Genomic DNA, 57671 nt, shown 5'->3' with positions numbered 1-57671 from the left:
TGCAGGCCGCGCTGAACCTGCTTTCTCTGAATGGTTACGACTACCCACAAATTAAGCGCGCCGTGCTGGCAGAAAAAATCGATGCCCCGCTGCTGCAGTGGGATGCCACCTCCGCCACGCTGAAAGCACTGGGCTGTGAAGCCGTTGAGCGTGTTATTATTGCTCAATAATTCTCCGTTGCGGGTGTACCCACACTCGCATTGTTGAAATTTGCCCCAACTGAACCCGCGTTTCTTGCTCTTGAGGGCCGGGTAAAGTAGCCTTGGATGAAATTTCACCCCGCGAATGAGTCTGCAAGTCCATGTTGAAGCGCGTGTTTTACAGCCTGCTTATTGTTATCGGCTTAATGCTGGCGGCTGCGCTCGGGCTCGACCGCTGGATCAGCTGGAAAACCGCCCCCTACGTCTACGATGAACTGCAGGATCTGCCCTATCGCCAGGTGGGTGTGGTGCTCGGCACCGCCAAGTATTACCGCACCGGCGTCATCAATCAGTATTACCTGTACCGTATTCAGGGCGCGCTGAACGCCTACAACAGCGGCAAGGTGAACTACCTGCTGCTCAGCGGCGATAACGCGCAGCAAAGCTACAACGAGCCGATGACCATGCGCAAAGACCTGATCGCAGGCGGCGTTGATCCGGCGGATATCGTGCTGGATTACGCAGGCTTCCGCACGCTGGACTCGATTGTCCGCACCCGTAAAGTCTTTGATACCAACGATTTCATCATTATCACCCAGCGCTTCCACTGCGAGCGTGCGCTGTTTATCGCCCTGCATATGGGGATTCAGGCGCAGTGCTACGCGGTACCTTCCCCAAAAAACATGCTGACCGTGCGTACCCGCGAATTTGCCGCTCGCCTGGGGGCATTAGCGGATCTCTATCTCTTCAAGCGTGAGCCGCGTTTTCTCGGCCCGTTAGTGCCTATTCCGTCGCAGCAGGAAGTCCCGGAAGACGCGCAGGCCTATCCGGCCGTTACGCCGGAGCAACTGCTGGAAATCCAGAAAAAAGAGAAGAAGTGAGATAAACTATTGCGGTCATTTTGATAGCGCCTCTTCCGTCGTCGCCTTTCCTAATTCCTCAACTGCTGCATTCTTATTCCCTTGAATCCGACATCTGAGTTCGCCCTTATGCCTTTCACCCCATATTATTTTGGCGGAGCGCAATATCTCCATCTCAATAAGTGAGAAACTTTAATTCTCAACCTTTAACTCATAAACAAAATGAATTAAGACCAAAAACCTTTCTTTCGTAGGCCATTTAGGTGAATGTTGAATAATATGCATTCCCGCGGAGTGTATTACATGGAATTCACTTCCCCTACCTTAGTCCTCATAAAAATAGAGAAAATGAAATTTACAAACAGCTTATTTAGAACCGCAGGCAAAATACCTTTATTAAGATCGCATGACTGGCCCTTTGGAAAAATAGAGGTCGTGCTTGCCTATAACTTTAAAAAACGCCGACCTCATGAATATGCTTACCTGAAGTCAAAATATAAAGACATGCTTGAGCTGGTAGGTCGAGAGTCTGAGAGCGAAGAAAAAAAGTATATTTATAACAACTTCCACTATCTTCAGTCCGTGACGGAAAATGACCGCATAGATATTTTTGCTCACGCCAGTGAACATATGCTTGGTCACTACAGCCCCGAGGCGCTGGCGGATGATTTGAAAAAAATGTCTCTACGCCGCGTGGGCGTGATCAAATTTCAGGCTTGCTATATTGGAAAGGGTAACTGGCTGGAAAGAGCGCGAGATATCTTCATCAGTAAGGGAATCAGTTTTGCTTACATGGCAGCCCCCACCAACCGTATAGTATGGAATAATCCGTTCACTAAATATGTAAAAGGTGATCGAGAATTAGCCTATAAAGTGGTTAAAGGTAATATTAATAAACAGTTTCCTGGTACAAGATATACAGGATAAATTATTTACCTTCATTTGTGCCACCTGTGGGTAAGATGAACGGCAGTATCAGGGTGTTAAAGCCATTAACACTCAGATATCAGGGGCGCAGCTTATGCCAGAAAATCGAAGCCGCGCCCGGTCAAAATACGGTTACCGCAGAAATTACTTCTTACGCGCGTACTTCAGGGAGTCCAGCGCCACGGCGAAGATGATAATGCCGCCCTTGATGATGTACTGCCAGTAAGGGTTCACGCCGATATAGGTCAGGCCGTAGTTAATAACCGTAAAGATAATTACCCCGGTCACCACGCCCAGCACCGTCCCTACCCCGCCGCTGAACGACACGCCGCCCACCACGCACGCCGCAATCGCATCCAGCTCGTACATAAAGCCGAGGTTGTTGGTGGCCGAGCCGATACGTCCCGCTTCCAGCATCCCGCCAAAGGCATAGAACACGCCGGACAGGGCATAAATCATGATCAGGTTCAGCGCCACGTTAACGCCGGAGACTTTCGCCGCTTCCGGGTTGCCGCCGATAGCGAAGATGTTTTTCCCGAAGCGGGTTTTGTTCCACAGCACCCACACAAACAGCACCGCAAACAAGGCGTAGAACGTAATGTACGACAGGCGGAAGCTACCCAGCGCGATAAAGCCCTGCGTGAAGGTAGAGAAGTGGGAGTCAAACCCGGAAATCGGCGACGCGCCCACGAAGTCGTAATACAGGGAGTTGATCCCGTACACGATGATCATGGTGCCCAGGGTAGTGATAAACGGCGTCACGTTCAGGTAAGCGATAATAATCCCGTTCACCAGGCCAATCACCGCGCCCACGGCGCAGACAATCAACAGCACCAGCGGAATCGGCATGGTGTGCATGTCCGGGAACACCTTGTTGACGTTATCCATTGATTGCAACAGCGTAGCCGCCACAACCGCCGCCAGCCCCACCTGTCGCCCTGCGGACAGGTCAGTCCCCTGGGTGACAATCAGCCCGGCCACACCGAGCGCGATGATAATACGCACCGAAGACTGGGTGAGGATGTTACTCAGGTTAAGCAGGCTTAAGAACGTCGGATCCTGGAAAATAATGATCGCCAGCAACACCAGCAGCACCACGTAGATGCCGCCCTCTTTTAGATAAGTTAGAAAACTCTTCTTATTTAACGCACTCATTTTTAATAGCCCCTAAATCATCACAGGTGCACAGACGCAAGACGTAAAATTTCGTTCTGCGTTGTTGTTTTGGTGTCTACAATTCCGGCCACGAGCCCGTTGCTCATCACCAGAATACGGTCTGTAATCCCTAACAATTCCGGCATCTCGGACGAAATGATAATGATCCCTTTCCCTTTTTTGGCAAGCTCAGCAATCAGCTGATAAATCTCAAACTTGGCGCCCACATCAATGCCGCGCGTCGGTTCATCCAGCATCAGGATTTCCGGCTGGGTCAGCAGCCAGCGGCCAATGATCACCTTCTGCTGGTTACCGCCGGACAGCGAGCCGATAGAAGTGCGGTGCCCTGGGGTTTTCACGCGCATGGAGTCGATAACCCACTGGGTATCGCTTTTCATACGGGAGTTATCCAGCAGGCCGACCTTATTTTTGTAGTTACGAATATTGGAAATGAGTGAGTTAAAACCGATATCCAGGTAGGCGTAAATCCCGGTTGAGCGACGCTCTTCGGTCACCAGCGCAAAACCGTGATTAATCGCTTCGTTCGCGCTGCTGTTGTTGATTTTTTTGCCGTGAAGCTTGATGGTACCGCCAGATTTCTCGCGGATACCAAACAGCGTTTCTACAATGTCGGTACGCTTCGCGCCGACGAGGCCCGCAATGCCGAGGATTTCACCTTTATGCAGATCAAAGGAGATATCACGAATCGACGGCTGGCGCAGCGAGGTCAGGTTGCGGACTTCAAGGATCACTTCGCCCGGCACGTTGGATTTGTCCGGGAAGCGCTGGTTCAGAGAGCGGCCGACCATCATGGCGATGATTTTGTCCATATCCAGCCCTTCCAGCGGCTGGGTGGCAATCCACTGCCCGTCGCGCAAAATCGTAATTTCATCGCACAGCTGGAATATTTCTTCCATTTTATGGGAGATATAAACAATCCCGCAGCCGCGATCTTTTAATTTGCGAATAATTTTAAAGAGATGATTAACTTCTTTTTCCGTCAGCGAGGACGTTGGCTCATCCATAATAACGATTTTGGCGTTATAGGAAAAAGCCTTGGCGATTTCAATCATCTGCATTTGAGAAACGGACAGCGTACCGACGCGGGCTCGCGGGTCGATATCAATATCCAGCTCATCAAATATCTCTTTGGTGTCGCGGTACATTTTATCCTGATCGACAAACACGCCTTTGGTCGGGTAGCGCCCAAGCCACATGTTGTCCATCACGGTGCGCTGCAGAACCAAGTTAAGCTCCTGATGCACCATAGAAATACCGTTTTCCAGCGCCTCTTTCGTGCTGCTGAAATTCACCTCTTTTCCCTGGAAAAGGATACTGCCGGAATCTTTGCTGTAGATCCCAAAAAGGCATTTCAATAATGTCGATTTGCCCGCACCGTTTTCACCCATCAGGGCGTGAATAGAGTGTGGCCGTACTTTTAAATTAACATTATCCAGTGCCTTAACGCCGGGGAAGGATTTATTAATGCCGGTCATTTCCAGCAAAAATTCCGTCGGCGTAGCTGAGTTATTGTCGACCATAATTATACCTGTGTCGCTGAGTAACCTGCCTAAAGCCGGGCGCAGGTATCTGCGCCCGTATACAACTAAAAAACGTTACCCTAAATAATTCGAGTTGCAGGCAGGCAACAAGCTCGATAATCCCCAGGCGCTTACATCAAGTAAGCAACTGGGGTGAGCGAGTGCAGTTCACGCCCCTGCGGCTCGAAGGATGATGGGTATTTATTTGCCGATGAACTGTGCGAGATTATCTTTATCCACGCCTACGTAAGGTACGCGTACGATTTTGTTCTCGATCTTCCAGTTGGTGCCTTCAGCGGCTGGCTTACCGTCGGCCAGGTTTTTCGCCAGGTCGAAGGTCGCTTTAGCCTGGTTGTTGGCATCGTTCAGCACGGTCCCGGCCATCGCACCGGATTTCACCAGTGCCAGCGCTTCCGGCAGGGCATCTACGCCAAACACTGGAATAGACGATTTGTTGTGGGCTTTCAGCGCTTCTACCGCACCCATTGCCATTGCGTCGTTGTTAGCAATAACCACTTCGATTTTGTTAGCGTTCGGGCCAGAGAGCCACGCGTCCATTTTGTCTTTAGCCTGAGCGGTATCCCACATCGCGGTATCCAGCTGCAGCTGCTGAGTTTTCAGGCCTTTGTCGTTCAGCTCTTTGATAACGTAGGTGGTACGTGCTTCGGCATCCGGGTGACCTGGTTCGCCTTTCAGCAGCACGAACTGGATCTGGCCGTCTTTGTTCAGGTCCCAGGCCGGGTTAGCCGCCCAGTGTTTAGCAATCAGGTCGCCCTGGATGATACCGGACTCTTTAGAGTCGGTGCCGACGTAGTAAGCTTTGTCGTAGCTATCCAACGCTTTGCGGGAAGGTTCTTTGTTGAAGAACACCACCGGCACGTTTTGCGCGCGCGCTTTTTCGATAACGGTGCCCGCGGCGGCCGGGTCAACCAGGTTGATGGCCAGCGCTTTCACGCCTTTTGCCAGCAGAACGTCGATCTGGTCGTTCTGTTTGGACTGGTCGTTCTGGGAGTCGTTCATCAGCAGCTGTACGTCAGGTGACGCTTTCGCATCTTTCTCGATAGCTTTACGAACCACTGACATGAAGTTGTCGTCATATTTATAAATCGTCACGCCAATACGGTCAGCGGCGTTCGCTGCGGCACCAAACAACATGCAGGACATCACGGCGGACAGAGTCAAAACCTTCTTATTCATGGTATCTCCGGTTTTTATTTTGCAGGGTAGTTCGCGTTCGAAACCAGGCAGGACAGTAATGTTATAAAAAAGTTACTGAATGCCGAAGTTATCCTAAAAAATGTGCACTTCCGTGTTCGGTAACAATCCAATACTGCGTTTTTATGAGCGTTAATGGCCTTATCACGACGCTAAAAATGAGCAGTCACCGTTACATCGTGTTTCAGCTGATAAAACGCTGACATAATAGTCAGCGCAATGTTAATTAACTGTGAATTTACTCACAGATTGAAACCGGTTACATCTAACTCTTTGACAGCGGAGTGATCGACGCCACATTTTGCTTTATCGCCACCGAATGACGACGGACTAAAGTCGGCATAAAACAGTGCGTTACATCACGATCCAGCTGGCCTGCTGCGCCCTGTAACGCCAGTTCGGTAGCTAAACGCGCCATCGAAACCACCGGATAGCGCACGGTTGTCAGCTGCGGGTCGGTGTAACGGGCAATGGGAATATCGTCGAAGCCGATGATAGATACATGCTGCGGCACGGCAATGCCGTTGTCTTTCAGCGCCGTTAGCGCGCCAGCGGCCATGCTGTCGTTATAGGAAAAGACCGCGCTAAGCTGCAGATTGCGCCCAAGCAGTTCAACCATCGCCGCTTCCCCGCCCTGCATATCCGGCGTGCCCATGCCGACCCAGCCCTCCGGCGGCACGATCCCCTGCTCCGCCAGCGCCTGCAGCCAGCCCTGATGCCGCTGGTCGTTATCCTCAATTTGATGGCTGGAGGCCAGGTACCCGATGCGCGAATGCCCCTGGTTCAGCAGCATCCGCGTAGCCATCACCGCGCCGCTGACGTTGTCCAGACAAACACAGCGGTGAGCGTAGCCGGGCACCAGGCGATTGATCAGCACCATGCCGGGAACCTGCTCCAGAAAAGTAGCCAGTTCCTCGTCGCTCAGCGCCTTGGCGTGCACAATCAGGGCGCTGCAGCGCTGGCGGATCAGCACTTCAATGGCATGACGCTCTTTGTCTTCCTGGTGGTAGCTGTTGCCGATCAGCAAATATTTATTGTGCTGCTGGGCAACCACATCCACGGCTTTGACCAGCGCCCCGAAGAAGGGATCGGAGACGTCCATCACCACCACGCCGATGGTGTCGCTCACTTGAGTAGCCAGCGCTTGCGCGTTGGCGTTTGGACGGTAGCCCAGCTCAGCAACCGCCTGCATGACGTTTTCGCGCGTTTCCGGGCTGACCAGCGCGCTGTTATTTAATACTCGGGATACTGTCGCTACTGAAACCCCGGCGATACGGGCAACGTCACGAATGGTAATCGGCGTTGGGGGAGTCGGTCTCATAGGTGCACCCTGTTTTAGGCAAGGTGGCTATTTTGCGGCGAGTGGGGGGCGGTTCGGCGTGAAGTCGATCACAGTGATGAAAGCGGTTACATACAATTCGTTAACCTTTGTGACGAATATCATTATCTCTGTGCTTTGTGTAAGGCGGTCCCTGAAGCACGGGCGGTTAGCTGCCGCCACAGCCATTCCACCGGTCCCTGGCGGAAATAGCGCAGCCATAACACCGACAGCAGAATGTTCGCCGCCCACACCGCAGGCACAAAAGCCAGCAGCGACAAACGGTCAAATTTCATATAGAAACCAAAGCGATAGAACAAGGTTGTGCAGAGAATGGTTTGCAGCAGGTAGTTGGTCAGCGCCATCCGACCGACGCAGGCAATCCAGCCCACCAGCCGGAAACGGGACAGCTGCGGCCAGAAGCCCCAGGCCAACGCAGCATAGCCAATCGCCTGAAACGGAGCGCTCAGCTCACGTGGGGCCTGTAACAGCAACGCACACCAGCGGAAATCCCACTTCAGGTGCCACTGGGCTAAAATTGCCGGCAGGTTAATCGCCATGCCGATGACGATCAAAATGGCACCGGTTCGCCGGTAATGCTTCAGGCTAAACTCCCCTTTCAGCCAGCCGCTGCGCATCAGTGCCGCGCCAATCAGCATCATGCCCGCCAGTTGCCAGCCGTATTGCGCCCCCAGCGCCACCAGGTTCGAAGAGAGCAAATCGGCGCGGTTGCTGATAGCTTCCACGCCGCCACCGAGCTTCCACCACTGCTCATATTGCAGGTTGGCCGCATCCGGCACCCAGGAGCGATTAATGCCGTCACCTGAAATGACGCCCAGCAGCAACAGGACGCCAATACCGATGAGGTACAGCACGACGCCGGTATTAAACAGCTGCTTTTGCCCCGTCGCGTCACGAATCAGCCGCCAGCACACCAGCCCGGTCAGGCCGTATGCCAGCAGAATGTCGCCATCCCACAGCAGCAGCGCATGCATAAACCCCAGCAGCACTAACAGCGTCAACCGCGACTGGATCCAACGTGAGCCGCGAGCCAGCAGCATTTGCAGGCCAGCCCCAAAAAGCAGCGCAAAAAGCGTGAGGAATTTAACTTCGGCAAACAGGTCCATCACCGCCCAGGTCCAGGCATCGCGGGAGGTTATCTCGCCATACCAGGCCGGGTTGAGATAAGCCGCCTTCGGCAGGCCAAAGGCGACAATATTGAGCAGCAGAATGCCCAGAATGGCGGTACCGCGGACGAAGTCCAGGGTGACATTTCTCTCCACGGATACCTGCCTGGGGGGGATTAATTGTGGCGTACTGCGCGCAGGAACTCCTGACGCGTATTCTGGCTCGACTTAAACAAGCCGCCGAGCGAGGTGGTGGTGGTCGCGCTGGTGGCGTCTTTTACCCCACGCGCTTTCACGCAGTAATGCACCGCATCAATGGACACCGCCACGTTGTTGGTGCCCAGCAGCGTTTGCAGTGCAATCAGGATCTGCTGGGTCAGGCGTTCCTGAACCTGCGGGCGCTGAGCAAAGAACTGCACGATGCGGTTAATTTTAGACAAGCCGATGACGGTATCTTTCGGGATATACGCCACGGTGGCTTTCCCGTCGATGGTCACGAAGTGGTGCTCGCAGGTGCTGGTCAGGGTGATATCACGCACGGTGACCATTTCATCCACCTTCATTTTGTTTTCAATGACGGTGATTTTCGGGAAATTGGCGTAGTCCAGGCCGGAGAAAATCTCATCGACATACATTTTGGCGATGCGATGCGGAGTTTCCATCAGGCTGTCGTCACTCAAATCGAGATTAAGCAGCTGCATGATTTCCGTCATGTGGGCGGCAATCTGGCTTTTACGGGTTTCATTATCCAGTTCACGTAACGGCGGACGCAGCGGCGTTTCCAGACCGCGCGCAACCAGCGCCTCATGAACCAGGGCGGCTTCTTTCGAGAGTGATGACATGCTGTTTTCTCCTGCAGGTGTGGCTGACCTCTGCCCTTCATGGGGCAAAGTGTCCGCTTATTGTGCGGCAGCACGTGCTTAGAATCCAGTAGTGCCGGGCATAATTATTGAAATCGAAAATACCGTTCATTGCCTGAGCGGGCGAGAACAATACCGTTGCGGCCATAATGCGGGATGGCTAGACTCAGGTGAAGTGAAAGTTGTTCATAAGTCTTGAAAATAGATAAGGATCCTCTGGATGGAATTACTGGAAGAGCACCGATGTTTCGAAGGCTGGCAGCAGCGCTGGCGCCACGCGTCCACCCTACTTAACTGCCCAATGACGTTCAGTATTTTTCTCCCACCGCCGGCAAGCGCCTCTCCGCCGCCGGTGGTTTACTGGCTTTCCGGGCTAACCTGCAACGACGAAAACTTCACGACCAAAGCGGGCGCGCAGCGCGTAGCGGCCGAGCTTGGTATTGTTCTGGTGATGCCGGACACCAGCCCCCGTGGCGAAGAAGTCCCTAACGACGCAGGCTATGACCTGGGCCAGGGCGCGGGCTTTTACCTCAACGCGACTCAGCAGCCGTGGGCCACGCACTTCCGCATGTACGATTATCTGCGTGACGAACTGCCGCAGCTGATTGCAGAGAACTTTAGCGTCAGCGAAAAAGCGTCGATCTTTGGCCATTCCATGGGCGGACACGGTGCGCTGATCATGGCGCTGAAAAACCCTGGCCGCTTCCGCTCAGTTTCTGCCTTTGCGCCTATCGTTAACCCGACCCGAGTGCCGTGGGGGCAAAAAGCCTTTAGAGCCTATTTGGGTGAAGATGAATCCTTGTGGCAAGAGTGGGACAGCTGCTGCCTGCTGGGTAAAGCCTCGCCGTCGGCACAGCTGCCAATGCTTATCGATCAAGGGGATAACGATCAGTTCCTCGCCGACCAGCTAAGGCCGGAAGAATTTGAGAAAGTCGCGCAGGAGAAAGGCTGGCCGCTGACGCTGCGCATACAGCCGGGCTGCGACCACAGCTACTACTTCATCGCGACGTTTGTAGAGGATCATCTTCGTTTTCATGCGGAGTATTTGCGGGGATAGGGCGTTGCCTGTCACCTGGCCGCTGTCTCTTAGTCACAAAGTCGCGCTATGAAGGATCGGCTATAGTTCCGTTCACTTCCAGTCCTGCTTTATCTGTAGCGCCATCACCGGTGAACGTCTTAGGGGAGTCACCGTCACTCCCCTAAGAACCCGGACTCCCGGCCAAATAAATCGACCGCTGAAGCGGCAAACCTCCGTTTTATCTCCCAGTCCTGGGTCGGCTGAGATGCGTTCCCGACGCTCTCAGCCTCCGGCCGTTCCCGACGGCCGGACCCTGGCCAGTCGGAGAGAAAACGGAGGCGATTTAAGCCGGAACCGTGCCTCGCTTTAAACCCGCAGCCACTCTGAACGTTTGGATAGCTGTAAGTCTCACAGCCACGCCCTTGTTCCCGGCTCTCAGCGCCCCCGGGTATGACCCAACTCTGGCGGGGTTGAGCTGTCGGGAACAGCGAAAGAGCGCGATCGTCGGGAACGAATCGCGAACGACCCCGAATGTTTGGGTGATAGCCGGTGGGTTTACCGCTTCAGCGGCGATGAGCTCGCCGGGCACCGGGGGTTGTCAGGGGGCATGGCGTAATGCCCCCTGACACGTTCACCGTACTCTGAGCGTAGAGGGAAAACAAATCTACAGGTGAACGGAAAAACGACAGGGCAAAAGATCTCTCCCTGAAGATTTAGAAAGAAAAATATAGTCACCGCCCTGGACAGCGGAATTTAAAGAAACATTGCCGCCGTTCCAGGGACGGGTATCCACAACTTAGAAACTATAATCCAGCGCCATAAAGTAGCGGCGACCGTCTTCGTTATAGCTGTAGATATCACGATTCAGATCTTTGTCGCCGAGGTTCAGAACCCCTGCTCGCACCTTCACGTTCTTGGTCGCTTTCCAGGCTCCGCCGGTGTTCCACACGATGTAGCCGCCGGGCGTTTTATCCGTTGCAGAAACCGCACGCTGCTTGCCGGTGTAGTTCGCCGACACATAGAACGACCAGTCCTCCAGCGGCGCCCAGTCAACGGTGCCGTTGGCGGTGTGGAACGACTGCTGCTGCAGCGGCTTATTGCCGCCGTTGCTTAGGTCGCGTCCGTCGTTATAGGTGTAGTTCAGCGACAGCTTCCACTGGTCGTTAAACGGTATTTTTAGCTCGGTTTCTACGCCGCGGATGCGAGCTTTGTTCACGTTGTAATAGCGGAAGATCGGGTTACCGCTCTTATCAAAGCCCACAAAGTTTGAGTAAGACGGTGCCACGCTGCGGTTCGCGGTACGCTGAATATCAATCATATCCTCAACGTTGTTCTGGAAAGCGGTCACGCTGCCGCTCACGCCGTCCAGAATGCCTTCGTCCCCGGCGTAATACAGCCCCAGCTCAAAACTTTCGCTGGTTTCCGGCTTCAGGTCAGGGCTGCCGACAATCTGGCAGGCGCCACGGCAGGATTTACTGGTCCAGTCCGGGCTAAGCTGCAGCAGAGACGGCGCTTTGAAGGCCGTAGCCCAGCCGCCTTTGACGGTGACGGTATCGGTCGCGTTATAAACGAGATAGGCCCGCGGGCTCCAGTGGTCGCCGTAGGTTTCATGGTCATCCATACGAATGCCGGTGGTCAGCGCCAGCGGCTCAAAGATGCGCCATTCGTCTTCAATAAACAGGGCGTACTGGCTGGCCGAGGTTTGCGAGCTATTACCGCCGGTAATATTCACCGGATCGCTCAGCTTGTCATGTCGCCACTCCCCGCCGAAGGTCAGGAACTGGTTGATGTCGCTGAGCGGCAGCACCAGCTTGCCGTCCAGGCTGTTGTTGCGTGAAGTGATTGCCCCGCTGTTGCCTGGATTCAGGTTATCGATTTTGTCGCCATAGAAACGCAGTTCGGTATTGCCGAAGCCCCAGCGGCCGTTATGCCCGAGGGAGTAATCCTGACGTTCGATGCGATTCTTATCGAGCGAGTCAGATTCCCTGTCCTGACGGTCAAAGCCGTAGCCCACGGTGACATCCTGATTTTCAGCCGGCGTCCAGGCAAACTCGGTGCTGGCATTGCGGGAAGTGAAGCCTTCAATCTGCGGCGTCAGGCCGCTGGCGTTGGTCGTTGACGCCTGTTGGCCGTCCTTCTGGCGCTTGCCCAGGCTGCCATAGACTTTTACGCCCAGCACGTCGTCAATCAGCGGGCCGCTGGTGAAAAAGTTGCCGTTATAGGTGTCGCCGCGATCGCGGTGTTCTTGCACCGTGGAATCTACGGTGAAGGTGCCGTGCCAGGCTTTACCAACTTTACGGGTGATGATGTTCACCACGCCGCCGAGGGCGTCGGAACCATACAGGGAGGACATCGGCCCGCGCACCACTTCGATGCGCTCGATGGCATCCGCCGGGATCCAGTTCAGATCGAAGTCGTTATGGCGAAATACCGCATTACGGGAGTTGACTCGTTTACCGTCCACCAGAATCAGGGTGTAGCTGCTGTCCAGGCCTCGCAGGCTGACGCCCCGGCGGTTATCCCCTTCGTTGGTCAGCTGGACGCCAGGCACGTTCTGCAGCACATCCTTCAGATTGTTAACCGGTTTTTTTTGCAGTTCGTCCCGGGTGATAACGCTGATACTGGCGGGCGCATCTTTGAGGTTTTGCTCGGTGGCAGACGCGGTGACAACGAGGGTTTCTTCGCGATCGTCGGCGATGACGGGAAAAGCCAGACCAAGTACAGACGCACAAAGTCCTCCCCGGACAATGGGATTCAACCTTAACATTTCTTTCTCTCCATGAGGTGAATTACAAACGAAACAACCGTTTAGCGCTCACATTGCACTATGCGCCAGCGGCTACATTGGCCGCCGGCTGCATACTGTGTTCCTTAGTATTTCTGAAATGCGTTGTTATACGGTGGGCGTTTCCACCAGGCCGTCGATCAGCACCTGGGCAACGCCCTGTGAGCAGCGTTCAATGCGCCCCTTCACGCCGTAAACCTGGGCCAGACTGCGCGGAGTAATCACTTCCTCCGGCTCGCCGCTGGCAACCAGTTTGCCGTCGCGCAGCATGAGAACGTGCTCGCTATGGCGTAAAGCAATATTGATGTCGTGCACCACCACAACGGTGACGATATTACGCTCGCGGGTTTCGCGGGCGACCAGATCCATAACGTGGAACTGGTAATTTAAATCCAGCGCGCTCAGCGGTTCGTCGAGCAGCAGCAGGGACGGACGGCGAATCAAAGACTGCGCCAGGCCCACCAGCTGTTTTTGCCCGCCGGAAAGCTGGTCGAGGTAGCTCAGCGCCAGGTGCGAGATCCCCAGCTGTTTCAGCAGTTGCATGACCTGCGCTTCGCTTTCAGCGCTGTGGCGGCCACCGGACGCGCGCTGCGCCACGATAATGGACTCCAGCACGTGGAGATGGACGCCCTGCGGCAGCGACTGCGGCAGATAAACCACTTTTTCGGCGCGTTTGGCGAACGGCAAAGCCATTAAGTCTTCACCATCTAGATACAGCTGCCCTTCCGCGCGATTCAGCCCCGCCAGCGAACGCAGCAGCGTCGATTTCCCGCAGCCGTTCGGCCCCAGCAGCACGGTGATTTTGCCCCGCGGCAGCGTTGGCACGCTCAGGTTTTCGATGATTTGACGCTTCGGGTAACCGGCGTTGAATGCATCAATCTTTAAGCCCTGCATCACACGTTCCCCTTATGGCGCAGAATAATACTCAGGAAGAACGGCACGCCCACCAGAGAGGTGACAATCCCCACCGGAATAATGACGCCAGGGATAATGTTTTTAGAGGCAACCGACGCCAGCGACAGCACCAGAGCACCGACCAGCACGCTGCCCGGGAGATAGAAACGATGATCTTCGCCAAACAGCATACGGGCGATGTGCGGTGCCACCAGGCCGATAAAACCAATGGGGCCGACAAACGCCACGGACAGCGCGGACAAAATACTGATGCGCAGCAACGTGCCTAAACGCAGACGCTTTACGTCGATGCCAAAACTGACAGCACGATCTTCGCCTAAGCGCAGCGCGGTAAGCTTCCAGGAACTCAGCATAGAAATCGGCATGATGATGGCGAAGGCCAGCAGCAGCACGCCGAGCTTGTCCCAGGAGGCTCGCGCCAGGCTGCCCATCGTCCAGAACACCAGCCCCTGCAGCGTGTCTTCGCTGGCGATAAACTGCAGCATCGACACCAGGGCGTTAAAGGTGAACACCAGCGCGATACCAAACAGCACCACGCCGGAACTTGCCACGCGGGTCCAGCGGGTAATGGCGTCCAGCATCAGCGCGGCAAACAGTGCAAATACGAAGGCGTTGGCGGAGATAAACCACTGATCGGGCACCCCAGGAATACCGATGCCGAGGATAATCGCCAACGCGGCACCAAAGGCCGCGGCGGAGGAAACGCCGAGGGTAAACGGGCTGGCTAGCGGGTTATTGAGGATGGTTTGCATCTCCGCCCCCGCCAGGCCCAGCGCCATACCGACCAGCAGCGCCATCAGCGCATAAGGCAGACGAATGTCCCACACGATCACCCGAGTACCGGCGTTAGCGCTGGCCGGGTCAATCAGAGTCTGCCACAGCGTATCCAGCGGCAGCCCGGACGGACCAAGGGTAAAGTCCAGCAGCAGCGAGGCGAAAATCGCAATAACCAACGCCCCCATCAGCAAATAGCGGTGACGTAGCACCTGCTGGTATCGCCCCATAATGGTGGCAGGCTGCGCCTCGTTTGGCATTGGATCGGTGGTGGCACTCATTAAGTCTTACCTTCGTTACTTCTTAAGATCGGTCCAGTACGTTCCCGTTGGCTCGACCGCCAGGAACTGTTTATAAAGTTGCTGCATTGTCTGTTCCGGGTTCACCTCAGCAAACTGCTGTGGATGGAACCAGGTTGCCATCGCCTGAATCGCGAGGATGTTGTACGGCGAATTGTAGAAATTGTGCCATACGCCATAGGCGCGCCCTTCTTTGACCGCCGTTAACTGGTCAATACCTTTACGCTCCAGCACGCTCTTGAGGCTGGCCTGCGCTTCGGCTTGAGTAGCCTGAGCGCCAAGCACTACGCCCGGAGAGGTTGAGCCAGGTGCTTTACCGCCGCTGGCAATATAAACCTGCGGGTCAGCGGCAAGCACTTTTTCCAGGTTTACGGTGCCCAGCGCGCCCGGCAGCAGATTTTTGGCAATGTTCGTGCCGCCCGCCAGGTCGATGAAGTCGCCCATGTTACCCTTGCCCGCCGAACCACAGCACTCTTCCATGGCCGCCGCACGCAGTTCTATGAACACGGATGGCTTGTCTTTTTCCGCCATCTTGCCGGTGACGTCGGTAATTTTTTTCAGGTTTGCTTCATAAAAGGCGATGTAATCATCGGCCTGTTTCTCGCGATGCAACACTTTGCCCAGCACGCGCATGCTCGGCAAGGTATTTTTCAGCGGCGAGGTACGAAAATCAACGAAGACCACCGGGACGCCCGCTTTTTCAAGCTGTGAGACCAGCTCGCTGTGGCGGCCAGGGCCGTGACCAGACAGGCCAAAAATCGCCACGTCTGGGTGTAAAGTCAGCACTTTTTCCGGGCTGACGCTGTCGGCGGTGGTACTGCCAATCAGCGGAATGTCATCAATTTTCGGGAATTTCGCTTTATATTCCGCGTAAGTCTGCGTATCTAACTTACGGAAATCGCCCTGCCAGCCGACGATACGGTCAATCGGTTTTTGCCCTTCCAGCAGCGCCAGAGCATAAAACAGCCGCCCTTCCCCCAGCAAAATGCGGTCAACCTTCTGCGGGATGGTTACTTCACGCCCGACGATATCGGTCACCGTCGCGGCCAGTGCGGCAGGCAAACCAGCGGCGGTTAATGCCAGGGCCAGACAAATATTCTTGAATTTAATCATACGCTTCACGCTAACACTCCTTCGTTCCTTAAAGAATGGCGTTAACGATAAAGCAAATGATAATGGTTATCAATTTAATTGTTCTCTACTATAACCTGGCGGAATTATTGCTGGCGAGAGCGAAATAAAAAAGGGCGTGATGATCACGCCCTCTAAAGAGTAACTTATTGTTGCTAAGGCTTATTTCTCACGAAATTTCGGGAATTCCATTTCGCTGTAGCGCACAAAGCGGCTGCCCTTCGTTATCTTGTAGCCAAACCAGATAGCCAGGAACAGCGGGATGCCGATATAGGTCGCCGCCACGCCGCCCCAGTCAATGGTATCCGACAGGAACGCTTCGTAGTTCTGGCCCAGCGTGATGATCAGGCACAGCACGAACGCGAAGATCGGCCCAATCGGGAAGAAGCCCGAGCGGTACGGCAGGTCGTTAATGTCGTTGCCCTGCAGCACGTAGCCGCGACGGAAGCGATAGTGGCTGATGGCAATCCCGAGCCAGGCGATAAAGCCGGTCATCCCCGAGGTATTCAGCAGCCAGAGGTAAACGGTCTGGTTGCCAAACATAGAAGTCAGGAAGCACAGCGCGGCAATAACGGTGGTCGCATACAGCGCGTTACGCGGCACGCCACCTTTGGACAGCTTCGAGAAAATACGCGGCGCTTTGCCGTCGCAGGCCAGGGTGTAAAGCATGCGCGTGGAAGCGTACATCCCGGAGTTACCCGCAGACAGCACCGCCGTCAGGATAACGGCGTTCATCACCGCCGCCGCAGACAGCAGGCCCGCGTGCTGGAACACCAGAGTGAACGGACTGACGCTGATGTCTTTCACGTCATTGCGCAGCAGGCTTGGATCGGTATAAGGAATGATCAGGCTGACAATCAGAATCGCGAACACGTAGAACAGCAGGATACGCCAGAACACCTGGCGCACGGCGCGAGGAATGTTTTTCTCCGGGTCAGCGGATTCACCGGCGGCAATCCCGATAAGCTCGGTGCCCTGGAAAGAGAAGCCGACGATCATCGCCACGCCGATCATTGCGGCAAAGCCCCCGGCAAACGGCGCGTCGCCGGTTGTCCAGTTGCTCCAGCCTACCGGCTGCTCCCCTTTGAAAATACCCACGATCATCATCACACCCACAATGATGAAGATGATGACGGTGGTCACTTTTATCAGCGAGAACCAGTATTCCGCTTCGCCAAAGCCCTTCACGGAGATCCAGTTCAGCAGGAACATAATGCCCAGGAACAGCGCGCTCCAGATCCAGCCAGGGGTGTCCGGGAACCAGTAATTCATCACCAGCTGTGCGGCCACGAGGTCAACGGCGATGGTTACCGCCCAGTTGTACCAATAGTTCCAGCCGAGCGCGAAGCCGAAGCCGTCTTCGACATATTTCTGGCCGTAGGTCGCGAAAGAACCGGACACCGGCATAAACGCCGCCAGCTCGCCGAGGCTGGTCATCAGGAAGTACACCATCAGGCCAATCAGCATATAAGAGAGCAGCGCCCCGCCCGGTCCTGCCTGAGAAATTGTTGCCCCAGAGGCAACGAAAAGCCCCGTGCCGATGGATCCGCCGATGGCGATCATCGTCAGGTGGCGCGCCTTTAATTCGCGGCGTAAGCCAGGCGCTTCTGTCGTTTTATCTTGTGAAACCATAGGAAATTGTTGCCTATCCAAAAAATGAGGCAAGATTGTAACAAAACGTCTTTGTTCAGATAGCAGAAATCCCGGGTTATAAGAGAGCTTCATGATCGCCCGGCGATTATTAGCGAGGCACTTATCAGGCCGATAAGTTGAGGGGAATTAAAAAACCGCCGGCGCGCTCAGTTGCCCGGCGGTCAAAGATTAACCCAGCCCGCGCACGGACGAAATAAACTGCTGCAGTTCCTGAGTCCGGGGATTGGCGAAGAACGACTTGCTTTCCCCCTGCTCCCACACTTTGCCCTGGTGCATAAACACCACGCGGTCGCCGACTTCCCGGGCAAAGTTCATTTCGTGAGTGACCAGAATCAGCGTCATGCCTTCTGCCGCCAGCTGCTCCAGTACTTTCAGCACTTCGCCCACCAGTTCCGGATCAAGCGCCGAGGTGATTTCATCGCACAGCAAGACTTTTGGGTTCATTGCCAGCGCGCGGGCAATGGCCACGCGCTGCTGCTGGCCGCCGGACAGGTTAGCCGGGTAGTAATCCACCCGCTCGCCCAGGCCGACTTTATTGAGCATCTCCAGCCCCAACTCGCGGCATTCGGCGGCGCTTTTATTCAGCACCCGGCGCGGCGCCAGCATCACGTTTTCCAGCGCGGTCATGTGCGGGAATAGGTTAAAGTTCTGAAACACCATACCCACGGAACGGCTGATTTCACGCGCCTGCGACTCCCGGTCGGTAATGGTCATGCCGCCCAGCTTAATGCTGCCGTCCTGGTAGCCTTCCAGCCCGTTCATGCAGCGCAGCAGCGTACTTTTGCCGGAGCCGCTGCGGCCGATGATCGACACCACTTCGCCCATGTCGATATCCAGGCTAACGCCTTTCAGCACGTGATTGTCGCCATAATATTTCTGTACATCATTAATGGTGATGAGCGGCATTAAATTTTTTCTCCAGGTAGCGGCTGTAGCGCGACAGCGGATAGCAAAGTAAGAAATAGCCGAGCGCCACCAGGGCAAAGACTTTAAACGGCTCAAACGTGACGTTGTTCAGCATGGTGCCGGCTTTAGTTAGCTCGACAAAACCGATGATCGAGGCCAGGGCCGTGCCCTTAATGACCTGCACCGAAAACCCAACCGTGGGTGCCACGGCGATACGCATCGCCTGTGGGGCAATGACCCGGCACAGCGTCTGCCCGAAGCTCAAACCGAGGCAGCGGCAGGCTTCCCACTGGCCTTTAGGCAAAGCACGAATGCTGCCGTACCAGATATCCAGCAAAAACGCGCTGGTAAACAGCGTCAGAGCAAGCGTGGCCGCCGTCCAGGGGCTGACATCAATGCCAAACAGCGCAATGCCGAAGAAAGCGAGGAACAACTGCATCAGCAGCGGCGTGCCCTGAAACAGCGCGACGTAGGCGCTGATGAAGCGTTTGGGCCATTTCCAGCGGCTCATGCGCAGCAGCAATAAAGGCAGCGTCACCAGAGTGCCGCAGAAAAAAGCAATCAGCGACAGCAGCACCGTCCAGCGGGCCGCCAGCAGCAGGTTGCGCACGATATCCCAGTCGGTAAACGTCATCATCCGACATCACTCCCCAACCATTTCCGCCCTGCCGCCAGCAGCAGTTGACGCATAATTAACGACAGCAACAGGTACATTAAGGTCGTCACCAGATAGACCTCGAAGCTGAGGAAGGTACGCGACTGAATGAGGCTGGCCGCAAAGGTCAGATCTTCACAGGACACCTGGGACACCACGGAAGAGCCCAGCATCACAATGATGCACTGGCTGACCAGCGACGGATAAATACGCTTCAGCGACGGCGGCAGCACCACGCGTAAAAAGGTCTGGCTACGGCTTAATCCCAGCACGCGAGCCGCTTCCCACTGCCCTTTCGGCGTCACCTGAATACCTGCGCGAATAATCTCGGTGCTGTAAGCCCCTAAATTAATCAGCATCGCGATAAGCGCCGCTTCCCCGGCGTTGAGCTTTAACCCCAGCGCAGGGAGCCCAAAGACAATAAAGAACAGCTGCACAACGAACGGCGTGTTGCGAATCAGTTCCACGTATCCGCCCCACGCCAGGCTTAACAGCCCTGGCTTTCCGCTGCGAATGGCCGCCCCGGTAATGCCGATAGCCACGCCACCGACCGTCGCCATAAAAGTGAGCCCCAGCGTCACCCACAGGCCGGACAATAACTCCGGCCAGTAAGGCAGCAGACCGGCAAAATCAAGTTGCGTGGTCATCCCCGGCACCTCAAGCGCCGAGGTTGGCAGGCAGCGGCGCCTGCATCCATTTCTGCGACAAGGTGTTCAGGGTATTGTCCTTCAGCGCCTCACCAATCAGCTCGTCCACCTTCGCTTTCAGCGCAGGTTCATTCTTTTTCAGCCCGATGTAGCAAGGGGAATCCTTGAGCATAAATTTGCTGACCGGCGCTTTGGCTGGGCTCTGGCGGGCAATCGCCGCCACAACGAGGTTACCGGTGGCGATGTACTGCACCTGGCCTGAAAGATAGGCGGAGATGGTAGTGTTATTGTCTTCGTAGCGCTTCACGTCGGCGTCTTTCGGCGCGAGGTCGGTTAATACCATGTCCTCTACTGCGCCACGGGTCACGCCAATGGTTTTCCCACTAAGCGCTTTAGCATCTGTCACTGCGCCATCTTTCGGCCCGAACACGCCAAGGAAGAACGGGGCGTAAGCGCGGCTAAAATCGATGACTTTTTCACGTTCAGCGTTCTTGCCGAGGCTGGAAATGACCAGGTCAACTTTGTCCGTCTGCAGATATGGCACGCGGTTCGCGCTGGTGACCGGCACCAGCTGTAGCTTGACCTTCAGACCTTTTGCCAGGTAAGCCGCCATATCAATGTCGTAACCCTGAGGTTTCAGGTCAGCGTTCACTGAACCAAAAGGCGGGAAATCCTGCGGAACCGCTACGCGCAGCACGCCGCGTTTTTCGATATCCTGCAGCTGATCGGCCATTACCGCCCCAGCCTGAGCCAGCAGCACCGTTGCGCCAACTAAAGAGAACAACCATTTTTTCATCGTCATGTGCAGCCTCGTCGCCTGATTGAAACAAAAGATTCTTTGAATTCAATTCTGCAACTAATGTGCCAACGACGATGAATCGCGAAGATCGCTGCTACATTGCGGTGAAAAAGAAGTTAACGAGCGGGAGGTTGCCTCGCAGCCACACCCCAATCAGGTGCAGCTGCAAGATTTTGGTGCATTATGCTTCGCAGTAGCGCAGAAAACGCAGCAGCGCGTTAGAGATATGCTTCTGGCGATGGTGGATCCGGTACAGCGTCCGCACCAGACGAGGGAGGGGAATAGCCACTTCAACCAATGAGCCGCTCTCCAGCTGCTCGGCAATCACCCGGCGAGACAGGCAGCTGATGCCCAGCCCGTGGCGCACCGCATGTTTGATCGCCTCGGAATTGCCCAGCTCCATACCCAACTGAAACTCTGGCAGATGCGAAAGCAGTAAATAGTCGACGATTTCGCGGGTGCCTGAGCCGCGCTCACGCAGGATCCACGGCTGCTTTGCCAGGCTTTCCAGCGTTACCGCCTGGTGCACCAGCGGGTTGCCCGGCGAAGCAAAGACCACCAGCTCATCGTCGAGCCACGGCTCGGTCACCAGCTCCGCCATATGACAAGGCCCTTCAATCAGGCCAATATCGACGCGAAAATCCGCCACCGCGTTGATCACGTCCTGGCTGTTGCCGACGCTAAGCTCCAGCGGCAGCTTCGGGAAGTCGCGGCGATAGCGGGCAATCATTTCCGGCAGAATATAGTTGCCAATGGTGCTGCTGGCATACACGCGGATCGCGCCGTTATCTTCCCGAAACAGCTGTTCTATTTCACCGGCCTGTTCCAGCAGCCCGACAACTCGCGGGTAGAGCAGCCTGCCGTGTTCATTTACCACGAGGCGCTTCCCCACTCGGTCAAAGAGCTGAACCCCAAGCTGACCTTCAAGATCGGCAAGCGCGGCGCTAACCGCCGACTGAGAGAGGGACAGCATCTGGGAAGCTTGCGTGGTCGAACCGCTTTTAAGCACTTCAGCAAAGACTTCCAGCTGCCGCAGCGTGATATGCATAAGAGAGATTTCCTGTGGTGGCAGCCGTCGCTTACCACTTATAAAGATTAATTATAAATATATAATCAATTTTATTTTTATGCCAGCCAGGCGTAGCCTTTTCCCTAAGACAGAGGAGAAGGTTATGACAGTACTCACCGTACAAGCTCGCCGCCACACGCTGTGGCATTTTTTACCGGGGCTGGCGCTTTCCGCCGCCATTACCGGCCTGGCGTTATGGCTTGGCAACATTCCCGCGGTGGCCGGCGTCGGCCTTAGCGCCCTGACGCTCGCCATCCTGTGCGGCATGATAATCGGCAACACCGTGTATCCCAAAATCTGGCAGCAGTGCGACGGCGGCGTGCTGTTCGCCAAGCAGCACCTTCTGCGCCTCGGCATTATTCTGTATGGCTTCCGCCTGACGTTTTCGCAGATTGCCGACGTTGGCGTCAGCGGCCTGGTGATTGACGCCCTGACGCTGTGCAGCACCTTCGCCCTCGCCTGCTGGCTCGGCCAGAAAGTGTTTGGCCTGGACAGACAAACCAGCTGGCTGATTGGTGCGGGCAGCAGTATTTGCGGCGCGGCGGCGGTACTTGCCACCGAACCCGTGGTGAAAGCCGAAGCCAGTAAAGTCACCGTGGCCGTCGCCACCGTGGTTATCTTCGGGACGCTGGCTATCTTTATCTACCCGATGATTTACCCGTTCGTCAGCCACTGGTTTACGCCGGAAGCCTTTGGGATTTACACCGGGTCAACGATGCATGAAGTTGCCCAGGTTGTTGCCGCAGGGCACGCCATTAGCCCGGAAACGGAAAATGCGGCGGTGATTGCCAAAATGCTCCGCGTGATGATGCTCGCCCCGTTCCTGATTTTCCTGGCAGCCCGCGTTAAATCTCTGGCACCGGCTGGCTCGGCGCAAACCGGTAAAATCACCATCCCGTGGTTTGCAATACTCTTTATCGTGGTGGCGATCTTCAACTCCTTCCACTTCCTGCCACAGGCGCTGGTGAATGTGCTGGTCACGCTGGATACCTTCCTGCTGGCAGTGGCGATGGCGGCTCTGGGCCTGACGACCCACGTTAGTGCCCTGAAAAAAGCCGGGGTTCGCCCGCTGCTTATGGCGCTGGTGCTGTTCATCTGGCTGATTGTCGGCGGCGCGGCCATTAACCTGGCAATTCATCACCTGTTAGCATAATTCAATACGGAAAAAAGCCTCCTGACCCGCTATCATGACGGACTACCGATAGCGGGTTTTGCCCGTCAAGAAACAGGAGAAGACAGATGAAGTTTATTGGAGCGCACGTTAGCGCCTCGGGTGGCCTGGAAAACGCCGCCATTCGCGCCCACGAACTGGAAGCCACCGCTTTTGCCCTGTTCACCAAGAATCAACGCCAGTGGCGCGCCGCGCCGCTGACCAGCGAAGTTATCGACAACTTTAAGAGCGCCTGCGAAAAATACCATTATGGCCCAGGCCAAATCCTCCCCCACGACAGCTACCTGATAAACCTCGGCCACCCGGTTGAAGATGCGCTGGAAAAATCCCGCGAGGCGTTTATCGACGAAATGGTGCGCTGCCAGCAGCTGGGGCTGACGCTATTGAATTTCCATCCGGGCAGCCACCTGAAGCAGATTCCGGAAGAGGAATGCCTGAAGCGCATTGCGGAGTCGATTAACATTGCGCTGGAGAAGTCCGAAGGCGTGACCGCAGTCATCGAAAACACCGCTGGCCAGGGCAGTAACCTTGGTTTCCGCTTCGAGCATCTCGCGGCGATTATTGACGGCGTGGAAGATAAATCCCGCGTTGGCGTCTGCATCGATACCTGCCACGCCTTTGCCGCCGGGTACGATCTGCGCACAGAAGCTGACTGCGACAAAACCTTTAGTGAGTTCGAACGTATCGTCGGGTTCAAATACCTGCGCGGGATGCACCTCAACGATGCCAAAAGCGAGTTTGGCAGCCGCGTTGACCGCCACAACAGCCTCGGCCTCGGGAATATCGGCCACACGCCGTTTAGCTGGATCATGCGTGACGCCCGTTTCGATGGTATTCCGCTAATTCTGGAAACTACCAACCCGGATATCTGGGCCGAAGAGATCGCCTGGCTTAAAGCACAGCAGCACGAGGAAGCGACGGCTTAGAAAGAAAAACGCCCCGCATTAGCGAGGCGTTTTTTAGCTGAGCGGAAGACTAAGCGACCTTCGCCGCCAGCTCCGTTTCAGGACGTTTGAGGAAGGCGTAGGACAGGCCCGCCACCAGCGTACCGGCGACAATCGCCAGCAGGTAACCCAGCACCGGAGTAATCGCGCCAGGGATCAGCAGGACAAACAGGCCGCCGTGCGGGGCCATCAGTTTCGCGCCAACCGCCATGGACAGCGCACCCGTCAGCGCCCCGCCGATGATGCAGCAAGGCAGCACGCGCATCGGGTCACGGGCGGCAAACGGAATCGCCCCTTCGGTAATAAAGCACAGCCCGAGCACCAGCGCCGCTTTGCCCCCTTCCTGCTGCGCCTTATCAAACTTACGGCGAGCCACCAGCGTAGCCAGGCCCAGCGCCAGCGGTGGTACCATGCCCGCGGCCATGATCGCCGCCATTGGTGCGTAGGTCTGGGTACTGAGCAAGCCGACGCCAAAAGCGTAAGCCGCTTTGTTCACCGGGCCGCCCATATCGGTACACATCATGCCACCCAGAATCGCGCCCAGCAGAACCGCGTTCGCGGTGCCCATGGTTTGCAGCCAGTGGGTCAGGCCCGCCAGGATTTTAGCCACCGGGGTGCCAATCAGGTAGATCATTGCCAGGCCAACAACCAGGCTTGAGAACAGCGGAATGATCAGGATCGGCTTCAGTGCTTCCATGCTTGGTGGTAGCTTCAGCTTCGAGCTAATCAGCTTCGCGATATAACCCGCCAGGAAACCGGCGATGATGCCGCCGATAAAGCCCGAACCGGTGCTAACGGCCAGCATGCCGCCGATAAGACCCGGCGTCAGGCCAGGACGGTCCGCAATCGAGAAGGCAATATACCCCGCCAAAACCGGGACCATCAGCGCAAACGCAGAGCCACCACCAATTTGCATCAGCGCCGCGGCAAGCGTACCAGGTTCCTTAAAGGCAGTGATACCGAAGGCAAAGGAGAGCGCAATACACAGGCCGCCCGCAACCACCATCGGCAGCATGTAAGACACCCCCGTAAGCAGATGGCGATACACTCCGGCGCTTTCTTTTTTGCCGGATTCCTGAGCCGCGCTGGCTTTACCTGCGGCTTCGTAAGGTTTGGCCTCGACCAGCGCCTTATCCAGCTCCTGAGCCGTTTTCTTCAGCGCCAGGCCTGTAGACGTGCGGTACATCGGCTTCCCGGCAAATTTAGCCAGATCCACTTCAATATCCGCCGCCACAATCACCAGATCCGCCTCGGCCACTTCTTCAGGGGTAATCGCGTTCCCTGCGCCAACGGAACCACGGGTTTCAACCTTCACCCACCAGCCGCGTTTTTTCGCTTCGGTTTCGATGGCTTCCGCCGCCATAAAAGTGTGCGCCACGCCGGTCGGGCAGGCCGTGACGGCGACGATACGCTTCGGCCCTTTTGCTGGGGCGGTTGCAACAGCTGTCGGGGCGGTGTACGTATGAGCCTTACCTTTCGCTTCGTTCAGGAACAATTCCGGGTGCTGCACCGCGCGATCGATATCGCCCAGGAACACCTTTTTGCCGTTCAGTGAAGTATCAGCGGGAATGGCGTTGCCAACGACAATCGCCAGTTCGGCATCGTTCGGGTTATCAATAATGTCGAGGTGCGCTTTTGGCGCTGCGGCACCGAGCAGCGTCTTCGCGAGATACGCGCGCGCCTGCCCAAGTCCCGGTTCAATAATTAACAGCGTTTTCATTGCCTGTCTCCTGCTGTCAGTGGAAAGGTTTCAGGTCGACACGAGCCATCATGGCGGCCAGCTGTGTACGATCGGTAATGCCTACGTTGCTCTGGCTGACGGCCAGGGCCGCAACGGCGGTAGCAAGGCGCAGCGTGTGTTCGCTGGACTCGCGCATCAGCAGGCCATAAATCAGGCCGCCAACCATGGAATCTCCTGCGCCAACGGTACTAACAACTTCACAGGTGGGTGGTTTGGCAATCCATTCCCCTGAAGCGTTAACCCACAGCGCGCCTTCCGCGCCTAGAGAAATCACCACATGCGCAATCCCCTGCTCACGGAGCGCATGCGCCGCCTCAATCACATCCTTCAATTCAGGCAGCTTGCGACCGGCCCAAATTTCCAGCTCGCGACGGTTCGGTTTGACCAGCCACGGTGCCGCCTTCAAACCGGCAACCAGCGCTTCGCGGCTGCTGTCGAAAATGATGCACGGACACTGGCTGCGCAAACGGGTCATCCAGTCCGTGAACGCTTCCGGGGAAACGCCCGCAGGCAGGCTGCCGCTGACGCAAACCATGTCGAACTGGCCCAGCCAGCTCAGGGAGTCCGCCACAAAGCGTTCCCAGTCCGCGCCGGTGACTTCAAACCCGGAAAAGTTCAGGTCGGTGACTTCCCCGTCTTTTTCGGTCAACTTAACGTTGATGCGGGTACGGCCCTGTACGACCTGGAAGCGGTTGGCGATTCCCAACTCGCTAAACAGCTGCTGGAAGCCGTCCTGGTTGTCTTTGCCGAGGAATCCGCCTACGGTCACGTCGATGCCGAGATCTTTCAGTACTTTAGCGACGTTGATGCCCTTGCCAGCCGCATGCAGACCGGTGGTGCGCACCAGGTTTACTTCTCCACGCTCGATTTCCGGGCAAAAGCCCACCAGGTCATAGGCCGGGTTCAGGGTGATCGTTGCTACACGTCTGGTCATTACGCGCCCTCCCCCAGTCCTTCAGAGATGGCTTCGCCAATCGCTTTCAGCGCCTGTTCAGCATCTTCACCCTGCGCGGTAAAGCGCAGCCGGTGGCCTTTTTTCACACCCAGAGCAACAACTTTCATCAGGCTACGTCCATTTGCCGGTTTCCCGGCTCCATCAAGGTTTGTCACGGTAATTTCGCTATTGAATTGTTTTATGGTGTTAACCAGCGCCGTACCCGGCCGGGCGTGCAGGCCGTGTTCATTACGCACGGTAAACTCGGCGCTCAGCGCTTCTTCTGCCGGGGCATCATCGCTGGTCAGCAGCGTCAGCAACGCCGGCGCATCTGCGGTTAAAAGCTTGTCGGCACGGTTGCCAATCAGCATGTCGCTCAGGCGGTTCAGCACCTGCAAGGGCTGGTCGTCGGCCACAGCGACGGTCATCAGGAGAGAAACCGGGTTTCCATCCGCTTCAAAACTGGCCGCCGGACGGCTGACAGCAACCGCGCTGGCCAGGTTGCCTGCCGCGCTGTCATTCAGCCAGATACCCTGACCGAGATACAGTGGATTACCGGCAATCACGTTGCTGACGAAAGCGGCATCAACCGCACCCGCCTGCTTCAGGCGGCCCGCGTTCAGCGCCTGCAGCGTCATCAAATCGCTGGCCTCGACGTTCAGCGCCAGCAGGCTGTTGTCCAGCAGCAGCGCGCTGCTTTGCTTCTCGCCCATCAGCAGCGCCCGGAGTTCTTCCGCGCTGGTGGCGGATTTCAGCTGTGCAGCCACTTCGTCGTCACTCAGCACATGCGTCAACTGGCGCAGCAGGCCAAGGTGTTCGTCGGAACTGGCCGCAATACCGATCGCCACGTAAGCGGTCTGCCCTTCGCCCCACTCCACGCCCTGCGGGAACTGAAAAACCTGAACGCCGGTTTTCAGCACCAGATCGCGCGTGTCGGTGGTGCCGTGCGGGATAGCAATCCCGTTGCCTAAATAAGTGGTGGTTTGCTGCTCACGCGCCAGCATACCGTTGACGTAGCCTTCACCGACGTTGCCTGCCTGCACAAGGGCGGCGGCAACCTGGCGGATAGCGTCTTCTTTGCTCCCGGCAGCTTTGCCCGGGTGAATATCCTGCACAGATAACTGGAACATAGATCGCCTCTCTCGCTGAATTGAAACGATTCAGCTAGCTTGAGAAAAAATGCGCCATCTCGAGCTGCGGGATGCAAAAAGATGACGCTGAAACGTTTCAAGGAGTGTTGCGCTAATGCTGCATGACACGCAACATTTCTCGCATTTCTGTTTGCGAAATTTAGAGCTTCAGCACATTTTCAGTTTAGCAGGCCGAGTGTTCAGCACACTGGCAACAGTTTACAACCCGGCATCAGCAAATTTCAGCTTTGGCAACGTATCGCCAAAGCGGCCTTCGCTTCCTGGATAATTTGTGCGAGTTCCAGCGCAGGACTTAAGGGTAAATCTGTCTATTTAGGGGTAACAAGGGTACACTCCGCGCATTCTTTTTCCTGCCGTCCAAAAGTATGCAAAACGCTCCCGTTACCGCCGCCCGTAAGCTTCTGGACTTCACCTCAACCGCGTTTCTGATTGTGGCTTTTTTGACCGGCATCGCCGGGGCACTACAAACCCCAACGCTAAGCCTGTTTTTAACCGATGAAGTCCACGTTCGCCCTGCGCTGGTCGGCTTTTTCTTCACCGGCAGCGCGGTGATTGGCATTCTGGTGAGCCAGTTTTTAGCCGGGCGCTCCGACCGCAAAGGCGACCGGAAAACGCTGATTTTTGCCTGCTGCCTGCTCGGTGCACTGGGCTGCATCCTGTTCGCCTGGAACCGTAACTACTTTATTTTGCTGTTCGTCGGGGTGTTTCTGAGCAGCTTCGGCTCCACCGCCAACCCGCAGATGTTTGCGCTTGCCCGCGAGCATGCCGACAGCACCGGGCGTGAAGCGGTGATGTTCAGCTCTATCCTCCGCGCACAGGTGTCTCTTGCCTGGGTGATTGGGCCGCCAATTGCCTACGCGCTGGCGATGGGGTTTGGCTTCAAGGTGATGTACCTGAGTGCGGCGTTTGCCTTTGTGATTTGCGGCGCGATGGTGTGGCTCTTTTTGCCGTCCATGCGCAAAGAACCGGTGGCAAAAGCAGAAGCCCGGCTCGAGTCACCGCGTCGCAACCGCCGCGACGCCCTGCTCCTGTTCGCCGCCTGTACCATGATGTGGGGCTGTAACAGCCTCTATATCATCAATATGCCGCTTTACATCATCAATGAGTTACACCTCCCGGAGAAGCTCGCCGGGATCATGATGGGCACCGCAGCCGGGTTGGAAATCCCGACCATGCTGATTGCGGGCTACTACGCCAAACGCTTCGGTAAGCGCTTCCTGATGCGCTTTGCCGTTGCCGCCGGGTTGCTTTTCTATGTCGGAATGGTAACGCTGACCAATGAATATATGCTACTGGGGCTGCAGCTGCTCAACGCTATCTTTATCGGGATTCTGGCCGGGATCGGCATGATCTATTTTCAGGATCTTATGCCTGGCCAGGCAGGGGCCGCCACCACGCTGTATACCAACACCACGCGCGTAGGGTGGATCATTGCCGGTTCGCTCGCCGGCGTGGTGGCCGAGATCTGGAACTATCACAGCGTCTTTTTCATCGCACTGGGGATGATAGCCGTCAGTATTTATTGCATGGCCCAAATCAAAGATATTTAAGGTGCCGTCGCGGCTTCAAGTTGGATCAGGTAGGTCATTGCCTGCTGGCGTGAGGTACCGCACATCTCTCTGGCAGGCTGGAGGCCGCCGCAGACTTTAGGCCGCAAAGGCGATCCAAACAGCTTGCAGCGCAGGCGGTCGTCCAGCTGAATACAGGGCGTGTTGGCGGGCTTCCCCTCCGGCATACCGGGGATAGGCGTTGATATAGAAGGCGCAGTACAGCAAGCGCCGCAGTCAGGACGGCAATCCATTTACGTTTCCACCGGCGTCAAAAGGTGCGTGACAATAGCAGACCCACTGCCTGCGTCAATCTAACAATTCATTTAACATCATTCCTTCTTTCAGGATACACTTGCGCCACAACGACTACGGATCGGTAACGTTTTGTCACGGCGCAATCACTTTCACCGAACAGCCTGCTGGCTGGCGCTGCTTGCCGTTGCCATGCTGTTTATTGCACCGGTAATTTCAAAATCGCTGATGCACCATTCAGCCTGCGAACACAGCAGCATGATGATGACAATGGACATGTCTGACATGGGCCATCACATGCCTGTGCCCGAACCGTGCCCTCAGGCGTCAATGCCGCACAATATGCTGATGTCCGGCCCGGGCATGTCGCCGGGAGAAGAAATCGCCTGCGGCTATTGCCAGCTGCTGATCCACCTGCCTTTTATTGAATTCTGCCTCACCGTTTTACTGCTGTTATTGTTGATTTGCGTGCGCCGGACGCCGGTGATCGCACTCTGCTGCGCGGCGATTTCTCGCCCCTGGTCACCTCACCCGGCCCGCGCCCCGCCCTCTGCTGCCTGTTACTTCGCTTAAAACACCAATAATTAACCGCGTAATGCCGCAGGCGACGCTGAAGCGTTGTCTCGAGCTGTTCTTTTTATAAAGAGCGGCAACGTTACGCCTGAAGGACAGTAAGGCAATGATGAAAACACATTTAAAGCCGCTGGTATCCTGGATACTGCTGGCTATCACTTCTCCCGCAGCCATCGCGGCGGGTTCGCATGACACGATGACTATGCCGGACGATGCCGTGATGATCGTCACCTCTCCGGCATCATCACCGCTGGAAGTTGTGACGTCCCCTAAAACGCCGCGTCAGCCTGTGCCAGCCAGCGACGGATCTGACTACCTGAAAACTATCCCCGGTTTCTCGCAAATCCGCAACGGCGGCACCAACGGCGACCCGGTTTTTCGCGGCATGTTCGGTTCTCGCCTGCGTATCCTGACCAATAATGGTGAAATGCCGGGGGCCTGTCCGGCCAGAATGGATGCCCCAAGTTCATATATTTCACCGGAGAGCTTTGATCTGCTGACGCTGATTAAAGGGCCGGAAAGCGTGCTATGGGGGCCGGGTAACTCCGCGGGAACCGTCCGCTTCGACAGGGAACCGCCGCGCTTTGATAAAGCGGGCATCCAGGGCACGGCCAGCCTGCTCACAGCGTCCAACCAGCGCTGGGACAGCAATGCAGACGTCAGTCTGGGGAGTGAGGGCGGCTATTTACGCCTGATCGGCAATAAGTCCCACTCCGGCGATTACGAAGACGGCAGCGGCAACCGGGTGGCCTCAAAGTGGGATAAATGGAACGCCGATGTTGCGCTGGGCTGGACGCCTAACAAAGACACATTGCTGGAGCTAACGGCGGGTAAAGGCAACGGTGAAGCCCGCTACGCGGGCCGCAGTATGGACGGCTCCCAGTTCAGGCGCGACAGCCTCGGGGCGCGCTTTGAAATGTCGAACATCGGCGAGGTGTTCAACAAGTTTGAAAGCAGCGTCTACTACAACTACGCCAATCATATTATGGACAACTATTCCCTCCGCTCGCCGGGAACAATGTCCAGCGGCATGTCCGGCGGGCATATGGCCTCCTCGATGGGCATGGATATGGGCAGTTCGATGGACATGGGTTCATCCATGAGCATGAATATGCCAATGGCGATGCAGCTCGATCGCCGCACGGTTGGCGGGCGCATGATGGGCACGTGGCTGTGGTCTGACTACGAACTGCGCAGCGGTATCGACGGGCAGCAAAGCACCCATCGCAGCAAACAGGGCGCCGGCTGGAAGCAGGATGCCCGTTTCCAGGACGCAGGTATCTTTAGCGAACTGACCTGGAATGCCACCGACAGCAGCAAAGTTATCGGCGGCGCGCGCCTCGATCGAACTCGCGTCAATAATGATACGGACGCAGGTGCCAGCGTGCGGAGCAAAACGCTACCGGCAGGTTTTGTGCGCTACGAACAAACGCTGAGCGATATCCCCGTCATGCTGTACGCTGGCGTGGGCTACACCGAGCGCTTCCCGGATTACTGGGAGCTGTTTTCCCCCACCTACGGGCCGGACGGCACTAAAAATGTCTTCGATAAGCTGAAAACAGAAAAAACGACGCAGTTGGATATTGGCGCCCAGTACAGCGGGGAGCGCTTCAACAGCTGGGTTTCCGCCTACCTTGGCCGGGTGAATGATTTTATTCTCTTCCGCTATGACCCTAATAACGCCCGCGTCAGTCAGGCAGATAACGTGGACGCCACCATTATGGGAGGCGAAATGGGCATGAGCTTCGCGCTGACCGAAGCCTGGAAGGCGGACGCAAGCCTGGCGTATGCCTGGGGGCAAAACACCAGTGACCATCAGCCGCTGCCGCAAATAGCCCCGCTGGAAACACGCTTCGGCCTGACCTGGGAGCGAGGAGACTGGAGCAGCACCGGCCTGCTGCGGCTGGTCAGCGGCCAGCATCGCGTGGCGCTGAATGAGGGTAACGTGGTCGGGAAAGACTTCGATAAAAGCAGCAGCTTTGCGATTTTTTCCGCCAACGCGGCTTACCGTCTAAGCAAAGCCATCAAGCTCAGCGCAGGGGTCGATAATCTGTTGAACAAAACCTACAGCGAACACTTGAACCTGGCGGGCAACAGCAGCTTTGGCTATTCGTCCAATACCCCGGTCAATGAACCAGGCCGGACGGTCTGGGGCAAAGTGAACGTCACGTTTTAATTACCTGGCCCCGGTTGTCGGGGCCATTACGCTTAATCATTTCCCAGCCAGGAGGCTGATATGTTTGCAAAACTTCGTACGCCGGAAGGTAAAAAGTTCCTTATCGCGGTTGCCATCGTTTTCACTATTGTCGTGTCGCTTATTTCGAAGGTGACCTTTGAAGGCGTGGAAGAGCAGTACAACTGGCCAATGGAACAGTGGACGCTGGACATGTTTATCATGCAGGGCGCGTGGGTCACTATCTACACGATCATGTTAACTATTCTATGTTCGCTGCCGTTTGCTTTCTATTTCTTAGCGCCTAAGGATGGCCGCGGCTAAGGCGCGTTAAGCCACCAGCGTGTCGGCAAAGCAGGATGTTGTCGGCACGTTTGCCTTAAGCCCCTTACTTTTGTGCTTCTTTATTAAATCCACTTGCCTGAAACGCGCCTCACGAGTACTTTGACGCAATATTTTCGCATCTCAATTTTTGACAGGAAACACCGATGGCAAGAGCTAACGAAATCAAAAAAGGCATGGTACTCAATTACAACGGCAAGCTGCTGATTGTTAAAGACATTGATATCCAGGCTCCCAGCGCACGCGGCGCAGCAACCCTGTACAAGATGCGTTTCTCCGATGTTCGCACCGGGCAGAAAGTGGAAGAGCGCTTCAAAGGTGATGATATCGTTGACACCATCACCCTGACCCGCCGCTTCGTTGACTTCTCCTATATCGACGGCGACGAATACGTGTTCATGGATAAAGAAGATTACACGCCGTACATCTTCACCAAAGACCAGATCGAAGAAGAGCTGCAGTTCATTCCCGAAGGCGGTATGCCGGACATGCAGGTTCTGACCTGGGACGGCCAGCTGCTGGCGCTGGAGCTGCCGCAGACCGTGGATCTGGAAATCATCGAAACGGCTCCGGGCATCAAAGGCGCTTCCGCCAGCTCTCGTACCAAGCCAGCAACGCTGTCCACCGGCCTGGTGATTCAGGTGCCGGAATACATGGTTGCCGGGGAAAAAATCCGCATTCATATCGCAGAAAAACGCTCTATGGGCCGCGCAGACTAATAATAAATGACGCTCCTTCGGGAGCGTTTTTTTTGTTCTCACAACCAAAGTTATTATACCAATTACATCATCCTGCTTTATTATCAGACCTACATCACACAAAAGCGATTAACTAAACAGACCAATTTTATTTCCTGTCATACAGCTTTACACTGCATAGATTCCCACCTCCCTACACAGGATGCGACTCTATGGATACCCTTGCCACTGCTTCACTTCCGGATACCGTTCAACGGCCAAACTACGACCGCCGCGCGCTGAAAACCCGTATCGTGCATTTTGGGTTTGGCGCTTTCCACCGTGCGCATCAGGCCCTGCTCACCGATCGGGTGCTCAACAAACTGGGCGGCGACTGGGGGATCTGTGAGATCAGCCTGTTTAACGGCGATAAACTGATGCACGATCTCAGGCAACAGGATCATCTTTTCACGGTGCTGGAAAAAGGGGCGGCGGGAAACCAGGCGCGGGTCATCGGTGCCGTGAAAGAATGCCTGAATGCGAGGCTGGATGGCATGGAAGCCATCATAGAGAAGTTTTGTGAACCGCAGGTCGCCATTGTCTCCCTGACCGTGACCGAAAAAGGCTACTGCATCGATCCCGCCAGCGGAAAACTTGATCCCACCAATGAGCGGATTATTCACGATCTGACGTCGCCGGAGTCTCCGCATTCCGTACCAGGAATACTTGTGGAGGCGCTAAGCCGTCGCCGTGAGCGTGGGCTTAGCCCGTTTACGGTCTTATCCTGCGATAACATTCCTGATAACGGGCACCTGGTTCGCCAGGCCGTTCTGGGTATGGCCGCGAGTCGAAGCGCCGGGCTGACAGAATGGATTGCCAAAGAAGTCACCTTCCCCAGCACCATGGTCGACCGCATTGTTCCGGCGGCCACGGAGGAATCGCTGCAGGAAATTGCGGAAATACTGGGCGTACAAGACCCCTGCGCCATTGCCGCCGAGCCGTTTATTCAGTGGGTCGTCGAAGATAATTTCGTCGCCGGTCGCCCGGAATGGGAAGCCGTCGGGGTGGAAATGGTTGACGATGTGGTGCCCTACGAGCAGATGAAGCTGCGGATGCTCAACGGCAGCCACTCATTTCTGGCTTATCTCGGCTACCTCGCCGGTTACCCGCATATTAATGATTGTATGGCTGACGAACATTTTGCCCGTGCAGCAAAGCACCTGATGCTGCAGGAGCAGGCGGTGACGCTGAACATTCGGGGCATCGACCTGAATCAGTACGCCGCCAGCCTGCTCGAGCGGTTCGCAAATCCGGCGCTGAAGCACCGAACCTGGCAAATCGCCATGGACGGCAGTCAGAAGCTTCCTCAGCGCTGGCTGGAAAGCGTGCGCTGGCATCTGGCAAACGGGAGCAGTTGGCCATGCCTGGCGCTCGGGATCGCAGGCTGGATGCGCTACGTTAGCGGCCTCGACGAACAGGGCCATGCGATTGACGTTCGCGATCCGCTTCAGGGCAAAATCCAGATGCTGGTGAGCGACAGCGGCGAAAACGAACGCGTCAGCGCCCTCCTCAGCCTGAACGAAATTTTTGGTGATGACCTGCCCAAAAACGAAAAATTTGTCGAAAACGTGCGGCAAGCCTGGCAGCAACTCATCCGCCTGGGCGCACGCGGCGCGGTCGAAAACTTGCGCTTAAGTTAACAATCAATGCGCTTAACGTGGTCTTACCGTGCGGTAAGCCGCGTTAAGGCTTCTCTTTTCTCCGGGTTGTCGTCAGGATAGTCAGCGTAAATAATGAATAATCACTGATAGATTGACGTGGTTTGCAGGCAGTAAACCCCCGGAGTCACCGTGACAAAAACGAATTTAATTACCGGCTTTCTGGGCAGCGGTAAAACCACCACCATTTTGCACTTACTGGCCAACAAGCCCGCCGATGAAAAATGGGCGGTGCTGGTCAATGAATTTGGCGAAGTGGCGATTGATGGCGCCCTGCTGGCAGACAGCGGCGCGCTGCTGAAAGAGATCCCTGGCGGCTGTATGTGCTGCGTTAACGGCCTGCCGATGCAGGTCGGCCTCAATACGCTGCTGCGCCAGGGCAAGCCCGACCGCCTGCTGATTGAACCTACCGGCCTTGGCCACCCAAAACAAATCCTGGACATGCTCACCGCCGACGTATATCAGCCGTGGATTGACCTGCGGGCCACGCTTTGCCTGCTCGACTCGCGCCAGCTTCTGGATGAAAAAGCCCTGAATAATGACAACTTCCGCGATCAGCTTGCCGCGGCGGACATCATTGTAGCCAACAAGCAAGATCGCGCCACGCCGGAAAGCCAGGCTGCTTTAGCGCGCTGGTATCAAAACAATGGCGACAGCCGCGAACTGGTCCATGCGGAAAAAGGAGCCATCGGCATTGCCCTTCTCGACAAGCCAAGACTGAACCAACGCGAGCTGCCGCACAGCCATGAGCACCAGCATGCCCGGTCGGTTCCTCATAACCTTGCCGCGCTGAGCCTGCCGGGGCATCAGCGCTGGCGCCGGAGCGTGAACAGTGGGCAGGGTTATTACGCCTGTGGCTGGATTTTCGATGAAGAAACCGTGTTCGACACCATTGGCCTGTTGGAGTGGGCACGTCTTGCCCCGGTTGAGCGAGTCAAAGGCGTGTTGCGTATTCCCGAAGGCCTGGTACGTATCAACCGCCAGGGCAACGACCTGCATATTGAAACGCAACCCTCGCCGCCGCTGGACAGCCGCATCGAATTGATTCACCCGGCTCAGCCCGACTGGAACGTCCTGCAAGCCAGCCTGTTGAGCTTACGTTTAAGTTAGCGCGTCTACCTTCGCGCCCCCAGAATGAGATTTAGAAGCTGTATCATGATTAATCGCCTCCCTCTTATCCTGCTGCTGAACCTCCTGGGCATTGCCCTGTTCTTTAGCTGGTACCTGCCAGAGAACCATGGATTTTGGTTCAACATTGACGCCACGCTGTTCCATTTCTTTAATAATGAATTGGTTAAGAGCCATACCTTTTTAACGCTGATTGCCATCACCAATAACCGGGCCTTCGACGGCATTTCGCTGCTGGCGATGGGCGCGCTGTTTTCCTGGTTCTGGCTGCATGAAGACGCCGCTGGCCGCCGCCGCCTGGTGCTGATGGGCGTGGTGATGCTGCTGTGCGCCGTGGTCATCAACCAGCTCGGCCACCTTATCCCGGTGGTGCACGCCAGCCCTACGCTGTACTTTAAAGACATTCATCGCGTCAGCGAACTGCTGCACTTCCCGACGAAAGACGCCTCGAGCGATAGCTTCCCTGGCGATCACGGCCTGATGCTGCTTATCTTCACCGGTTTTATGCTGCGTTATTTCGGCCCACGAGCGTTTCTTATTGCCCTCGCGATCTTCTTTATCTTCTCTTCGCCAAGAATAATGATAGGCGCACACTGGTTTACCGATGTCTACGTCGGGTCAGTCTCTATTGCTCTGGTTGGCCTGCCCTGGGTGCTATTAACCCCAGTCAGCGACCGGTTAATTTCTATACTGAACCGCACTGTTCCGGGAAAATATAAAGCGTCCCGCTGACGGTTAATAAGTGATGAAGATAGTCACCGAACAGAGGCCCACCCGGGCCTCTGTTTATTTTTTCAGCATCATGACAGCCAGATGAATATTTACTCATACAAAATCAGCTTCAATTTGAATGACCTGACGATAAAATCAGCAGCATTGCCGATCATTTGTTCGAAATAACCTTTCGCGACGAATCATCACAATTTCTTATAAAAATAAGAATAAAAACGCTCGCATAGCCTGGTTTTATCGGGTAGTCTCGGGAAAGTTTGCTCTACGGCTGATCTATTTGTGCTGTGAATAAAAGTGTGCGATGTTCCACATTTTTGTGCATGAATAATTGTCTCGTGGCTTTTAGGTAATTAGTCTCGTCACGTTGGTATTTTTGTATAACGAATTATTCGTTAAGGACATCAAGGGAAAACAAACAAAATGGTCAAATCTCAGCCTATTTTGAGATACATCTTGCGGGCGATACCCGCGATTGCGGTGGCAGTTATGCTTTCCGCCTGTAGTTCGACTAACACAGCAAATATGCATTCTGAGACGCATGCAGTCGGTGAAAAAGATGGTTTTTTACTGCAAGCCTCTCAGGATGAATTCGAAGAGATGGTTCGTAATGTTGACGTGAAGTCACGCATTATGGAGCAATACGCGAGCTGGAAAGGTGTACGCTACCGTCTTGGCGGCAGCAGCAGAGCTGGTATTGATTGTTCTGCCTTCGTGCAGCGCACTTTCCAGGAACAGTTTGGTTTAACCCTGCCTCGCTCAACGTCTGAGCAGCAGGAGTCCGGTAAATCTGTCTCGCGTAACAAGTTACGCACCGGTGATTTAGTGCTGTTCCGTGCAGGCTCAACTGGCCGTCACGTAGGCATCTACATTGGCAATAACCAATTTGTACATGCTTCCACCAGCAGCGGCGTTGTGATCTCCAGCATGGACGAGCCTTACTGGAAGAAGCGTTACAACGAAGCGCGCCGGGTGCTAAGCCGCAGCTAACGCCGCCACAAGATATGTTTTGTTGAGAGTTATTCCCTTGGCTACTCAGCAAAGCCACCAACGTTAAAAACGCTGCCAATGCAGCGTTTTTTTATGCCTAAAATTCAGACGGTTACTCTTTCCTCTTAAAATTGAAAGATGAAATAGTTACCCTGTGAAACAAGTTAAACAATTTCCTGGTTATGGGTTATAGTCAGAAAAAAGCACAAAACAAACGATGATTCGCTTGCCCCTGCGGGACTCATAATTCCATGTCTTATAGAAACATTTTTTCACGCTACTTTAGCACCCCAAAGCAGATAGTCGCGTTTAGCCTGCTAATGGGATTATTTGCCGCATTATTTATCGGTGGGCTAACCAGCCTGGCGCTCCATTCAAAGCGTGAGTCCGCCTATAACCTCCTCTCTCGCGACATCAGTAACTACCTGGATACCTTTTTTAAAGAACTTCACGCCACCGCCGAGGGTATCCAGCCTTTAACCATGAACGAGTGTGAAAGGGTCAGCGGCGAACTGACTTCTCGTGCGGCTTTTAATCCTAACGTACGAGCCTTTTTGCTGGTGCGTAACGGCATTGCCTACTGTTCTTCCGCCACCGGCAACATGGAAATGTCGATGGATGCGCTGGAACCCGAGATCAATATCAATAAAACCGTCGACCTGGCGATTATGAACGGCACGCCAATGATGCCGGGCAAGCCGGTGATTGCCGCCTGGTTTCTTAACCCGCTGGCCTCGGGGCGCGGCGTTTTTACCACCCTAAACGTCAATCTTACGCCCTACCTGGTTTTCACCTCCCGTCAGCAGGACATCAGCTCCATGGCCCTGGTGGTGGGCAACAAGGCGCTCACATCCTATTCACCGGACGTGATAAATACCGATGAGCTTCCCCCCTCGCCCACCAGAATCTCAGTCCTTAACGGTTACCCGATTAAACTCTACATTTATGGTACCCCGTGGCCGCTGGAGGATATTCAACTGGCCATTCTGGCCGGGCTATTATCCGGCCTGCTGAGCACTGCGCTGTGCGGTTACTTTCTGTCGGTCAAAGTACGGGCGGGGAAAGAAATTCTTACCGGCATTAAGCGGGGGCAGTTTTTTGTTGTTTACCAGCCCGTTGTCGACTCACAGGCTCTGCAGATGCGTGGCATAGAGGTGCTGATGCGCTGGGAGCACCCAACGGCGGGTATGATCCCCCCGGATGCGTTTATCGGCTTTGCCGAAGCTCAGCAGTTGATTGTGCCACTCACGCGCCATTTGTTTGAATTGATTGCCCGGGACGCGCCCACGCTGCAAAAAGTTCTGCCCGCCGGGGCCAAGCTCGGCGTGAACCTCGCCCCAAGCCACCTTCACTCCCCGACGTTTAAGCAGGACATTCAGGCCTTCGCCGCGTCACTGCCGCCGCACCATTTTCAGTTAGTGTTTGAGATAACCGAACGCGACATGCTGAAAGAAAAAGAGGCGATGGGCATTTTCGCCTGGCTGCACGAACAGGGATTTGAAATTGCGGTGGATGACTTCGGCACTGGCCACAGCGCCCTGATTTACCTCGAGCGTTTTACGCTGGATTATCTGAAAATTGACCGCGGCTTCGTCAACTCTATCGGTATGGAAACGGTGACCGCGCCGGTGCTGGACGCCGTGCTGACGCTGGCTCAGCGCCTGAATATGAACACGGTAGCGGAAGGGGTAGAAACGCCGGAGCAGGCGAAATGGCTTATCGAACGCGGCTGTAACTTCCTGCAGGGGTATTACTTCAGCCGCCCTCTGACCTTAAGCCAGCTTGTCAGTTGGAATCCTTCCCACTCGCTTTATGACGAATTGAAAGACTGACAGGCATTGCGCAATCTTCACTGGCTAACTTATGATTAACCATCATGGGTTTACCGGGCGCGGCAGCGTGACGCCTGCGCTTTCCCACCCACCGGGCAAGGAATGAAGATGACAAAAGCTGTACGTGCACTGATGCTGCTTTGCCTGAGCACCTTTTCCCTTACGCCACGCGCCGCAGAGATAAACGAAAGCTACTCTTTTGCCGTCCTGGGCGAACCTAAATATGCCGTCAACTTCACGCAGTTCGATTACGTCAATCCCGCAGCCCCCAAGGGCGGCAATATCACGCTCTCGGCCATTGGCACTTTTGATAACTTCAACCGCTTTGCCATGCGGGGTAATCCGGGCGTTCGCACCGACACGCTGTATGACACCCTGTTCACCACTTCCGATGACGAACCCGGCAGCTATTATCCTTTGATTGCCGAGATGGCCCGCTACCCGTCCAACTTTGCCTGGGCGGAAGTGTCCATTAACCCGCGCGCCCGCTTTCAGGACGGCAGTCCGATTACCGCCGAGGATGTCGCCTTCACCTTCAATAAATTCATGACGGAAGGCGTGCCGCAGTTCCGCCTGATTTACAAAGGGGCAACGGTACGCGCCATTGCGCCGCTCACCGTGCGTATTGAGCTTGCCACACCAAGCAAAGACCGGATGCTGGGCCTGTTTTCGCTCCCGGTGTTCCCGGAGAAGTTCTGGAAGGATCATAAGCTGAGCGACCCGCTCTCTGCCCCACCGCTTTCCAGCGGGCCCTATAAAATCACCGACTGGAAAATGGGGCAATACATTACCTATACGCGAGTGCGGGATTACTGGGCGGCAAACCTGCCGGTAAACCGCGGGCGCTGGAACTTTAATACCATCCGCTACGACTATTATCTCGATGATGACGTGGCTTTTGAGGCGTTCAAGGCCGGGGCATTTGATTATCGCACTGAAGTCTCAGCCAAAAACTGGGCCACGCGCTACATCGGGAAAAACTTCAGCAACCATTACATCGTCAAAGACGAGCAGAAAAACGAATCCGCCCAGGACACCCGCTGGCTGGCGTTTAACATCCAGCGCCCCCTTTTCAGCGACCGCCGGGTAAGGGAAGCCATCGGCCTGGCCTTTGATTTCGAATGGATGAACAAGGCGCTGTTTTATGGCGCATACAGCCGGGCCAACAGCTATTTCCAGAATACGGAATACGCCGCTCGCGGTTACCCGGACGCCGACGAACTGATGCTGCTGGCGCCGATGAAAAAGGATCTCCCGCCGGAGGTCTTCACCTCAATCTATAACCCGCCGAAATCAGACGGACGCGGGTTTGACCGCGAAAATCTGCTCAAGGCGCTCAGCCTGCTTAAAGACGCGGGCTGGGCGTTAAAAGACCAGAAGCTGGTGAATGTCAGCACCGGCCAGCCGTTTGTGTTCGAACTGCTGACCGGCACGGCCGGCAACACGCAATGGATCCCCCCCTTCCAGCGCAATTTGCAGCGCCTGGGCATCACCATGAATATCCGCCAGGTCGATAACTCGCAGCTTTCAAGCCGCCTGCGCAGCCGCGACTACGACATGATGCCAAGTTTATACCGCGCAATGCCTTACCCAAGCCCGGATTTGCAAATTATCTGGGCCTCGGAGTACATCAATTCCAGCTATAACGCGCCAGGGGTACAAAGCCCGGTGGTCGACAAGCTCATTGAGATGATTATCGCCAACCAGGGCGACAAGAAAAAACTGCTGCCGCTGGGCCGTGCCCTTGACCGCGTGCTGACCTGGAACAACTACATGCTGCCGATGTGGTATATGTCGGCCGACCGCCTGGCCTGGTGGAATAAGTTCTCCCGCCCCGCCATTCATCCGCTCTACAGCACCGGATTTGATAACTGGTGGTATGACGTCAACAAAGCGGCGAAGCTGCCCGCCGACCGGCGTCAGGGGGAATAACGTGGGCGCTTATATTCTGCGGCGTTTGCTGCTTATCATTCCCACGCTGTGGGCGATCATCACCATCAACTTTTTCATCGTGCAGATTGCCCCTGGTGGGCCGGTGGATCAGGCCATTGCCGCAATACAAATGGGCCACACAACCGGCATGCCGGGCATGAGCAACGACGCTATGGGCAGCGGTCATGCCCGAACGGGCGTGGGTGACGCCACCAGCAGCCAGTATCGTGGGGGCCGCGGACTTGATCCGGAAGTCATTGCCGATATTGTGCATCGCTACGGGTTCGACAAACCGCTACACGAGCGCTATTTCACTATGCTCGGCGACTACTTGCGTTTCGACTTTGGCAACAGCCTGTTCCGTAGCTCCTCGGTGATTAAGCTGATAAAAGACAGCCTCCCCGTTTCCATTTCCATCGGACTGTGGAGCACGCTGATTATTTATCTGGTGTCGATTCCGCTGGGGATCCGTAAGGCGGTCAGCAATGGCAGCAGCTTTGATATCTGGAGCAGCATTTTCATTATTATCGGCTACGCCATTCCGGCATTTTTGTTTGCCATCCTGCTGATTGTGCTGTTTGCCGGCGGGACTTATCTCGACTGGTTCCCGCTGCGAGGACTAACGTCGGCCAATTTTGACGCCCTGCCCTGGTACAGCAAAATAACTGACTATCTGTGGCACATCACGCTGCCGGTGCTGGCGACGGTTATCGGCGGCTTTGCCACGTTAACCATGCTGACGAAAAACTCCTTTCTCGATGAAATTCGCAAGCAATACGTGGTGACGGCGCTAGCCAAAGGGCTGGATGAGAAAAAAATTCTGTATCACCACGTCTTTCGTAACGCGATGCTGCTGGTGATTGCCGGTTTCCCGGCGACGTTTATCAGCATGTTCTTCACCGGCTCGCTGCTGATTGAGGTGATGTTTTCCCTTAACGGGCTGGGCCTGTTGGGCTACGAAGCCACAATTTCCCGCGACTACCCGGTAATTTTCGGCACCCTTTATATTTTTAGTCTGATTGGCCTGCTGACCAACATCATCAGCGATGTCACCTACACGCTGGTCGACCCCCGTATCGATTTTGAGGGACGCGGATGAGCCGATTAAGCCCGGTAAACCAGGCGCGCTGGGCGCGCTTTCGTCAGAACCGTCGCGGCTACTGGTCGCTGTGGATCTTTGCGCTGATTTTTGTCCTGAGCATGGGCGCAGAGCTGGTCGCCAATGAGCGCCCGCTGGTGGTGAACTACGAGGGCAAACTCTGGTTCCCGGCGCTGAAAAACTACAGCGAAAGTGATTTTGGCGGCCCGCTCTCAACCCCTGCGGACTACCAGGATCCCTGGCTAACGGAACGCCTGAATGAAAAAGGCTGGGTCCTCTGGGCGCCGATCCGTTTTAGCAGCAACACCATCAACTACGCCAGCAATGTCCCTTTTCCTTCGCCACCCAGCGCACAAAACTGGCTTGGCACCGACGCCAACGGCAGCGATGTGCTGGCGAGGATCCTCTACGGCACGCGCATTTCCGTGCTCTTCGGCCTGTTACTGACCTTTTTCTCCAGCATCATTGGCGTGCTGGCCGGGGCGGTGCAGGGCTATTACGGCGGACGCATTGACCTGTGGGGACAACGGTTGATTGAAGTCTGGTCCGGTATGCCGACGCTGTTTTTGATCATTATGCTCTCCAGCGTGGTACAGCCCAATTTTTGGTGGCTGCTGGGTATCACCGTTTTGTTTGGCTGGATGGGGCTGGTGGGCGTTGTGCGGGCGGAGTTTTTGCGCACCCGCAACTTCGACTATATTCGCGCGGCGCGGGCGATGGGCGTCAGCGACTGGTCAATCATGACCCGGCATATGCTGCCCAACGCCATGGTGGCTACCCTGACCTTCCTGCCGTTCATTCTGTGTGCGTCGATAACGACATTGACCTCGCTCGATTTCCTCGGTTTTGGTCTGCCGCTGGGGTCGCCCTCTTTGGGGGAATTGGTGCTTCAGGGCAAAAATAATCTTCAGGCACCGTGGCTGGGCATCTCCGCGTTCTTATCTCTGGCCATTTTACTCTCCCTGTTAATTTTTATTGGCGAAGCGGTTCGTGACGCCTTTGATCCGGCTAAGGCGCGCTGACCATGACCACTCCGCTTCTCGCTATCAACGATCTTTCTATTGCTTTCCAGCAGGGCAAAAACCTGCGGCAGGTGGTGGACTCGGTTTCGCTTCGGGTGGAAGCGGGTGAAACCCTTGCGCTGGTCGGCGAGTCTGGCTCAGGCAAGAGCGTGACGGCGCTTTCAGTGCTGCGCCTGCTGCCGTCTCCGCCGGTGGTTTATCCCTCCGGGGAAATTTTGTTTCACGGCAAAGACCTGCTAAACGCACCGGAAAAGACGCTGCGTGGCGTGCGCGGCAACAAAATCGCAATGATATTTCAGGAACCGATGGTGTCGCTCAATCCTTTGCACACCCTCGAAAAACAGCTGTATGAAGTGCTCTCTCTCCACCGGGGAATGCGGCCTGAACCTGCTCGCGCGGAGATCCTCACCTGCCTCGATCGCGTGGGCATTCGCAACCCTGCGACCCGGCTCCAGGACTACCCTCACCTGTTGTCCGGCGGCGAACGCCAGCGCGTAATGATTGCGATGGCGCTGCTGACTCGCCCTGAATTGCTGATTGCCGATGAGCCGACGACGGCGCTGGATGTTTCGGTTCAGGCGCAGATCCTGCAGCTGCTGCAAGAGCTGAAGCAGGAACTGAATATGGGCCTGCTGTTTATCACCCACAACCTGGGTATCGTGAAAAAGCTGGCGGACAACGTGGCGGTGATGCGTCACGGCAAATGCGTGGAGCAACAGCCCACCACCGATCTGTTCAGTCATCCACAGCATCCCTATACCCAACAGCTGCTGAACGCTGAACCGTCCGGCGACCCGGTGCCGCTGGCAGCAGACGTTATTCCCCTGCTCAAAGTTGAGGATCTGCAGGTTGCGTTTCCCATTCGCCGGGGCCTGCTGAAAAGAACGGTGGGACACCACTACGGGCTTAAAAATCTTAGCTTTGAACTGCGGCCAGGAGAAAGCCTAGGGCTGGTTGGGGAATCAGGATCGGGCAAAAGCACCACCGGCCTGGCGCTGCTGCGATTGATTCATTCCACGGGCACTATTTGGTTTGACGGCCAGCCGCTCCACCAGCTCAACCGTAAGCAGCTGCTGCCGCTGCGCCGCCAGGTGCAGGTGGTGTTCCAGGATCCTAATTCGGCACTGAATCCACGCCTGGATGTGCTGCAAATTGTAGAGGAAGGCCTGCGGGTGCATCATCCGGCGTTAAACGCCGCAGAACGTAAGGCCAAAGTGGTTCAGGCGCTGGAAGAGGTCGGGCTGCAGGCGGATATGCTCCACCGCTACCCGGCTGAGTTTTCCGGTGGCCAGCGCCAGCGCATCGCTATCGCCAGAGCGTTGATTTTGCAGCCGCGGCTTATCGTGTTGGATGAACCGACCTCTTCGCTCGATCGCTCGGTTCAGGCTCAGATTCTGACGCTGCTAAAATCTCTCCAGGAAAAACACCGCCTGGCTTATATCTTCATCAGCCATGATTTACAGGTAGTGAAAGCACTTTGCCATCAGATGGTGGTACTGCGTCAGGGAGAAGTGGTCGAACAGGGAGACTGCAGGCAGATCTTTAGCGCCCCACAAAGCGACTACACGCGTCAGCTTCTGGCGCTCGCCTGAGATTCAGAAAGGGTTATGGCTGGAAAAAGATTCAGCGATAGCAACGCCCACGTTTTTCAGGCGACAGGTTGCCGCCAGCTCGTCCTGCAGGTTAACGAACAGGCACGGCTCGCCTTCACACTCCACGACGGAGCTGTCCACTTCAATATCGCTTAATGCCTGGCTGAGCGTATCCATGATTGGCCACGCTTTTTCCCCGTCCGGGCTAAGCAGCTTCAGGCCAATCAGGCAATCGTCATCCTGTTGCGCATTTTGCGGAATCGGTTCAACTCTGGAGCCTGCAAAACCCGTCAACCAGCGGTAGCTCTGCGGCAAACGATGCACGATGGACAGTTGTATGGTGTTCAATTTCATTTCCCCGGAAGTTCCAATCGGCAATTTATCTCAAACTCTTTACACAAAGGTTAACACAATGTTGATAAATTGCGTTTAAACGAGCATTAAAACGGCTCACATCTCATGTAGAGATTTCAAAACTAACGCTTTATTTTTGTGCTATGGCACGCGTTTCGGCGCTATATGTATCGCTTTCTGAGATCTAACTCAACCTTTTTAACTACAAAGTTGTGACTTTTTACAGTTGAGCCTTTTACATATGCGAAACATATATCCTATATCAACAGAGATTATACGGGAATTTTCGGGAAGAGTACGGGCGTTTCTGAACAGAAACGCCCGCAGTTTTCAGGCTTTCGAGTGGCGAGCTTTGCTGGCGTAGAAGTAGAACAGCACGGAGGCCGTCGCACAAATAGCGATGGACCAGATCATCGGCCACGCGGTGTTAAAGGTGGCCACCGAGAGCAGCGCCCCGGTTAACGCGCCAATGCCAAAGCGGAATGTTCCGGCCAGCGAAGACGCCGTGCCGGCCATATGCGGGAATTCATCCAGAATGACCGCCATCGCATTGGATGACACCAGCGACACGCAGCTGATAAACACCGCCACGCCAAGCACCATCGCCCAGAAGCCAAAATCCAGCTGGCTGCTGACCACCAGCCATACCGCCATAGCAAACTGAATGCATAGCCCGGTACGGAACATGTTGATCGCCCCAACCCGACGCACAAAGCGGCTGTTGATCATGGTCATGAAGAACAGAAACACAACGTTCAGCGCAAAGTAGTAGCCAAAGTGCTGCGGTGATACATGGTTTAATTCGATGTAGACGAACGGCCCGGCGCTGAGGAACGAGAACATCCCGGCAAAGCTGAAGCCGCTGGCCAGCATATAGCTCAGCACCCGCTTATGGCGGAAAAGCGTGGCGAAATTGCCCGCCGTGGTGCGCAGATTAAACTTCTGCCGCATTTCTGGGGCGAGCGTTTCGTGAATAAAGAAGAAAATCATCGCCGATGCAAGCAGCGCGGCGGCGGCCAGAATCCAGAAGATCGTGTGCCAGCTATACCACACCAGCACTGCGCCCCCGATCATTGGCGCTACCAGCGGCGCAATGGTGGTAATCAACATCACGAAGGACATCATCCGGGAGAACTCTTCCTTCGGATAGATATCGCGCATCAGGGCGTTGATCACCACGCTCGCCGCCGCGGCCGCTAGGCCGTGCAGAAAACGCATCCAAATTAGCTGATCGATAGTCTGTGAAAGCGCACAAGCAATTGCCGCCAGCGCGAACACCAGCGTGCCGCCCAGCACCACCGGCTTGCGCCCAAGGCTATCGGCCATCGGCCCGTAGAAGATCTGCCCGATGGCAAAGCCCAAAATATAGGTACTGAGGGTCATTTGTGCGCTGCCCGCCGGGACATTAAAGCCCTGGGCTATCATCGGCAGCGCCGGTAAGTACATATCAATGGACAGCGGCATCAGCATCGCCAGCAGGCCAAGGATAACGATAATACCGACAGAAGAGTTCTGTTTACGGCTCAAAAGTGACTCCGGTGATTAGGGCATGCCGACGCTGGCAATTTCCTGTTCGGTTAACGGGCGGTACTCCCCCGGCGCCAGTTCAGCATCCAGGGCGATGTCGCCAATCCGCTCACGGTGCAGGCCAACCACATGATTGCCCACGGCGGCAAACATGCGTTTTACCTGATGGTAACGGCCTTCGCTGATGGTCAGACGCACTTCCGTCGGCGTGATCACTTCCAGCACGGCAGATTTGGTGAGGTCTTTCTCATTATGCAGTTGAACGCCTTTGGCGAAGTGTTCCGCCGTGCCTTCTTCAACCGGTGATTCCAGCGTCACCAGATAGGTTTTCTCGCAGTGATGGCGTGGAGAGGTAATGCGGTGTGACCACTGGCCGTCGTCCGTCATCAGTACCAGGCCGGTGGTGTCAATATCCAGACGACCTGCAGCATGTAACTTGTGCGCCACCGGCTCGTCGAGGAAGTAAAGCACCGTAGGGTGATCGGGATCGTCGGTAGAACAGACGTACCCCTGCGGCTTGTTCAGCATGAAGTAGCGCGGGCCGTGCTGCTGGGTCAGTGAATTACCGTCAAACGCGACCTGATGTTCCGGCAGCAGTTTAAAAGAGGCGTCGCGCACAACTTCACCGTCAATGGTGACGCGGTTAGCACGGATTTCACGGCCAGAAATAGCACGGCTGATGCCGAGCTGCTGAGAGATAAATTTGTCGAGTCGCATTAGTGTATTGCCTGTTTCATGAAGGTGCCGACAAGTGAGCGTGCGGCAGGGGCTGGAGCCCACATTCAGGTGGAAATTGGTTTGCCTGATAATTAGTTTGCCAGTATAGCGACATCAAAAACTCTCTCAAGGTAAAACGGTGCTTTATGGCATAATCGTTGCAGTCATTTGATAACAATGTTGAAAAACCGCCCGGCCATGTCTTTTACTCTTCGTCCTTACCAGCAAGAAGCGGTGGATGCCACCCTCAGCTACTTCCGCAAGCATCCTGAACCTGCCGTCATCGTGTTGCCCACCGGTGCGGGCAAAAGCCTGGTGATTGCGGAGCTTGCAAAAGTGGCGCGCGGGCGCGTGCTGGTGCTGGCTCATGTGAAAGAGCTTGTGGCGCAAAACCATGCGAAGTATGTCTCTCTCGGGCTGGAGGCAGATATTTTCGCCGCTGGCCTGCAGCGCAAGGAAAGCCAGGGCAAAGTCGTGTTCGGCAGCGTTCAGTCCGTGGCCCGCAACCTCGAGCATTTCCACGGTGAGTTTTCCCTGCTGATTGTCGATGAGTGCCACCGCATCGGCGACAGTGACGAAAGCCAGTATCAGCAAATTCTGGCGCATCTGCGCGGCAACAATCCCCGGCTGCGGCTATTGGGGCTGACCGCCACGCCCTTCCGCCTCGGCAAAGGCTGGATTTATCAGTTTCATTACCACGGCATGGTTCGCGGCGATGAAAAGGCGCTGTTTCGCGACTGCATTTACGAGCTCCCGCTGCGCTATATGATTAAGCATGGTTACCTGACGCCGCCGGAACGGCTGGATATGCCGGTGGTGCAGTACGATTTTAGCCGTCTGCAGGCGCAGTCCAACGGGCTGTTCAGCGAAGCGGATCTGAACCGCGAGCTGAAACAACAAAAACGCATCACGCCGCATATCATTAGCCAGATCGTTGAATTTGCCGCAGACCGACGCGGCGTGATGATCTTTGCTGCCACGGTAGAGCACGCGAAAGAGATAACCGCCCTGCTGCCCGCAAGCGATGCAGCCCTGATCACAGCCGACACGCCAGGCCCTGCCCGCGACACGCTCATCGACGCTTTTAAAAATCAGCAATTCCGCTTTTTGGTTAACGTAGCGGTACTGACCACCGGCTTTGACGCGCCGCACGTGGATCTGATAGCCATTCTGCGCCCTACCGAGTCCGTGAGCCTTTACCAACAAATTGTTGGTCGCGGCCTGCGTCTCTCTCCGGGGAAAAAAGACTGTTTGATTCTCGACTATGCCGGAAACCCACACGATTTATTCACGCCGGAAGTGGGCCACGCCAAAGGGAGGAGCGACAACGTGCCGGTGCAGGTTTTTTGCCCTGCCTGCGGGTTTGCCAATACCTTCTGGGGAAAAACCACCGCTGATGGCAAGGTGATTGAACACTTTGGCCGCCGCTGTCAGGGCTGGTTTGAAGACGATGACGGCCTGCGCGAGCAGTGCGATTACCGCTTCCGCTTCAAAAACTGCCCAAACTGCAATGCTGAAAACGATATCGCCGCCCGCCGCTGCCATCAGTGTGACCACGTCCTGGTCGACCCGGACGATATGCTTAAAGCGGCGCTGAAGCTGAAAGATGCCCTGGTGCTGCGCTGCAGCGGCATGACGCTTCAGTCCGGCGGAGATGCTAAAGGCGATTGGCTTAAAATCACCTATTACGACGAAGATGGCGCAGACGTCAGCGAGCGCTTCCGTCTCCAGACGCCGGCCCAGCGCATGGCGTTCGAACAGTTGTTTATCCGCCCGCACTCGCGCGCGCCCGGCGTGCCGTTACGCTGGATCACCGTCGCGGATGTTGTGGCTCAGCAGCCGCTGCTACGCCATCCAGATTTTGTGGTAGCCCGTAAAAATGGCCAGTTCTGGAACGTCCGTGAAAAGGTTTTTGACTACCAGGGGCGCTTCCGCCGGGCCAACGAATTACGCGGCTAACGGGTACTTTTCATTGCCGGCAGAGCCGGATACGGCTATAATGCCGCCCGCTTTTGCATCCGCAAAGCAGAAAACTTTACCTGCTGCTGGGTCGCCTGTAGCAGGCTTATTTAAAGAGAAACAGTCAATGTTTACTATCAATGCAGTAGAACGTAAAGAGCATGGCAAGGGTGCGAGCCGCCGCCTGCGTGCAGCAAACAAATTCCCAGCTATCGTTTACGGTGGCGCGGAAGCTCCTGTATCCATCGAACTGGATCACGACGCCGTAATGAACCAGCAGGCTAAACCTGGTTTCTACGAAGAAGTTCTGACCCTGTCTATCGACGGTAAAGAAGTAAAAGTGAAAGTTCAGGCTGTGCAGCGTCACCCGTTCAAGCCAAAACTGACTCACATCGACTTCGTTCGCGCTTAATCGCGAGTTAAGTTCGAAAAAAACCCCGCTTCGGCGGGGTTTTTTGTTATATAAGCATTTCCGACGCCACGCCTGGCCAAAAGAGACAAATTCCATGGTTGAAAAAATCCCTGCGGGTGCATCGCGGGTACCCGCCGTAGAGAAGGATATCCAGGCTATCAGGACGATACAAAGCTACCACGCCCATATCTATTTCGAGACGCCTGAACAAAGGCTGATTGCGGAACGGATTCGGGCAGAGATTGCGCTGCGTTTTTCAGTGCTGCTAGGGCGCTGGCACGATGTGCCCGTTGGCCCTCATGCGCTGCCAATGTATCAGGTTGCTTTTATGCCGGAGGCGTTTGCGCGATTTGCGCCGTGGTTGATGCTGAACCGCTGCGGGTTAACCGTACTGCTGCATCCCAACACCGGGCAACCCAGGGCCGATCATACCGATCACGCCGTCTGGATGGGGCAAAAGCTGGAGATCCGCCATTTGCAGCAACTGCCTGAAAACGAAGGACCGGAGCCAGACTACATCCCGAATACTGCCCCGACGGTGTCGCCTTAAGCATCAGCAGGATGATACGGCCCGGCTAAAAACAGGCGGGCCGTATTGACAGGTTATTTACCAGAGGAACGGCGTTGAAGCTGATCGCGCAGATTCGGCGGCGTTCCCTTAATAGTTAGGGTGTCGGTTGCCGGATCCCAGAAAATACGCTCCCCCAGCAGCATGGCATCGAAGTTAATCGTCAGCCCGCCGCCGCTGCCAGCGTATTTGGTCAGCTGCCGCAGCGTGCCGCGATCCGCCGGGAAGCTCTCTTCCAGCTCATAGCCTTTTTCGGCGGTGAACTGCTGGAAGTTTTTGTCGTCAACCGCCCACGGCAGCTCATCCGCCAGCGAAGAAAGTTCAATCTCTTCCCCCGCCTGAAGCTGTTCGTTGCAGTAAGCGTAAACCTGCTGGCGCGCGGCCTGGCGTTCGTTTTTGTCCAGCTGAGCTTCGTTCGTGAAGTCGTCCAGCGCCTGCAGCAGACCTTTGTTCTGCGCTTTGGCGTTCAACCCTTCGCTGGCGCCCAGGAAATCCATAAAGAAATCGGCCACTTTGCGCCCCACTCTGCCCTTAAGGAAGGTCAGGTAGCGGGTAGATTCCGGGTTGGTTTCCCACTCGGTCAAATCAATACGCGCCACGATATCCGCATGGTTGATGTCGAGATAGTGAGTCGCGCTGATATCCAGCTCTTCGTTAACGCGCATGCTGCTCAGATTGTTCAACACCGCCACCAGCAGGTATTCGACCGCCAAATATCGATAATGGCAGAACAGCACGATACCGCCGTCGGCAAACGGGTATTTTGCCAGCTCATCGCGAAGACGACCGGTCGCCGCACGGGTAAAGGCAAGAAAATCTTCATCACCATTTCGCTGCAGGCGCAGCGCTTCGGCCAGTTCGCTCTCTTCGCTGAACAGGCCGTAAGCTTTATTTTTAGCGCTATATACGCGATGCAGTTCCGCCATCATCTCTTCGACGGCACCGTCAGTTGCCAGCAGCGAGTCGCGCAGCACGACGTCCAGCGTCTGCTCATCGCGCTTAATCAATTGATGCAGGGCAATCTGGTTGATATCCAGACTCATGTTAAACTCTCCTTTAAGACCGGGCGGTATTCAACCACTGCCGCTCCCGGGACGCAAGTCGTGATAAAAAAGCGGAAAAATCGTCCCTGCTACGGTAAGATAATGCCCTTTCCCGAATACGAATGATTTTTAATTTATGCCACAAACATCCCGCTACAGTGACGAACAAGTTGAAGCGATGCTGACCGAACTGGCAGCCGTGCTGGAAAAACACCACGCGCCTACCGATCTTTCCCTGATGGTATTGGGAAATATGGTCACCAATCTGATAAACACCGACGTGGCGTCCGCTCAGCGTCGTCCTTTGGCTCGCTCCTTTGCTGAGGCGCTTCAAGCTTCGGTGAGCGAAGATAAAGCCCACTAAGGAACTATCGTAACAAGTTATGGTGACTAACCGTCAGCGCTACCGCGAAAAAGTTTCCCAAATGGTCAGTTGGGGGCACTGGTTCGCCCTGTTTAATATCCTGCTGGCCATGCTGCTGGGTAGCCGCTATCTGTTTATCGCCGACTGGCCAACGACGCTGACGGGGCGAATTTATTCGTACGTGAGCGTTGTTGGGCACTTCAGTTTTTTGGTGTTTGCCGCCTATTTACTGCTTATCTTTCCGCTGACGTTTATCGTCATGTCGCAGCGCCTGCTGCGCTTTATCAGCGCGGCCCTGGCCACGGCGGGCATGACGTTACTGCTGATAGACAGCGAAGTTTTCACGCGTTTCCACCTCCACCTGAATCCCACCGTCTGGGAACTGGTGATTAACCCTGACCAGGGGGAGATGGCCCGTGACTGGCAGCTGATGTTTATCAGCGTGCCGGTGATTTTGCTTATTGAGATGCTGTTTGCGACATGGAGCTGGCAAAAACTGCGCAGCCTCGGGCGTCGTCGGCAATACGCGCGTCCTTTAGTGATTCTGTTCTTTATTTCTTTCTTTAGTAGCCACCTGATGTACATCTGGGCGGATGCTAACTTCTATCGCCCGATTACCATGCAGCGGGCTAATCTGCCGCTCTCATACCCAATGACCGCCCGTCGTTTCCTTGAAAAACACGGTCTGCTGGATGCCAAGGAATACCAGCGCAGGCTGGTGGAGCAAGGTAGCCCGGCAGCGCTGTCGGTCCAGTATCCGCTGAGTAATCTACAATTTCGCGATATGGGTCTTGGTAACAATGTGCTGCTGATTACCGTTGACGGGCTGAATGCCGCAAGCATGAGCAAAGATATGCCGGCGTTGAAGGCATTTGCCCACGATAATATCCGCTTTACTCAGCACATGAGTTCCGGGAATAACACCGATAGCGGCATGTTCGGCCTGTTCTACGGTATCTCCCCGGCTTATATGGACGGTGTGCTGTCAAACCGCACCCCTGCCGCACTGATTACGGGTTTAAATCAGCAGGGCTACCAGCTTGGCCTGTTTGCATCCGACGGCTTTAACTCGGCGATGTACCGCCAGGCCCTGCTGTCTGATTTCTCGTTGCGCCCGGCCAAAAACCAGACCGACGGCCAGACGGCAACACAGTGGATCAGTTGGCTTAACCAGTATGCTTCCGAGGACAATCGCTGGTTCTCCTGGGTCGCCTTTAACGGCACCAGCATCGACGATAACGGAAATCAACAGGGCTTTGAGCAGCGCTATTCCCGCGCAGCCGGTAATGTTGATGAGCAAATTAAACGCGTACTGGATGCGCTGGAAGCGGCAGGCAAGCTGCAAAACACGGTGGTTATCATTACTGCAGGCCACGGGATTCCGCTCGGCGACCAGCGTGATTCTTTCGCCTGGTCACGTGCGCGGATTCAGGTGCCGCTAGTGATTCACTGGCCGGGCACACCTGCGCAGACCATCACCAAACTCACCGATCATCAGGACGTGATGACCACCCTGATGCAGCGTCTGCTGCACGTTAAAACGGCGGCCAATGAGTACTCTCAGGGGGAGGATTTATTTGCCGCGACGCGCCGTAACAATTGGGTGATTGGTGCCGACAATCAAACCCTAGCCGTGACAACGCCCGAGATGACGCTGGTGCTGAATAACAACGGCAACTATCGGATGTACGATCTGCAGGGTAAACGGATCAATGAAACCAAGCCGCAGCTTGATTTGCTGCTGCAGGTGCTGACTGACGAGAAGCGCTTCATCGCCAACTAATTGTTTATTTATAAGACAGTTAGCTGCGTATTCCCTTGCAATCAACGCGGAAAAATGTACTATGATTCTTCTGCGTCGGCACGTAGCGCAGCCTGGTAGCGCACCGTCATGGGGTGTCGGGGGTCGGAGGTTCAAATCCTCTCGTGCCGACCAAATAAACATTGAAAACCAGCCTCTTATGGCTGGTTTTTTTTGTGCCTGGATTTTGCCTGAACAGCCAAAAGAAAAGCCGCCTGAACTGGCGGCTTTGTGCGGTGTTTTACACTTACAACAGGAACAGCGTAGCCAGCCCCAGGAAGATAAAGAATCCGCCGGTATCGGTAATCGCGGTGATCATCACGCTTGAGCCGACGGCAGGATCTTTGCCCAGTTTGGTCATCGTCATTGGAATCACGACGCCCATCAGCGCCGCGACCAGAAGATTCAGGATCATCGCCAGCGTCATCACGCCGCCCATCGCCGCGTCGTTGTACAACAGCCAGGTAATGCCCCCCATCACGCCTCCCCAGACCAGCCCGTTGATCAACGCGACGCCAAGCTCACGCAGCATCAGGAAGGAGATGTTACCCGCCTGAATATGCTGCAACGCCAGCGCACGCACAATCATGGTGATCGTCTGGTTACCTGTGTTACCACCGATGCCCGCTACGATCGGCATCAGCGATGCCAGAGCCACTAGTTGCGAAATGGTATGTTCGAATAATCCAATCACGCGTGAGGCCACAAACGCCGTACAAAGGTTAATGGCAAGCCAGGCCCAGCGGGTGCGCACGGCTTTGCTGACGGGTGCAAAGACATCCTCTTCGGTGCTCAGGCCGCCCATGCGGCGCAGGTCGTTGTCGGTTTCCTCGTACACCACGTCAACAATCTCATCCACCGTTAAGCGCCCCATCAGCTTGCCGGTACTGTCAACCACTGCGGCGCTGATCAAGTCATCGCGTTCAAAGGTACGCGCGGCCTGCTCGTCATGATCTTCCGGCGCGAAGCAGGTGGGGTTGTCGTCCATCACCTTCAGCACCGGCGTTTGCGGCGAATGCAGTAGAATCGCGGTGAGGTCCAGCTCACCCAACAGCGTTTTGTCCCGGCTGGTGACAAACAGTTTGTCGGTGTTCTGCGGCACTTTGCCGCGAATACGAAGATAGCGCTGCACAACGGCAAGCGTGACATCTGGACGCACGGTGATCACTTCAAAATCCATGATTGCGCCAACGCTGTGCTTGTCATAATGCAGGATCTGGCGAACTTGCGTGCGCTCATTCTGCGGCAGCGTGGCCAGCAAACGCCCGACCAGATCGCGAGGAAGGTACTGCGCCAGATAGATCTGATCGTCGATATCCAGCGGGCGCAGCGCATTAAGCAGCGCTTTATCGCTCATATCTTCAATCAGGTCATCCCAGACCGTCTCTGAAGCCTCAACCAGCACGCTACCGCGTCGGTCTTCGGTGACGAGGCTCCATAGCGCTAAGCGCTCTTCCGTTGGCAAGGCTTCCAGGACATCGGCGAGATCCGGCGCGGGCAATCGCCCAACCAGCGTCACTATCTCGGCGATATCCTGCTCGGCGCTCTGTGTTTCAGCGAAAGGTTCTTTGGCCAGAATACCGCTGGCGACGGCTTTGTTGGTCAACAGAATCTGCAGAATACGCGCCCTGTCCTGGTCACGCTCTTTGGTGCTGTATTTCTGAATGGCGGTCATAAAATAATTCCCTGGAAACGACGAGTTAGTTTATAGCCTGACGGGATGAAGAAAACAAAAAACCAGCCTTAATTGGCTGGTTTTTTTACTTTGTTTAGGTGGCGCTGACTCAATGGCCCGTTCTTGCCACGGCATCGCGTGAAGCTTGTGCCCGCTCGTCGCCGGTCAGCTCGCTGAGTTGGCCCTGGCGCATTTCCAGAAGCCGGTCAGCGTGAATAAAGTAGTGATCGTCATGGCTGATGGCAAAGACCGTTTTCCCCATTTGCTGCATTAACGGCAGCAATACCTGGTAGAATTCACGCCGGAAATGAGGATCCTGGTCTGCGGCCCATTCGTCGAGCAGGATGATATCTCGCTCTTCCGCTATCGCCAGCAGCAGCGCCACGCGCTTGCGCTGCCCTTTCGAAAGCTTGAGGTTGAGAATGGTACCGTTGTCCAGCTCTAGCTTACTGCTCATTTTCAGCCGCTCGAGCCAGCTGTTTACCAGCTCAGAATTAGCCGGTTTACCCTGTGCCCCCAGAAGGCGGTCAAACAGCCAAACGTCGGTGAATACCGCTGAGAATAGCCGACGGTAGTCATCCTGCGTCCGGGCCTCAACGCGCTGGCCATCAAGATAAATCGCCCCGCTGACCGGCTGATAAAGTCCTGTCAGCAACATCGCCAGGGTCGATTTTCCGCTGCCGTTACCGCCAATCAGAAACAGCAGTTCCCCGCGCTTGATAGTGAGGTTCAGCGGGCCAACGCTAAAGCTATTATCCCCGTATTGAAACACTACATCGCGCATTTCAATCTGCTGCCAGTTCCCGGCGGCCTTCGAACGGGGGAACGCAGCATCGTACGGGGCGAGCTGGAACTTATTCAGCTTATTGAAGGCAACCTGGGCGCTCAGCAGCGTCGGTAACGCCCCGACGGCGGAAAGGAGTGGCGTACGCAAAAATAGCAACGTTAAAGAAAAGGTTGCCGCTACGTTGGTGTCGGACCAGCCCAGGCTATTAGCCATATAAAACACCAGCCCAATCGCACCCAGCATCATAATGTTGGACCAGTTCACGGCGCTAAGGTGGTAGGTATCTGCGCGGATAATATTGTTTCGATAATCGGCAGCGTGAGGCGTGTAGGTGTCTTCGTACATCCGCTCCGCACGTTCGCGGTTCAGGGCCAGTTCCTTACGCCCTTCGATAACGGTTTGATAATCGTGATAAAGCTGGTCTTCAATTTCACGAAGCTGGGCCATGTGTTTGTATACCCGCGCCACCAGCAGATAACCGCCCACAATGGTGATAACCAGCCATACGGTGGTCACGCCCAGCATTTTAGGTGACAGCCAGGCAAGGTAAGCTGCGGAACCGATAGCCAGAATAATGCCTTGTACCAGTTCCGGCAGGCGAACAAAGGCAATCGTAATGTTGCGCACGTCGCTGGTTAGCCCCGCCAACAGCGCAGCACTGCCCAACTGCTCGACGCGCTCTACGTCGGTGTCCATCAGGCGCTTGATAAACTCGCTACGCAGACGAAAAACAAAATGGTGTCCAAGGGTGGTTAACGCCAACTGCGAACCCAGCGTCACGGCCATCAGCAACAAGAGTAATCCCATGAACTCTGGCAGAACCGCGAAGGTAAGATCGGGTGTCTCAATCAGACGCTGGTTAATGAACGCAATCAAGCCAATGCCCAGCGCCGCACTGGCCAGGCTTAACGCCATGACCATTACAAAAGGCCAGCGATACTGGCGATAAACCACACGAAGTAGCTCCATAATTCCCTACCGGCAAAATAAAACAGCGAGCAGTTTAAACGGCTCGCCGCCCACATCAAGAATAATTCTTATTTTTATTCGCCTTACGAAGCACGACGAAAGGTCAGGTTGTAGCGGAATTGGTCGGTGAGAGGATGAAAACCGGGTTTGA

Annotated in this window: 52 protein-coding genes and 1 tRNA gene (2 of these 53 running past the window's edge); 26 read left to right on the top strand and 27 right to left on the bottom strand. The window is 55.4% G+C overall.

Translation table 11 applies throughout. The features are described from left to right. The 3 genes from cdd to F3J26_RS02385 form a co-directional block, all read left to right on the top strand. Window positions 1-170, top strand: partial view of a cytidine deaminase gene (gene cdd, locus F3J26_RS02395; protein ID WP_166991075.1) — the final stretch only. Its footprint begins 718 nt before the window's first position; the window shows 170 of its 888 coding nt (coding positions 719-888); its start codon lies off the left edge, out of view; the stop codon is at window positions 168-170. Window positions 171-301: 131 nt separating this feature from the next. After that, window positions 302-1021, top strand: a complete 720-nt coding sequence (sanA, locus tag F3J26_RS02390) for an outer membrane permeability protein SanA (RefSeq protein ID WP_008455244.1) — start codon at window positions 302-304, stop codon at window positions 1019-1021. A gap of 282 nt (window positions 1022-1303) precedes the next feature. Further along, window positions 1304-1927: a hypothetical protein gene (locus F3J26_RS02385; protein ID WP_034807793.1), complete on the top strand. Its 624-nt coding sequence runs from the start codon at window positions 1304-1306 to the stop codon at window positions 1925-1927. Window positions 1928-2071: 144 nt separating this feature from the next. Here the strand turns inward: F3J26_RS02385 and mglC are convergent, their stop codons facing one another. The 6 genes from mglC to folE form a co-directional block, all read right to left on the bottom strand. Beyond that, window positions 2072-3082: a galactose/methyl galactoside ABC transporter permease MglC gene (mglC, locus tag F3J26_RS02380; RefSeq protein ID WP_039295392.1), complete on the bottom strand. Its 1011-nt coding sequence runs from the start codon at window positions 3080-3082 to the stop codon at window positions 2072-2074. Window positions 3083-3102: 20 nt separating this feature from the next. Continuing rightward, window positions 3103-4623 (bottom strand): galactose/methyl galactoside ABC transporter ATP-binding protein MglA, encoded by a 1521-nt coding sequence (gene mglA / locus F3J26_RS02375; RefSeq protein ID WP_039295397.1) that lies wholly within the window; start codon window positions 4621-4623, stop codon window positions 3103-3105. 201 nt (window positions 4624-4824) lie between these two features. After that, the gene (gene mglB / locus F3J26_RS02370; protein WP_008455250.1) at window positions 4825-5820 is read right to left on the bottom strand and encodes a galactose/glucose ABC transporter substrate-binding protein MglB; all 996 of its coding nucleotides are present in this window, start codon (window positions 5818-5820) and stop codon (window positions 4825-4827) included. A 283-nt stretch (window positions 5821-6103) separates the two neighbouring features. After that, window positions 6104-7159 (bottom strand): HTH-type transcriptional regulator GalS, encoded by a 1056-nt coding sequence (galS, locus tag F3J26_RS02365; protein ID WP_008455251.1) that lies wholly within the window; start codon window positions 7157-7159, stop codon window positions 6104-6106. Window positions 7160-7281: 122 nt separating this feature from the next. After that, window positions 7282-8439: a DUF418 domain-containing protein YeiB gene (yeiB, locus tag F3J26_RS02360; RefSeq protein WP_166991072.1), complete on the bottom strand. Its 1158-nt coding sequence runs from the start codon at window positions 8437-8439 to the stop codon at window positions 7282-7284. A 20-nt stretch (window positions 8440-8459) separates the two neighbouring features. Continuing rightward, window positions 8460-9125 (bottom strand): GTP cyclohydrolase I FolE, encoded by a 666-nt coding sequence (folE, locus tag F3J26_RS02355; protein WP_008455254.1) that lies wholly within the window; start codon window positions 9123-9125, stop codon window positions 8460-8462. A gap of 238 nt (window positions 9126-9363) precedes the next feature. Between folE and fghA the strand changes: the two genes are divergently transcribed. Beyond that, a complete protein-coding gene (fghA, locus tag F3J26_RS02350; RefSeq protein WP_166991069.1) occupies window positions 9364-10200 on the top strand; it encodes an S-formylglutathione hydrolase in 837 nt (278 codons plus the stop codon). Window positions 10201-10957: 757 nt separating this feature from the next. Here fghA and cirA read toward each other — a convergent pair. From cirA to yieE, 10 genes are all read right to left on the bottom strand, one after another. Then, window positions 10958-12928, bottom strand: coding sequence for a catecholate siderophore receptor CirA (cirA, locus tag F3J26_RS02345; RefSeq protein ID WP_166991066.1), 1971 nt, complete (start codon window positions 12926-12928; stop codon window positions 10958-10960). 126 nt (window positions 12929-13054) lie between these two features. Then, complete coding sequence (locus F3J26_RS02340) at window positions 13055-13843, bottom strand: ABC transporter ATP-binding protein (RefSeq protein WP_085938913.1); 789 nt, start codon at window positions 13841-13843, stop codon at window positions 13055-13057. Further along, window positions 13840-14916, bottom strand: coding sequence for a FecCD family ABC transporter permease (locus F3J26_RS02335; RefSeq protein ID WP_008459946.1), 1077 nt, complete (start codon window positions 14914-14916; stop codon window positions 13840-13842). Before F3J26_RS02335 ends, F3J26_RS02340 begins: the two co-directional genes overlap by 4 nt. A gap of 15 nt (window positions 14917-14931) precedes the next feature. Beyond that, window positions 14932-16047 (bottom strand): ABC transporter substrate-binding protein, encoded by a 1116-nt coding sequence (locus F3J26_RS02330; RefSeq protein WP_034809653.1) that lies wholly within the window; start codon window positions 16045-16047, stop codon window positions 14932-14934. A gap of 180 nt (window positions 16048-16227) precedes the next feature. Next, window positions 16228-17697 (bottom strand): amino acid permease, encoded by a 1470-nt coding sequence (locus F3J26_RS02325; protein WP_166991063.1) that lies wholly within the window; start codon window positions 17695-17697, stop codon window positions 16228-16230. A gap of 189 nt (window positions 17698-17886) precedes the next feature. Beyond that, a complete protein-coding gene (locus F3J26_RS02320) occupies window positions 17887-18624 on the bottom strand; it encodes an amino acid ABC transporter ATP-binding protein (protein WP_039295413.1) in 738 nt (245 codons plus the stop codon). After that, complete coding sequence (locus tag F3J26_RS02315) at window positions 18605-19261, bottom strand: amino acid ABC transporter permease (RefSeq protein ID WP_039304915.1); 657 nt, start codon at window positions 19259-19261, stop codon at window positions 18605-18607. Before F3J26_RS02315 ends, F3J26_RS02320 begins: the two co-directional genes overlap by 20 nt. After that, window positions 19258-19926, bottom strand: coding sequence for an amino acid ABC transporter permease (locus tag F3J26_RS02310; protein ID WP_166991060.1), 669 nt, complete (start codon window positions 19924-19926; stop codon window positions 19258-19260). The genes F3J26_RS02315 and F3J26_RS02310 overlap by 4 nt, the downstream gene beginning before the upstream one ends. Window positions 19927-19936: 10 nt before the next feature. Further along, window positions 19937-20722 carry a transporter substrate-binding domain-containing protein gene (locus F3J26_RS02305; protein ID WP_166864868.1) on the bottom strand — a complete coding sequence of 262 codons (786 nt, stop codon included), beginning with the start codon at window positions 20720-20722 and terminating at the stop codon, window positions 19937-19939. Window positions 20723-20906: 184 nt separating this feature from the next. After that, window positions 20907-21773, bottom strand: coding sequence for a DNA-binding transcriptional regulator YeiE (gene yieE, locus F3J26_RS02300; protein WP_008459931.1), 867 nt, complete (start codon window positions 21771-21773; stop codon window positions 20907-20909). A gap of 124 nt (window positions 21774-21897) precedes the next feature. Here yieE and F3J26_RS02295 point away from each other — a divergent pair, with 124 nt between their 5' ends. Beyond that, complete coding sequence (locus tag F3J26_RS02295; RefSeq protein ID WP_008459930.1) at window positions 21898-22947, top strand: YeiH family protein; 1050 nt, start codon at window positions 21898-21900, stop codon at window positions 22945-22947. Between the two features lie 86 nt (window positions 22948-23033). Continuing rightward, the gene (gene nfo, locus F3J26_RS02290; RefSeq protein WP_008459928.1) at window positions 23034-23891 is read left to right on the top strand and encodes a deoxyribonuclease IV; all 858 of its coding nucleotides are present in this window, start codon (window positions 23034-23036) and stop codon (window positions 23889-23891) included. A gap of 49 nt (window positions 23892-23940) precedes the next feature. On the opposite strand, the gene fruA is transcribed toward nfo, so the two are convergent. From fruA to fruB, 3 genes are read right to left on the bottom strand one after another with little or no spacing between them, the layout of a single operon-like run. Next, the gene (gene fruA / locus F3J26_RS02285; protein WP_166991057.1) at window positions 23941-25629 is read right to left on the bottom strand and encodes a PTS fructose transporter subunit IIBC; all 1689 of its coding nucleotides are present in this window, start codon (window positions 25627-25629) and stop codon (window positions 23941-23943) included. A 16-nt stretch (window positions 25630-25645) separates the two neighbouring features. Further along, on the bottom strand, window positions 25646-26584 hold the full coding sequence (gene fruK, locus F3J26_RS02280) for a 1-phosphofructokinase (protein ID WP_008459923.1): 939 nt from the start codon (window positions 26582-26584) through the stop codon (window positions 25646-25648). Beyond that, complete coding sequence (fruB, locus tag F3J26_RS02275) at window positions 26584-27714, bottom strand: fused PTS fructose transporter subunit IIA/HPr protein (RefSeq protein WP_166991054.1); 1131 nt, start codon at window positions 27712-27714, stop codon at window positions 26584-26586. The genes fruK and fruB overlap by 1 nt, the downstream gene beginning before the upstream one ends. A 386-nt stretch (window positions 27715-28100) precedes the next feature. On the opposite strand from fruB, the gene setB reads away from it, so the two are divergent. Beyond that, window positions 28101-29285, top strand: a complete 1185-nt coding sequence (gene setB, locus F3J26_RS02270; RefSeq protein WP_166991051.1) for a sugar efflux transporter SetB — start codon at window positions 28101-28103, stop codon at window positions 29283-29285. Here setB and F3J26_RS02265 read toward each other — a convergent pair. Then, entirely contained in the window at window positions 29282-29536 is a 255-nt protein-coding gene (locus F3J26_RS02265; RefSeq protein ID WP_166991048.1) for a YkgJ family cysteine cluster protein, read from the bottom strand. The genes setB and F3J26_RS02265 overlap by 4 nt on opposite strands. A gap of 133 nt (window positions 29537-29669) precedes the next feature. On the opposite strand from F3J26_RS02265, the gene F3J26_RS02260 reads away from it, so the two are divergent. The 13 genes from F3J26_RS02260 (at window position 29670) to yejF (ending at window position 45344) form a co-directional block, all read left to right on the top strand. Continuing rightward, on the top strand, window positions 29670-30110 hold the full coding sequence (locus F3J26_RS02260) for a DUF2946 family protein (RefSeq protein WP_166991045.1): 441 nt from the start codon (window positions 29670-29672) through the stop codon (window positions 30108-30110). A gap of 109 nt (window positions 30111-30219) precedes the next feature. Then, entirely contained in the window at window positions 30220-32286 is a 2067-nt protein-coding gene (locus tag F3J26_RS02255; protein WP_166992881.1) for a TonB-dependent copper receptor, read from the top strand. 60 nt (window positions 32287-32346) lie between these two features. Further along, window positions 32347-32607, top strand: a complete 261-nt coding sequence (locus F3J26_RS02250; protein WP_166991041.1) for a DUF2534 family protein — start codon at window positions 32347-32349, stop codon at window positions 32605-32607. 164 nt (window positions 32608-32771) lie between these two features. Next, a complete protein-coding gene (yeiP, locus tag F3J26_RS02245) occupies window positions 32772-33344 on the top strand; it encodes an elongation factor P-like protein YeiP (protein WP_166991038.1) in 573 nt (190 codons plus the stop codon). Between the two features lie 191 nt (window positions 33345-33535). Continuing rightward, complete coding sequence (locus F3J26_RS02240; protein ID WP_166991036.1) at window positions 33536-35002, top strand: mannitol dehydrogenase family protein; 1467 nt, start codon at window positions 33536-33538, stop codon at window positions 35000-35002. A 150-nt stretch (window positions 35003-35152) separates the two neighbouring features. After that, window positions 35153-36130 (top strand): CobW family GTP-binding protein, encoded by a 978-nt coding sequence (locus F3J26_RS02235; protein WP_166991033.1) that lies wholly within the window; start codon window positions 35153-35155, stop codon window positions 36128-36130. A 45-nt stretch (window positions 36131-36175) separates the two neighbouring features. Then, the gene (locus tag F3J26_RS02230; RefSeq protein ID WP_166991030.1) at window positions 36176-36880 is read left to right on the top strand and encodes a phosphatase PAP2 family protein; all 705 of its coding nucleotides are present in this window, start codon (window positions 36176-36178) and stop codon (window positions 36878-36880) included. 420 nt (window positions 36881-37300) lie between these two features. Beyond that, window positions 37301-37867, top strand: a complete 567-nt coding sequence (mepS, locus tag F3J26_RS02225) for a bifunctional murein DD-endopeptidase/murein LD-carboxypeptidase (protein WP_039295455.1) — start codon at window positions 37301-37303, stop codon at window positions 37865-37867. Window positions 37868-38118: 251 nt separating this feature from the next. Next, on the top strand, window positions 38119-39699 hold the full coding sequence (gene pdeN, locus F3J26_RS02220) for a cyclic di-3',5'-guanosine monophosphate phosphodiesterase PdeN (protein ID WP_166991027.1): 1581 nt from the start codon (window positions 38119-38121) through the stop codon (window positions 39697-39699). Between the two features lie 132 nt (window positions 39700-39831). After that, window positions 39832-41631, top strand: coding sequence for an extracellular solute-binding protein (locus tag F3J26_RS02215; RefSeq protein WP_502706578.1), 1800 nt, complete (start codon window positions 39832-39834; stop codon window positions 41629-41631). Window position 41632: 1 nt separating this feature from the next. Then, on the top strand, window positions 41633-42730 hold the full coding sequence (locus F3J26_RS02210; RefSeq protein WP_166991021.1) for a microcin C ABC transporter permease YejB: 1098 nt from the start codon (window positions 41633-41635) through the stop codon (window positions 42728-42730). After that, entirely contained in the window at window positions 42727-43752 is a 1026-nt protein-coding gene (locus tag F3J26_RS02205) for a microcin C ABC transporter permease (protein WP_166991018.1), read from the top strand. Before F3J26_RS02210 ends, F3J26_RS02205 begins: the two co-directional genes overlap by 4 nt. Before the next feature lie 2 nt (window positions 43753-43754). Next, on the top strand, window positions 43755-45344 hold the full coding sequence (gene yejF, locus F3J26_RS02200; RefSeq protein WP_166991015.1) for a microcin C ABC transporter ATP-binding protein YejF: 1590 nt from the start codon (window positions 43755-43757) through the stop codon (window positions 45342-45344). A 3-nt stretch (window positions 45345-45347) separates the two neighbouring features. Here the strand turns inward: yejF and F3J26_RS02195 are convergent, their stop codons facing one another. From F3J26_RS02195 to rsuA, 3 genes are all read right to left on the bottom strand, one after another. Continuing rightward, window positions 45348-45692 carry a YejG family protein gene (locus tag F3J26_RS02195; RefSeq protein ID WP_008459886.1) on the bottom strand — a complete coding sequence of 115 codons (345 nt, stop codon included), beginning with the start codon at window positions 45690-45692 and terminating at the stop codon, window positions 45348-45350. A gap of 336 nt (window positions 45693-46028) precedes the next feature. Further along, a complete protein-coding gene (locus F3J26_RS02190; RefSeq protein ID WP_166872287.1) occupies window positions 46029-47225 on the bottom strand; it encodes a Bcr/CflA family multidrug efflux MFS transporter in 1197 nt (398 codons plus the stop codon). Between the two features lie 15 nt (window positions 47226-47240). Further along, window positions 47241-47942 carry a 16S rRNA pseudouridine(516) synthase RsuA gene (gene rsuA / locus F3J26_RS02185; protein ID WP_166991012.1) on the bottom strand — a complete coding sequence of 234 codons (702 nt, stop codon included), beginning with the start codon at window positions 47940-47942 and terminating at the stop codon, window positions 47241-47243. A gap of 198 nt (window positions 47943-48140) precedes the next feature. Between rsuA and radD the strand changes: the two genes are divergently transcribed. The 3 genes from radD to F3J26_RS02170 all read left to right on the top strand — a co-directional run bounded on the left by radD (window position 48141) and on the right by F3J26_RS02170 (window position 50863). Beyond that, on the top strand, window positions 48141-49901 hold the full coding sequence (gene radD / locus F3J26_RS02180; RefSeq protein WP_166991009.1) for a DNA repair helicase RadD: 1761 nt from the start codon (window positions 48141-48143) through the stop codon (window positions 49899-49901). A gap of 127 nt (window positions 49902-50028) precedes the next feature. Further along, window positions 50029-50313, top strand: a complete 285-nt coding sequence (rplY, locus tag F3J26_RS02175; RefSeq protein ID WP_008459879.1) for a 50S ribosomal protein L25 — start codon at window positions 50029-50031, stop codon at window positions 50311-50313. A 94-nt stretch (window positions 50314-50407) separates the two neighbouring features. Then, the gene (locus F3J26_RS02170) at window positions 50408-50863 is read left to right on the top strand and encodes a DOPA 4,5-dioxygenase family protein (RefSeq protein ID WP_166991005.1); all 456 of its coding nucleotides are present in this window, start codon (window positions 50408-50410) and stop codon (window positions 50861-50863) included. 53 nt (window positions 50864-50916) lie between these two features. Here the strand turns inward: F3J26_RS02170 and yejK are convergent, their stop codons facing one another. Then, window positions 50917-51924, bottom strand: coding sequence for a nucleoid-associated protein YejK (gene yejK, locus F3J26_RS02165; RefSeq protein ID WP_008459874.1), 1008 nt, complete (start codon window positions 51922-51924; stop codon window positions 50917-50919). Between the two features lie 136 nt (window positions 51925-52060). Here yejK and F3J26_RS02160 point away from each other — a divergent pair, with 136 nt between their 5' ends. The 3 genes from F3J26_RS02160 to F3J26_RS02150 all read left to right on the top strand — a co-directional run bounded on the left by F3J26_RS02160 (window position 52061) and on the right by F3J26_RS02150 (window position 54224). After that, window positions 52061-52288, top strand: a complete 228-nt coding sequence (locus F3J26_RS02160; protein ID WP_008459871.1) for a YejL family protein — start codon at window positions 52061-52063, stop codon at window positions 52286-52288. Window positions 52289-52307: 19 nt separating this feature from the next. Next, a complete protein-coding gene (yejM, locus tag F3J26_RS02155; protein ID WP_008459861.1) occupies window positions 52308-54071 on the top strand; it encodes an LPS biosynthesis-modulating metalloenzyme YejM in 1764 nt (587 codons plus the stop codon). Window positions 54072-54147: 76 nt separating this feature from the next. Then, window positions 54148-54224: transfer RNA gene (locus tag F3J26_RS02150), tRNA-Pro, on the top strand. A 112-nt stretch (window positions 54225-54336) separates the two neighbouring features. Here F3J26_RS02150 and mgtE read toward each other — a convergent pair. The 3 genes from mgtE to alkB form a co-directional block, all read right to left on the bottom strand. Beyond that, the gene (gene mgtE, locus F3J26_RS02145) at window positions 54337-55764 is read right to left on the bottom strand and encodes a magnesium transporter (protein ID WP_166872271.1); all 1428 of its coding nucleotides are present in this window, start codon (window positions 55762-55764) and stop codon (window positions 54337-54339) included. Between the two features lie 109 nt (window positions 55765-55873). Next, window positions 55874-57520, bottom strand: coding sequence for a multidrug ABC transporter permease/ATP-binding protein (locus tag F3J26_RS02140; RefSeq protein ID WP_166991002.1), 1647 nt, complete (start codon window positions 57518-57520; stop codon window positions 55874-55876). A gap of 83 nt (window positions 57521-57603) precedes the next feature. After that, window positions 57604-57671: the 3' portion of a DNA oxidative demethylase AlkB gene (alkB, locus tag F3J26_RS02135; RefSeq protein ID WP_166990999.1), read on the bottom strand. The gene runs 574 nt beyond the window's last position; only the last 68 of its 642 coding nucleotides appear in the window; the start codon falls outside the window, past its right edge; it ends in the stop codon at window positions 57604-57606.

It is taken from the genome of Enterobacter sp. Ap-867 (assembly GCF_011752855.1).
GTDB lineage: Bacteria > Pseudomonadota > Gammaproteobacteria > Enterobacterales > Enterobacteriaceae > Cedecea.
This window is presented reverse-complemented; position numbering and strand designations above follow the sequence as displayed.

Bases quoted from the DNA above. Each gene is read 5' to 3' on its own strand.
- yejK (WP_008459874.1), bottom strand. From the start codon at position 51,924: ATGAGTCTGGATATCAACCAGATTGCCCTGCATCAATTGATTAAGCGC.
- yejF (WP_166991015.1), top strand. From the start codon at position 43,755: ATGACCACTCCGCTTCTCGCTATCAACGATCTTTCTATTGCTTTCCAG.
- mgtE (WP_166872271.1), bottom strand. From the start codon at position 55,764: ATGACCGCCATTCAGAAATACAGCACCAAAGAGCGTGACCAGGACAGG.
- F3J26_RS02215 (WP_502706578.1), top strand. From the start codon at position 39,832: ATGCTGCTTTGCCTGAGCACCTTTTCCCTTACGCCACGCGCCGCAGAG.
- F3J26_RS02335 (WP_008459946.1), bottom strand. From the start codon at position 14,916: ATGAGTGCCACCACCGATCCAATGCCAAACGAGGCGCAGCCTGCCACC.
- mglB (WP_008455250.1), bottom strand. From the start codon at position 5,820: ATGAATAAGAAGGTTTTGACTCTGTCCGCCGTGATGTCCTGCATGTTG.
- radD (WP_166991009.1), top strand. From the start codon at position 48,141: ATGTCTTTTACTCTTCGTCCTTACCAGCAAGAAGCGGTGGATGCCACC.
- F3J26_RS02205 (WP_166991018.1), top strand. From the start codon at position 42,727: ATGAGCCGATTAAGCCCGGTAAACCAGGCGCGCTGGGCGCGCTTTCGT.
- F3J26_RS02295 (WP_008459930.1), top strand. From the start codon at position 21,898: ATGACAGTACTCACCGTACAAGCTCGCCGCCACACGCTGTGGCATTTT.
- F3J26_RS02170 (WP_166991005.1), top strand. From the start codon at position 50,408: ATGGTTGAAAAAATCCCTGCGGGTGCATCGCGGGTACCCGCCGTAGAG.
- F3J26_RS02240 (WP_166991036.1), top strand. From the start codon at position 33,536: ATGGATACCCTTGCCACTGCTTCACTTCCGGATACCGTTCAACGGCCA.
- fruK (WP_008459923.1), bottom strand. From the start codon at position 26,584: ATGACCAGACGTGTAGCAACGATCACCCTGAACCCGGCCTATGACCTG.
- galS (WP_008455251.1), bottom strand. From the start codon at position 7,159: ATGAGACCGACTCCCCCAACGCCGATTACCATTCGTGACGTTGCCCGT.
- mepS (WP_039295455.1), top strand. From the start codon at position 37,301: ATGGTCAAATCTCAGCCTATTTTGAGATACATCTTGCGGGCGATACCC.
- F3J26_RS02330 (WP_034809653.1), bottom strand. From the start codon at position 16,047: ATGATTAAATTCAAGAATATTTGTCTGGCCCTGGCATTAACCGCCGCT.
- F3J26_RS02160 (WP_008459871.1), top strand. From the start codon at position 52,061: ATGCCACAAACATCCCGCTACAGTGACGAACAAGTTGAAGCGATGCTG.
- fruB (WP_166991054.1), bottom strand. From the start codon at position 27,714: ATGTTCCAGTTATCTGTGCAGGATATTCACCCGGGCAAAGCTGCCGGG.
- fruA (WP_166991057.1), bottom strand. From the start codon at position 25,629: ATGAAAACGCTGTTAATTATTGAACCGGGACTTGGGCAGGCGCGCGCG.
- F3J26_RS02315 (WP_039304915.1), bottom strand. From the start codon at position 19,261: ATGATGACGTTTACCGACTGGGATATCGTGCGCAACCTGCTGCTGGCG.
- pdeN (WP_166991027.1), top strand. From the start codon at position 38,119: ATGTCTTATAGAAACATTTTTTCACGCTACTTTAGCACCCCAAAGCAG.
- F3J26_RS02230 (WP_166991030.1), top strand. From the start codon at position 36,176: ATGATTAATCGCCTCCCTCTTATCCTGCTGCTGAACCTCCTGGGCATT.
- F3J26_RS02320 (WP_039295413.1), bottom strand. From the start codon at position 18,624: ATGCCGCTCATCACCATTAATGATGTACAGAAATATTATGGCGACAAT.
- F3J26_RS02305 (WP_166864868.1), bottom strand. From the start codon at position 20,722: ATGAAAAAATGGTTGTTCTCTTTAGTTGGCGCAACGGTGCTGCTGGCT.
- F3J26_RS02250 (WP_166991041.1), top strand. From the start codon at position 32,347: ATGTTTGCAAAACTTCGTACGCCGGAAGGTAAAAAGTTCCTTATCGCG.
- yeiP (WP_166991038.1), top strand. From the start codon at position 32,772: ATGGCAAGAGCTAACGAAATCAAAAAAGGCATGGTACTCAATTACAAC.
- fghA (WP_166991069.1), top strand. From the start codon at position 9,364: ATGGAATTACTGGAAGAGCACCGATGTTTCGAAGGCTGGCAGCAGCGC.
- cirA (WP_166991066.1), bottom strand. From the start codon at position 12,928: ATGTTAAGGTTGAATCCCATTGTCCGGGGAGGACTTTGTGCGTCTGTA.
- F3J26_RS02255 (WP_166992881.1), top strand. From the start codon at position 30,220: ATGAAAACACATTTAAAGCCGCTGGTATCCTGGATACTGCTGGCTATC.
- folE (WP_008455254.1), bottom strand. From the start codon at position 9,125: ATGTCATCACTCTCGAAAGAAGCCGCCCTGGTTCATGAGGCGCTGGTT.
- nfo (WP_008459928.1), top strand. From the start codon at position 23,034: ATGAAGTTTATTGGAGCGCACGTTAGCGCCTCGGGTGGCCTGGAAAAC.
- yieE (WP_008459931.1), bottom strand. From the start codon at position 21,773: ATGCATATCACGCTGCGGCAGCTGGAAGTCTTTGCTGAAGTGCTTAAA.
- yejM (WP_008459861.1), top strand. From the start codon at position 52,308: ATGGTGACTAACCGTCAGCGCTACCGCGAAAAAGTTTCCCAAATGGTC.
- rplY (WP_008459879.1), top strand. From the start codon at position 50,029: ATGTTTACTATCAATGCAGTAGAACGTAAAGAGCATGGCAAGGGTGCG.
- setB (WP_166991051.1), top strand. From the start codon at position 28,101: ATGCAAAACGCTCCCGTTACCGCCGCCCGTAAGCTTCTGGACTTCACC.
- F3J26_RS02385 (WP_034807793.1), top strand. From the start codon at position 1,304: ATGGAATTCACTTCCCCTACCTTAGTCCTCATAAAAATAGAGAAAATG.
- F3J26_RS02265 (WP_166991048.1), bottom strand. From the start codon at position 29,536: ATGGATTGCCGTCCTGACTGCGGCGCTTGCTGTACTGCGCCTTCTATA.
- F3J26_RS02325 (WP_166991063.1), bottom strand. From the start codon at position 17,697: ATGGTTTCACAAGATAAAACGACAGAAGCGCCTGGCTTACGCCGCGAA.
- mglC (WP_039295392.1), bottom strand. From the start codon at position 3,082: ATGAGTGCGTTAAATAAGAAGAGTTTTCTAACTTATCTAAAAGAGGGC.
- sanA (WP_008455244.1), top strand. From the start codon at position 302: ATGTTGAAGCGCGTGTTTTACAGCCTGCTTATTGTTATCGGCTTAATG.
- rsuA (WP_166991012.1), bottom strand. From the start codon at position 47,942: ATGCGACTCGACAAATTTATCTCTCAGCAGCTCGGCATCAGCCGTGCT.
- F3J26_RS02310 (WP_166991060.1), bottom strand. From the start codon at position 19,926: ATGACCACGCAACTTGATTTTGCCGGTCTGCTGCCTTACTGGCCGGAG.
- F3J26_RS02140 (WP_166991002.1), bottom strand. From the start codon at position 57,520: ATGGAGCTACTTCGTGTGGTTTATCGCCAGTATCGCTGGCCTTTTGTA.
- mglA (WP_039295397.1), bottom strand. From the start codon at position 4,623: ATGGTCGACAATAACTCAGCTACGCCGACGGAATTTTTGCTGGAAATG.